This window comes from Nocardia sp. NPDC058658 (assembly GCF_042716665.1).
Classification (GTDB): Bacteria; Actinomycetota; Actinomycetes; order Mycobacteriales; family Mycobacteriaceae; genus Nocardia.
Genome location: NZ_JBHXRR010000011.1, coordinates 1 through 57,671 on the forward strand (window position 1 = coordinate 1; position 57,671 = coordinate 57,671).

41 protein-coding genes and 1 pseudogene (1 of these 42 running past the window's edge) are annotated in these 57,671 nt (G+C 65.9%); 18 read left to right on the forward strand and 24 right to left on the reverse strand.

Annotated elements, in window-relative coordinates:
• Positions 1 to 144: 144 nt before the first annotated feature.
• Together ACFWUP_RS17550 and ACFWUP_RS17555 are read left to right on the forward strand one after the other, a co-directional pair.
• On the forward strand, positions 145 to 390 hold the full coding sequence (locus ACFWUP_RS17550; RefSeq protein ID WP_379235434.1) for a ribbon-helix-helix protein, CopG family: 246 nt from the start codon (positions 145 to 147) through the stop codon (positions 388 to 390).
• Positions 387 to 824, forward strand: a complete 438-nt coding sequence (locus ACFWUP_RS17555) for a PIN domain-containing protein (RefSeq protein WP_379235436.1) — start codon at positions 387 to 389, stop codon at positions 822 to 824. Before ACFWUP_RS17550 ends, ACFWUP_RS17555 begins: the two co-directional genes overlap by 4 nt.
• 9 nt (positions 825 to 833) lie before the next feature.
• Here ACFWUP_RS17555 and ACFWUP_RS17560 read toward each other — a convergent pair whose 3' ends face one another.
• The 5 genes from ACFWUP_RS17560 to ACFWUP_RS17580 all read right to left on the reverse strand — a co-directional run bounded on the left by ACFWUP_RS17560 (position 834) and on the right by ACFWUP_RS17580 (position 7,078).
• Positions 834 to 3,038, reverse strand: a complete 2,205-nt coding sequence (locus ACFWUP_RS17560) for a hypothetical protein (protein WP_379235438.1) — start codon at positions 3,036 to 3,038, stop codon at positions 834 to 836.
• A gap of 255 nt (positions 3,039 to 3,293) precedes the next feature.
• The gene (locus ACFWUP_RS17565; protein WP_379235440.1) at positions 3,294 to 4,130 is read right to left on the reverse strand and encodes an SDR family oxidoreductase; all 837 of its coding nucleotides are present in this window, start codon (positions 4,128 to 4,130) and stop codon (positions 3,294 to 3,296) included.
• 314 nt (positions 4,131 to 4,444) lie between these two features.
• Positions 4,445 to 5,176: a CPBP family intramembrane glutamic endopeptidase gene (locus tag ACFWUP_RS17570; RefSeq protein ID WP_379235441.1), complete on the reverse strand. Its 732-nt coding sequence runs from the start codon at positions 5,174 to 5,176 to the stop codon at positions 4,445 to 4,447.
• A 127-nt stretch (positions 5,177 to 5,303) separates the two neighbouring features.
• Positions 5,304 to 6,245 (reverse strand): RluA family pseudouridine synthase, encoded by a 942-nt coding sequence (locus ACFWUP_RS17575; protein ID WP_379235443.1) that lies wholly within the window; start codon positions 6,243 to 6,245, stop codon positions 5,304 to 5,306.
• Positions 6,246 to 6,502: 257 nt separating this feature from the next.
• Positions 6,503 to 7,078 carry a putative glycolipid-binding domain-containing protein gene (locus ACFWUP_RS17580; RefSeq protein ID WP_379235445.1) on the reverse strand — a complete coding sequence of 192 codons (576 nt, stop codon included), beginning with the start codon at positions 7,076 to 7,078 and terminating at the stop codon, positions 6,503 to 6,505.
• A gap of 409 nt (positions 7,079 to 7,487) precedes the next feature.
• On the opposite strand from ACFWUP_RS17580, the gene ACFWUP_RS17585 reads away from it, so the two are divergent.
• A complete protein-coding gene (locus tag ACFWUP_RS17585) occupies positions 7,488 to 9,320 on the forward strand; it encodes an ABC transporter ATP-binding protein (protein ID WP_379235447.1) in 1,833 nt (610 codons plus the stop codon).
• Positions 9,317 to 11,053: an ABC transporter ATP-binding protein gene (locus ACFWUP_RS17590; RefSeq protein WP_379235449.1), complete on the forward strand. Its 1,737-nt coding sequence runs from the start codon at positions 9,317 to 9,319 to the stop codon at positions 11,051 to 11,053. Before ACFWUP_RS17585 ends, ACFWUP_RS17590 begins: the two co-directional genes overlap by 4 nt.
• Positions 11,054 to 11,232: 179 nt before the next feature.
• Here ACFWUP_RS17590 and ACFWUP_RS17595 read toward each other — a convergent pair whose 3' ends face one another.
• The 3 genes from ACFWUP_RS17595 to ACFWUP_RS17605 form a co-directional block, all read right to left on the reverse strand.
• On the reverse strand, positions 11,233 to 12,444 hold the full coding sequence (locus ACFWUP_RS17595) for a pyridoxal phosphate-dependent aminotransferase (protein WP_379235451.1): 1,212 nt from the start codon (positions 12,442 to 12,444) through the stop codon (positions 11,233 to 11,235).
• A gap of 71 nt (positions 12,445 to 12,515) precedes the next feature.
• Positions 12,516 to 12,935: a TIGR03667 family PPOX class F420-dependent oxidoreductase gene (locus tag ACFWUP_RS17600; protein WP_379235453.1), complete on the reverse strand. Its 420-nt coding sequence runs from the start codon at positions 12,933 to 12,935 to the stop codon at positions 12,516 to 12,518.
• A 74-nt stretch (positions 12,936 to 13,009) separates the two neighbouring features.
• A complete protein-coding gene (locus tag ACFWUP_RS17605; RefSeq protein ID WP_379235455.1) occupies positions 13,010 to 13,717 on the reverse strand; it encodes a siderophore-interacting protein in 708 nt (235 codons plus the stop codon).
• Between the two features lie 103 nt (positions 13,718 to 13,820).
• Between ACFWUP_RS17605 and ACFWUP_RS17610 the strand changes: the two genes are divergently transcribed.
• Positions 13,821 to 15,086, forward strand: coding sequence for a SidA/IucD/PvdA family monooxygenase (locus ACFWUP_RS17610; protein ID WP_379235457.1), 1,266 nt, complete (start codon positions 13,821 to 13,823; stop codon positions 15,084 to 15,086).
• An 82-nt stretch (positions 15,087 to 15,168) separates the two neighbouring features.
• On the opposite strand, the gene ACFWUP_RS17615 is transcribed toward ACFWUP_RS17610, so the two are convergent.
• A complete protein-coding gene (locus ACFWUP_RS17615; RefSeq protein ID WP_379235459.1) occupies positions 15,169 to 15,828 on the reverse strand; it encodes a GNAT family N-acetyltransferase in 660 nt (219 codons plus the stop codon).
• A 257-nt stretch (positions 15,829 to 16,085) separates the two neighbouring features.
• Between ACFWUP_RS17615 and ACFWUP_RS17620 the strand changes: the two genes are divergently transcribed.
• The 5 genes from ACFWUP_RS17620 (at position 16,086) to ACFWUP_RS17640 (ending at position 31,939) form a co-directional block, all read left to right on the forward strand.
• Complete coding sequence (locus ACFWUP_RS17620) at positions 16,086 to 16,838, forward strand: thioesterase II family protein (RefSeq protein ID WP_379235461.1); 753 nt, start codon at positions 16,086 to 16,088, stop codon at positions 16,836 to 16,838.
• A complete protein-coding gene (locus ACFWUP_RS17625; RefSeq protein WP_379235463.1) occupies positions 16,835 to 18,148 on the forward strand; it encodes a polyketide synthase in 1,314 nt (437 codons plus the stop codon). The genes ACFWUP_RS17620 and ACFWUP_RS17625 overlap by 4 nt, the downstream gene beginning before the upstream one ends.
• The gene (locus tag ACFWUP_RS17630; protein WP_379235465.1) at positions 18,141 to 21,692 is read left to right on the forward strand and encodes an acyltransferase domain-containing protein; all 3,552 of its coding nucleotides are present in this window, start codon (positions 18,141 to 18,143) and stop codon (positions 21,690 to 21,692) included. The genes ACFWUP_RS17625 and ACFWUP_RS17630 overlap by 8 nt, the downstream gene beginning before the upstream one ends.
• Before the next feature lie 13 nt (positions 21,693 to 21,705).
• Positions 21,706 to 27,291 (forward strand): amino acid adenylation domain-containing protein, encoded by a 5,586-nt coding sequence (locus tag ACFWUP_RS17635; RefSeq protein ID WP_379235467.1) that lies wholly within the window; start codon positions 21,706 to 21,708, stop codon positions 27,289 to 27,291.
• 64 nt (positions 27,292 to 27,355) lie between these two features.
• Positions 27,356 to 31,939, forward strand: a complete 4,584-nt coding sequence (locus tag ACFWUP_RS17640) for an amino acid adenylation domain-containing protein (RefSeq protein WP_379235468.1) — start codon at positions 27,356 to 27,358, stop codon at positions 31,937 to 31,939.
• A 24-nt stretch (positions 31,940 to 31,963) separates the two neighbouring features.
• On the opposite strand, the gene ACFWUP_RS17645 is transcribed toward ACFWUP_RS17640, so the two are convergent.
• Positions 31,964 to 33,382: an ATP-binding protein gene (locus ACFWUP_RS17645; RefSeq protein WP_379235713.1), complete on the reverse strand. Its 1,419-nt coding sequence runs from the start codon at positions 33,380 to 33,382 to the stop codon at positions 31,964 to 31,966.
• 150 nt (positions 33,383 to 33,532) lie between these two features.
• Between ACFWUP_RS17645 and ACFWUP_RS17650 the strand changes: the two genes are divergently transcribed.
• On the forward strand, positions 33,533 to 33,796 hold the full coding sequence (locus tag ACFWUP_RS17650) for a nucleotidyltransferase family protein (protein WP_379235715.1): 264 nt from the start codon (positions 33,533 to 33,535) through the stop codon (positions 33,794 to 33,796).
• A gap of 91 nt (positions 33,797 to 33,887) precedes the next feature.
• Positions 33,888 to 34,133: pseudogene (locus ACFWUP_RS17655) on the forward strand (DUF86 domain-containing protein); the annotation flags it as partial.
• A gap of 24 nt (positions 34,134 to 34,157) precedes the next feature.
• On the opposite strand, the gene ACFWUP_RS17660 reads toward ACFWUP_RS17655, so the two are convergent.
• The 9 genes from ACFWUP_RS17660 to ACFWUP_RS17700 all read right to left on the reverse strand — a co-directional run bounded on the left by ACFWUP_RS17660 (position 34,158) and on the right by ACFWUP_RS17700 (position 46,912).
• Complete coding sequence (locus ACFWUP_RS17660) at positions 34,158 to 34,937, reverse strand: ESX secretion-associated protein EspG (RefSeq protein WP_379235470.1); 780 nt, start codon at positions 34,935 to 34,937, stop codon at positions 34,158 to 34,160.
• Positions 34,934 to 36,325 (reverse strand): hypothetical protein, encoded by a 1,392-nt coding sequence (locus tag ACFWUP_RS17665; RefSeq protein ID WP_379235472.1) that lies wholly within the window; start codon positions 36,323 to 36,325, stop codon positions 34,934 to 34,936. The genes ACFWUP_RS17660 and ACFWUP_RS17665 overlap by 4 nt, the downstream gene beginning before the upstream one ends.
• Entirely contained in the window at positions 36,325 to 36,717 is a 393-nt protein-coding gene (locus ACFWUP_RS17670) for a hypothetical protein (RefSeq protein WP_379235474.1), read from the reverse strand. Before ACFWUP_RS17670 ends, ACFWUP_RS17665 begins: the two co-directional genes overlap by 1 nt.
• A gap of 18 nt (positions 36,718 to 36,735) precedes the next feature.
• Positions 36,736 to 37,275, reverse strand: a complete 540-nt coding sequence (locus ACFWUP_RS17675; RefSeq protein WP_379235717.1) for a DUF3558 domain-containing protein — start codon at positions 37,273 to 37,275, stop codon at positions 36,736 to 36,738.
• A gap of 173 nt (positions 37,276 to 37,448) precedes the next feature.
• Positions 37,449 to 37,943 (reverse strand): hypothetical protein, encoded by a 495-nt coding sequence (locus ACFWUP_RS17680; protein ID WP_379235476.1) that lies wholly within the window; start codon positions 37,941 to 37,943, stop codon positions 37,449 to 37,451.
• A 409-nt stretch (positions 37,944 to 38,352) separates the two neighbouring features.
• A complete protein-coding gene (locus ACFWUP_RS17685; protein ID WP_379235478.1) occupies positions 38,353 to 38,733 on the reverse strand; it encodes a hypothetical protein in 381 nt (126 codons plus the stop codon).
• Between the two features lie 14 nt (positions 38,734 to 38,747).
• Entirely contained in the window at positions 38,748 to 46,088 is a 7,341-nt protein-coding gene (locus ACFWUP_RS17690; protein ID WP_379235479.1) for a toxin glutamine deamidase domain-containing protein, read from the reverse strand.
• Positions 46,089 to 46,409, reverse strand: a complete 321-nt coding sequence (locus ACFWUP_RS17695; RefSeq protein WP_379235481.1) for a WXG100 family type VII secretion target — start codon at positions 46,407 to 46,409, stop codon at positions 46,089 to 46,091.
• Positions 46,406 to 46,912, reverse strand: a complete 507-nt coding sequence (locus ACFWUP_RS17700; protein ID WP_379235483.1) for a YbaB/EbfC family DNA-binding protein — start codon at positions 46,910 to 46,912, stop codon at positions 46,406 to 46,408. Before ACFWUP_RS17700 ends, ACFWUP_RS17695 begins: the two co-directional genes overlap by 4 nt.
• A gap of 229 nt (positions 46,913 to 47,141) precedes the next feature.
• Between ACFWUP_RS17700 and ACFWUP_RS17705 the strand changes: the two genes are divergently transcribed.
• Positions 47,142 to 48,722 carry a carbohydrate kinase family protein gene (locus ACFWUP_RS17705; RefSeq protein WP_379235485.1) on the forward strand — a complete coding sequence of 527 codons (1,581 nt, stop codon included), beginning with the start codon at positions 47,142 to 47,144 and terminating at the stop codon, positions 48,720 to 48,722.
• 32 nt (positions 48,723 to 48,754) lie between these two features.
• Positions 48,755 to 50,314 (forward strand): PfkB family carbohydrate kinase, encoded by a 1,560-nt coding sequence (locus ACFWUP_RS17710; RefSeq protein ID WP_379235487.1) that lies wholly within the window; start codon positions 48,755 to 48,757, stop codon positions 50,312 to 50,314.
• An 11-nt stretch (positions 50,315 to 50,325) separates the two neighbouring features.
• Here the strand turns inward: ACFWUP_RS17710 and ACFWUP_RS17715 are convergent, their stop codons facing one another.
• The 4 genes from ACFWUP_RS17715 to ACFWUP_RS17730 all read right to left on the reverse strand — a co-directional run bounded on the left by ACFWUP_RS17715 (position 50,326) and on the right by ACFWUP_RS17730 (position 55,432).
• Positions 50,326 to 50,913: a hypothetical protein gene (locus ACFWUP_RS17715; protein WP_379235489.1), complete on the reverse strand. Its 588-nt coding sequence runs from the start codon at positions 50,911 to 50,913 to the stop codon at positions 50,326 to 50,328.
• Positions 50,914 to 50,962: 49 nt separating this feature from the next.
• A complete protein-coding gene (locus tag ACFWUP_RS17720) occupies positions 50,963 to 52,312 on the reverse strand; it encodes a SagB family peptide dehydrogenase (protein WP_379235491.1) in 1,350 nt (449 codons plus the stop codon).
• A 38-nt stretch (positions 52,313 to 52,350) separates the two neighbouring features.
• On the reverse strand, positions 52,351 to 53,328 hold the full coding sequence (locus ACFWUP_RS17725) for an ABC transporter substrate-binding protein (protein WP_379235493.1): 978 nt from the start codon (positions 53,326 to 53,328) through the stop codon (positions 52,351 to 52,353).
• Between the two features lie 79 nt (positions 53,329 to 53,407).
• Positions 53,408 to 55,432 carry a M13 family metallopeptidase gene (locus ACFWUP_RS17730; protein ID WP_379235495.1) on the reverse strand — a complete coding sequence of 675 codons (2,025 nt, stop codon included), beginning with the start codon at positions 55,430 to 55,432 and terminating at the stop codon, positions 53,408 to 53,410.
• 304 nt (positions 55,433 to 55,736) lie between these two features.
• Between ACFWUP_RS17730 and rplN the strand changes: the two genes are divergently transcribed.
• From rplN to ACFWUP_RS17750, 4 genes are read left to right on the forward strand one after another with little or no spacing between them, the layout of a single operon-like run.
• Entirely contained in the window at positions 55,737 to 56,105 is a 369-nt protein-coding gene (rplN, locus tag ACFWUP_RS17735; RefSeq protein WP_056818394.1) for a 50S ribosomal protein L14, read from the forward strand.
• A 2-nt stretch (positions 56,106 to 56,107) separates the two neighbouring features.
• Positions 56,108 to 56,425, forward strand: coding sequence for a 50S ribosomal protein L24 (rplX, locus tag ACFWUP_RS17740; protein ID WP_056818391.1), 318 nt, complete (start codon positions 56,108 to 56,110; stop codon positions 56,423 to 56,425).
• A gap of 1 nt (position 56,426) precedes the next feature.
• Complete coding sequence (rplE, locus tag ACFWUP_RS17745) at positions 56,427 to 56,990, forward strand: 50S ribosomal protein L5 (RefSeq protein WP_056818389.1); 564 nt, start codon at positions 56,427 to 56,429, stop codon at positions 56,988 to 56,990.
• 4 nt (positions 56,991 to 56,994) lie between these two features.
• Positions 56,995 to 57,180, forward strand: a complete 186-nt coding sequence (locus ACFWUP_RS17750) for a type Z 30S ribosomal protein S14 (protein ID WP_056818387.1) — start codon at positions 56,995 to 56,997, stop codon at positions 57,178 to 57,180.
• A gap of 100 nt (positions 57,181 to 57,280) precedes the next feature.
• On the opposite strand, the gene ACFWUP_RS17755 is transcribed toward ACFWUP_RS17750, so the two are convergent.
• Positions 57,281 to 57,671 carry the 3' portion of a PIN domain nuclease gene (locus ACFWUP_RS17755; RefSeq protein ID WP_379235497.1) on the reverse strand. It continues 11 nt past the right edge of the window, so the window shows 391 of its 402 coding nt (coding positions 12-402); the start codon falls outside the window, past its right edge — the gene reads right to left on this strand; it ends in the stop codon at positions 57,281 to 57,283.

Here is a 57,671-nt window from a genome sequence, read left to right on the forward strand (position 1 = left end):
TCAGCTGGCTGCCACAGCGTTCCACGTCCTCTGAAAACGACACGGTCGTCGCAACCTCTCAATCGAGAGTGTTGCGACGACCGCTAGAACCCGCCTTGGGGAGCGGGCCTTCGTCGGTTTCCTGGACGCTACTAATGTGGTGTCATGCTTGATACCATCGGTTTCATGGCGTGGACTATGCGATTGACCGGTGAGGATGAGGCTGCGCTTGCGACACAGGCCAGCGACGAAGGACGCTCGAAAAACGAGATCATGCGCGATGCGCTGCGTGCCTATCTGCTGCGGAATCGGCGATGGGATCAGCCTTTGATCAACGACGAGGAGACGTTCGACCTGGGTGGACCGATCGGCAAGGACGAGATTCGTGATGCGATGAATCGCACCGCATGATCGTCGTCGCGGACACGTCTGGTTTGCTCGCGATGTTCAACCGTTCCGATCCTGAGCACTTCGCGGTGCGCCGCGCCGCCGATTCCGCCAGCGCGGTGGTGGTCAGCCCGTTGGCGCTGACTGAAGTGCACCATGTCGCGAGCGTTCGTGGTGGTCGCAAGATTGCTGACCGGATCCTGGGTTCACTCGCGGAACGTATCGCGCAGACCCGCATCGTTGTCGCCGAAGTCGACGCCGAGCAGTTGAACGCGGCGATCACAGTTCGTGCCACCTATGACAGCTCGGATCTTGATCTGGTCGACGCGGTCTGTGTCGTAGTGGCGGCTCAGTACGACACAGACGCGGTCCTCACCCTCGACCGTCGAGATTTCCGCGTGTTGCGGCCGCTCAACAACTACCCGGCATTTCGCTTGTTTCCCGACGATTTCGAATGACCTGATTCGTCAGCCGGTGAAGGCGTAGGGCTGGCGGATCTTGTGGGCGAATTCGACGATGTTGGTGACGGTGCTGCTGGGGACGCCGACTTCGCTGCCGATGCTGTGGGTCGGCCAGGATTGATCGGTGAGTTCGAGGATCTCTTCGATCTGGCTGAGGGTCAGGCGCAGCGGGCTGCGGTGGGCGATCTGGCGGGCCAGGGCTCGGACTTCGGTGTCTTCGTCGAAGTCGAAGTCGCCGGGGGCTGGGAGGTCTTCGTCGTCCTCGTCAGGGAGATCCAGGTCGACCGGGTCCGCCGGGAGCTCTTCGTCGGGGACGTCCAGGTCGACCGGGTCAGCTGATCCTGCGGGCTTGTCGAGAGCGGCAGCGCGGGTAGGGACGGGAGTGGTCGGGTGCGCGGTGGGTGACGACGGCTCGAGCGGTGAGGCCGCGACGGTGTCGTCGGTCCGCCCGGGAGCCGGGGTCGCGACGGTGTTGTCTGTCCGCTCGGGAGCTGGCGCTTCGACGGTGGCGGCGGTCCGCTCCGGGACCGAGGCCGGGCCGACGGAATTGGCCCTGTCGGGGGTGGGCTCGGTGTGCTGCGCGGGCTCCGGCTGCAGGACCAGTTGCTCGGCGGGCTCAGCGGTGAGCGTCAGCTGTTCCGGCTCTGCGGCGGGGGGCTGTGGATCGTTGTGTACCGCTACCGGATCGGCAGCTGGTGGGGTATCGCCGTCAGGGTCACGGGCGACGGTGCCGGCGTGCATCGTCGCCTCGGGAACCGGGTCGGTACCGGTTGCTTCGCCGGCGGGGGAGTGCGCGGCGGTGGTTACCGGTATTCGCCGCAAAGTCGAGGCGGCTCCGTTGGTCCGGGTGGCGTGGTCGGTGCCGTTGCGACGATGGTCGGCGGCCGCCTTGTGGATGAGTTCGAGCGTGCCGGGGGCGCTCGACTTATCGGTGGAGGGGCGGCGCAGTGTGTGCGGGTAGGTGCGTTCGGCCGCCGCTGCGAGCTCGCCGGCTGCTGCGACGAGCGGCGCTGCACTCGGTGCCGAGGTATCGCGAACCACCGGCTCCGAGATGATCGGCAGGTCGAGCGATTCGACAGGCTCGCCTTCGAAGGCATTCGGCTGCGCAGCCGCATTGGCCTCGTGATCGGCGGCGTTCCTCTGTGCAGGAGCTGGCGCGGTATCGTGCGCCATTTCGGTTGCGGGGGAAGACGATTCGTTGGAGCCCGCGTCTGCGGCTGCGGTTGCCGTGGTCTCGCGCGGAGTGTGGGCCGTTGCGGATTGCGGAGCGGTGGGGCCGATAACGGCGCGTTCGGTCAGCGGCGATCGGAGTTCGGGCGCCACGCCGTTCATCACCATGTGGCCGAGCGCTTTCCTGTCGTCACCGGATGCGGCGGTCTGCTGCTGCGGGAACGCCGTGATCCGTTCGGAGGCGGAATAGGCAGTGTCCCCTGGCAATTCGACCGACGCGCTCTCGATCAACATCGCGTACCGCGCCGACACCCAGGCGTGCAGCCAGATGACAACGCCCACCATCACCGGAGCGATGGCGAATTCGGCTGCGCGGCCGAAGGATCCGGCGGCAAGGTGGGGGCCTGCATTGAGGGCGATGGTGGTGCCGAGGAGGGCGAGTTCGAACACGATGACCTTGCCGCGTTCGAGTTCGCGGCCCCAGCGGGCGGCGGTGGTGGCGGTGACCATGATGACGATGATCGGGATCGAGATCATCGCCTCGATGCCGTAGCTGAGCCAGTAGAGCGGATCGCTCATGTCCCCACTTGGCACGAGATTGCGCTGCACGTTCACGCCCGCCCACACCATGCCGAGGACGACGACCCCGATCAGCGCCCGCGAGGACCACTCCGACCGCCGGTACAACTGGGCCAGGCGCGCATCGGCGCTCGAGACTCGCCTTCGCGCGGCCAATGCTTTGCGATGCCAGCGTGCATCGGCTTCGTCGGTGCGCCGGATCAGGGCGCTGGTGCGGCGGTCGCGTTGCTCGGCGGCGAGTTCATCGCCGACGGCACGGCGGCGTTGTTTGCGTCGCTGCGTGCGAATCCATTCGGCGAGTTCGCGTTCGGCGCGGATCTCGTTGTCGGAGAGCGCGTCGTAGAGGGCGGTGTCGTGCTGCAGGGGCAGCTTGTCGCGGGCCGTCGCGACCTGCCGGGCAAGCGCCGTGATCTCGGTGTTCGGCGCGATGGCGGCACTCTCGCTCAACCGATCGTCGGACATACCGCGCCTTCCGCCACTCGAACATATGGACTATCGAACATATGTGTGATTGCCAGAGAGCGTAAACGCCGACCCCGCCCCGGTCAATCACTTGGCGGCTGGCGCCGCGGTCGCGGCCCTTCGGGCCCCGATTCTTCCCTCCCGGCGGGTGCTCCTTCGTCACAGGAATGACGGGTCAGCTCCAACCCGGGACCCTCTGGTCAGTCCAGAATCGGGCGGGCCGCGAGAACTGAATCCCGGGTGGTAGCAGGTGGTTCAGGAATCGGACTCGCCGTCGAGTAGCCGCTTTTCGTAGGAACCCCGCTTCGACGAACCGGCTACCGCCGCAACCTGATTCGGTACGGTGCGCCGCAACACGATGTCGCGCAACCACTGTGGCAGCGCTCCTGCCAGGCCAACCAGTGGTCCGAGATGCGCGGGCAAGGTCACCTCGAATCGTGGTCGTGCGACCGCGTCGAGCACCGCCGCCGCGACATCGCTCGGTTGCAGCAATTGTGCTGCGCCCGTGGAGGTTCCGGCCGCGAGCTCGGTGTCGACCACACTCGGCATGATCGCCGTCAAATGCACACCACTGCCACGCAATTCCTCACGCACCGCGGTCAGATATCCCAGCACTCCGTGTTTGGTCGCGGCGTAGGTCGCTTCGCCGGCGGGGGAGAGCTTGGACGCGATCGAGGCGATGGTGACGATGTGCCCGCGCCCGCGTGTCCGCATCGCGGGCGCCGCCAGCCGCACCCCACGAATAACCCCGTGCAGATTCACCGCGAGCATCCGCGCCGTCGCACTGTCGGGTTCGGTATCGAACGCCCCGACCCACATCACGCCCGCATTGTTGACGAGCACATCGATCGGCCCGAGGATCGCCTCGGTGACAGCGAGAAAATCGTGAAACGACCGCTCATCGGTCACATCGAGTTCGCACCCGTGCACAGTTCCCGGCAGTCCGGCCGCGGCATCGCGCGCCGCGCTACCCGACAGGTCGCCGAGGCACACCCGAGCCCCCGCTTCCGCGAATTGCCGCGCGATCTCCAGTCCGATCCCAGCGGCCCCGCCGGTCACCGCGACAACCCGTCCGGTATGCGCTCGCGTCATGCGGATATGCCCCCTCGATAGACCGCTATGTCTGACTCACCGTCCAGTCACAAATCGCCCGCCAGTATTCCACGCAACCCCGGGCGCGTAGACACTGTTTCTGGACAAATGATCACCATGCCGTGGTGACGTTCTATGGGCCCGAATCCCTACCTGAAGACATGGTGATCGACTGACCAGCTCGGGTCAGCCGCGATAGGTACACAGGTACCGTTCCTGGACAGGTGATCACCAGGCCGTGATGGCGGTCTGCGCGCTCGAAATCCCTACCTGAGGGCCTGGTGATCGAGTGACCAGCTGGGCGAGGCGATGGATCAGCGCAGGGCGGTGTGCCAGACGAGGGCGGCGGCGAGGGCGCCTGCTCCGTTGAGGGACCAGTGCAGGGCGATGGGGGCGAGCAGGCTGCCGCTGCGGCGGCGTAGCCAGGTGAACACGACGCCCGCCGCGGCGGTGGCGGCGACGGCGAGGGTGATGCCGACGATTTGGCCGAGTAGGCCGCCGCCGACGATGCTCGAAAGGCCCTTGTTGCCGGACGTCAGGCCGAACGAGGACGCGATGTGCCAGAGGCCGAACATCAGCGATCCGGCCGCGAAGAGTCCGCGGACGCCGAGGACTCGATCCAAAGTGCCGTGCAGTACGCCACGGAAAGCGAGTTCTTCGGGAATCGCAGTCTGCAGCGGGATGACGATCATCGACGCGATCACAGCGCCCGAAATCGTCGCGTATCGGTCGGCGAGGAAGAACGGCCTGGTCAGCGGCAACAACGCGCCGATCGCGACGGCGGTCACCACGATCCCCACGGCCCCGAGTGCGTACACCGTGCCGCGCTTCCAGTGTCTGGGCGAGAGCCCGAGTTCGGCCCAGCCGAGCCCGCGCCGGCGCATCAACGCCAAGAGCGCGACTGCCGCGACGGGCACAACGACGATATTGGCCCAGGCCGTAGTGAAGTGCGCGATCAGATTGGTCCCGGCCAGCACGACGACAACCACCGCGATATCGATGTAGGCATGCAGCTTCGGCCGGGATTCGGCAAGGGCGACGGACACCCGACCGAGTGTACGGAATTATCACGAAAAGGAAACGGTCCGGTGAATGCGGGACAATCGGCCGACCCCAGTGTTGAGCGGCCCGGAATCACACCATCAAGATCGAGAGGCGCGACGAGGCTGTGAGCTACTCGACAGCCGATCCGGACCATTCGGCCATATCGGTCCACGCCTGCAAGGTGCGCCGCGTCTCGAACAGTCGCGGCTCCCCGCTGATCGGGTCCGTGAATTCGAGCGACGCCGCCAGCAATTGCAACGGCCGCGTGTAATCGTCCACCGATTTGTCGGTGATCTCCGGATAGAAATCGTCGCCGAGAATCGGTACGCCGAGCCCGTTCATGTGCAGGCGCAGCTGATGGGTTCGCCCGGTGTGTGGGCGCAGCCGGTAGCGGCCGAGCCCGTCGCGGTGCTCGACCAACTCCACCTCGGTCTCGGCATTGGGCTCGCCCTCCACCTCGAAGGCGGCGAGCACCTGCTTCTCCTTGATGATCCGGCTGCGCACGGTCCGCGGTAACTCGAGCGCGGGATCGTAGGGCGCGATGGCCTCGTACTCCTTGCGGACGGTCTTGCGGTGGAACATCGTCTGATAGGCCCCGCGCCGCGCCGGATTCACCACGAACAGCAGCAGGCCCGCGGTGGCCCGGTCCAGACGGTGGGCCGGGATCAAGTCGGGCAGTTCGAGGTCGTTGCGCAGCTGCACCAGCGCGGTTTGGAGGATGTGCTGACCGCGCGGGATCGTCGCGAGGAAGTGCGGCTTGTCGATCACGAGGATGTCGTCGTCGCGGTGCACGATGCCGATCTCGAACGGCACCTCGGCCTCGACGGGCAGGTCGCGGTGGAACCACACGGCCCCGCCCGGCACATACGGCGCGTCCGGTGTGAGGGGACCTTCCAGATCTACGATCTCGCCCGCCACCAGCATCGCGTCGATCCGGGACGGGTCCACCCGGGGCAGTCGCTCGACGAGGTGGTCGCGCACGGTCGCCCACTGCCCGTCTTCGGGGAGCCGGAGTCGAGCGGGATCGAGGCCGTGCCGTTTCGGCAGCGGCGGCTGCTGCCTACGTCGCATAGGAGCAGTGTTGTCGGCCGACGGGGGCCAGGTGTTCGCGGCCCCCTCATGGCCCATCGCCGGGCTCGTCAGAGGCCGTTGGTTCGGCCCGCACGTGGGTGCGTCGCCGGGCTTGTCGGAGGCGGTTGGTTCAGCTCGCACGCGGGTTGTCGGAGGCCGTTGGTTCAGCTCGCGCGTGGGTGCGTCGCCGGGCTTGTCGGCTGCTGGTTCAGGTTGCGCGCGTGGGTTCGTCGCTGAGCGCGTCTGAGGCTGCCGGTTCAGGCCGCGCGTGTGGCAAGTCCGGGATAGTCGATGATCAGACCCGATTCGTCGTAGTCCAGGGTGGCGCGGAAGTCGAAGTCGGGCGCGCGGTAGTCGTAGCGCTGACCGTCACCATCGACGATCCGGCGATAGTGCTGCGGTAATCGGGCCGCCGCGAGATCGGCGGCCCGTACATACACCGCGGGCGCGTCGGCGGCATCCCCGACAGCAAGCCCGAGGCGATGCACCGGCAGCGCATTGGTGAACGCCGACGCCTCGAGGTCGATATCGAGACATCCGTCGAGCTCGGGCGCGGGCGTCCCGTCGACCTGCCAGCGCCCCAACCCGTCGGACTGCAGTGTCACCGCCCGCCTGCCCTCCGGATAGCGACCGACAATGTGCGCCGACCGCGTATGCCAACTCCCGTCGAGCCGCAGCCGATAATCGATCGCCCAGACTTCGGCGTCCTCGACCGCCGTCGCGAACCCTTCGATGAGAACTCCGCGCGCGTCGTCGCGGAAATACGTCACTTCGAATCCGGTACGCGCGTCCCGATGTAACCAGGCGGCCGAAGATGGCAGGGGAGTGAACATGGGAAACGCATTCCCTGAATTCGACTTCTCAATCGTTACCCGGCGCGCTGATCGAGCACCATCAGTTTCGCTTCGACGAGAACCTGACGCGCGCGCCGCCGCACCCGGCAGAGGTCGACGCTGCATTCCAGATGTATCTGCATCGCTCGATGTGCCTGTTCGGGCGAGAGCTTTCCCGGATCGGAATGACAGTCGGCAATGGCTGAAATGATTGACGTGACAAACATTTTCGTTCTCCCACCGCTAAAAGAGATCAAGAGGTACGGAGGAAATTACGCGGAGGAATTACGAATTGCCGACGGGTTGACTGGTAGTTCACACAACCTTCCCCGACAGGCCACAACCGTTCAACTTAGGCTAACCTATCCTTGCGGATTTGCCGCGGACAGGTTCGAGAGGCGAGAACGATATGACGGTGCAGGTAGCGCCGCCGCCGGGGGCGGAGTCGGGGAACCGGCTGCCCAAGGCAGCAGCGAAAGCGCAGAAGCAGCGGGAAGCGCTGGCGCGCAAGGAGATTCTGGCACCGGTATCGGGGATGCTCACGGTGGCGAGCCTGCTCGTGGCCGTCGCGTCGGTCTGCTCGGTGGTTCCGTTCCTGTTGATCGTCGCGGCCTGCCGTGAACTGCTGAACACCCCGGCTGACACCGATCGCGTGTGGTGGCTGTTCGGCGCGGCCGTGATCGTGCTGGTGGCGCGGGCACTACTGCAGGCTGTCGCGCTGACGTGGTCGCACGCCGTCGACGCCGGCTACCAGCTCACCCTGCGCCGACTGCTCGCCGACAAGCTCACCCGGGTCCCGCTGGGCTGGTTCGGCGAGCGCAGCTCCGGCGAGGTGAAGAACTACCTGCGCGACGATGTCGAGGCCCTGCACTACCTGGTCGCACACGCCCGCCTCGAGTTCGTCGGCGCGCTGGTGGTTCCGCTGGTCACCCTCGGCTACCTGGTCACCGTCGACTGGCGGCTCACCCTGGTGCTGCTGATTCCGCTGATCGCCTACTTCGTGCTGTTCGGCAAGATCATGGACCGCGACGGTCGCGACCGGCTCGCGGTCTACACCCGCTGGGAGCGCCGCACCGCCGAGGCGACCATCGAGTTCGTCGACGGCATCCAGGTGGTGCGCGCGTTCGGTCAGGCGGGCAAGGCGCACAAGGAGTTCCAGGATTCGGTCGACGGCCAGGTCAACGCCGCGCATCGGATGAAGATGCCGATCATTCGGGTGCAGTCGGCCTCCGACATCGTGGTGATGCCGGTGTTCGTCATGCTGGTGGTGGTGCTCGGTGGGCTCGCCGGGGTCGGCCTCGGCTGGGTGGATCCCCTCGACATGTTGCCGTTCCTGCTGGTGGGGCTGGGTATCGGCAGTTCGCTGCTCGGTCTCGGTTACGGTTCGCAGGCTCTGCGTGCCGGTGGCGCCGCCGCACTTCGCCTGCACGAACTGATGCAAACGCCGGAACTGGAAACTGCCGCGTCCGAAGCGACGGCCAAGACCGGGATCGTCCGCTTCGAAGGCGTCGAATTCGCGTACCGCACCGGCCATGACGTGCTGCGCGGCATCGACCTCGAACTGACCCCCGGCACGATTACCGCACTGGTCGGCCCGAGCGGTTCCGGAAAGTCGACACTGGCGAAACTGCTGCCCCGCTTCTACGACGTCGGCGCGGGCCGAATCACCATCGACGACCGCGACATTCGCGCGTTCACCAGCGAAGAGCTGTACCGCAGTGTCGGGTTCGTCTTCCAGGACGTTCGCCTCATCCGCGGTTCGATCCGCGAAAACCTCCTGCTCGCCCGCCCCGGCGCGGATGACGCCGCCATCGAGCGCGCGGCCACCGCGGCCCAGATCCACGATCGGATCCTGGCCCTGCCGCGCGGCTACGACTCCGAGATCGGCGTCGACGCCACCCTGTCCGGCGGTGAGGCACAGCGCCTTTCGATCGCGAGGGCACTGCTGGCCGACACCCCGATCCTCGTCCTCGACGAGGCCACCGCCTTCGCCGATCCCGAATCCGAGGCCGCGGTCCAGGACGCACTAGCCGCCCTGGTGGCCGGTCGCACGGTCCTGGTGATCGCGCACCGGCTGCACACCATCACCGGCGTCGACCGAATCCTGGTGCTGGACAACGGCACCATCGTCGAACAGGGCACGCACCCCGAGTTGCGTGCCGCCGGCGGGCTGTACCAGCAGCTGTGGGAGATCAACGAAGCCGCGCTCGGCACGCTCGCCCTGGTGGAGGAAACACGATGATTCGCAAGGTTTTCCGCCTCGTCCCCGACGAGTTCGCCCCGCTGATCCCGCGCCTGCTCACGGTGATCGTGCTGCAGGCGGTGTTCCAGGCGATCGCCTACCTGCTGCTGGTCCCCGTGCTGGAAGCGCTGTTCGACAACAACCTGAGCGGCGCCTGGCTGTGGGCCCTCGGCATGACCGCCGCCGTGGCGGGCGTGGTCGTCTTCGGTTACCTGCAGGCCGTGCTCGGACTGCGCATCGGCCTCGGCATGCAGCGCGGTTTGCAGACCCGCCTCGGTGATCAGCTGAACGCGTTGCCGCTCGGCTGGTTCGAAGATCGCGACGCGGGCCCGCTCTCGCGCGTGATGGTCGAGCACGTGCGCGAAATGCAGGGTCTCATCGCCTACCTGCTCACCAAGGTGCTCACCGGCATCATCGTGCCGCTGGTCGTCGCGATCGGCATGCTGTTCATCGACTGGCGGATCGGGGTGGCGATGTTGCTCGCCGCGCCGGTGCTCTACCTGGTCAACAATCTCGCGAACCGCGCCTACACCGGTGCTGACGCGCGCCTGCACGCCGCCGCGGCCGAAGCCGATTCGCGGGTCGTCGAATTCGCGCAGGCGCAGCCCGTGCTGCGGGCCTTCGGTGCCGTCGGTACCGGGAACAAGAAGCTGGAATCAGCACTGGTGCGGCAACGTTCGGCCGTACTGAAGATGATGGTCGCGACGGTCCCGGGCTTGATCGTGTTCGCGCTGTTCGTGCAGGCCGTGTTCCTGGTGCTGGCCTACATCGCGGTCGTGCAGGTGACCGACGGCTCCGTCTCGGCTGCCGCCGCGATCGCGCTGATCGCGGTGAGCGCGCGTTTCATCGAACCGGTGAACCAGGCCGCCCAACTGGGCACCGCCCTGCGATCGGCCGCCTCGGCCGCGGATCGCATCACCGACCTGCTCGCCGAGAACCCGCTGCCCAGCCCCACCGAACCGGTTACGCCCGGTGCGCCCGCGGTGGTCTTCGAGGACGTGAGCTTCGGCTACCGCCCCGGCGAACCGGTCCTGTCCGACCTCACCTTCACCGTCCCGGCGGGCACCACCACCGCCATCGTCGGACCGAGCGGCTCGGGCAAGACGACCCTGCTCCGCCTGGCCGCCCGCTTCTACGATGTGGACTCCGGCGCGGTCTCGGTCGGCGAACACGATGTGCGCCAACAACCTTCGGATACGTTGCTGGATCAGCTCGCCCTGGTCTTCCAGAATGTCTACCTGTTCAACCGCTCGGTCGCCGACAACATCCGTATCGGCAAGCCTGACGCCACCGACGACGACCTGCACCGCTCAGCCGAAGCGGCCAGGGTCGACGAGATCGTCGAACGCCTGCCCGACGGTTTCGACACCACCGTCGGCGAAGGCGGCACTTCGCTGTCCGGCGGTGAGCGTCAACGGGTTTCGATCGCCCGCGCCCTGCTCAAAGACGCCCCCATCGTCCTGCTCGACGAGGCGACCAGCGCCCTCGACCCGCACAGCGAAGCCGTGGTGGTCCGTGGCATTCACGAACTGACCAGGGACAAAACGGTTCTCGTCGTGGCGCACCGGCTCTCGACGATCGCCCACGCCGACCAGATCCTGTTCCTGGACTCCGGTCGCATCACCGAACGCGGTACGCACGCAGAGCTTCTCGCCATGAACGGCCGCTACGCCGCCTTCTGGAACGAGCGCGAACGGGCTTCCGGCTGGCGCTTGGAGCCCGCCCCCGCCTGACGAGATGTCCTCGGACTCGAGCGCCGAGAACCGCGGCGCCAGCCGCCAACGGACGGCCGAACCCCGTGTTCTCGGCGCGCCTCCGCCGATGGACTGACCGAAGGGTGCGACGAAGGAGTGCCCGTAGGGAGGGAAGAGGTGGAGTCAAGCGCCGAGAACTGCGGCGCCAGCCGCCAATATTACTGCTGGTAGGTGGAGAGGAATTCGCCGATCCTGCCGATGATCTGGTCGAGATCATCGGCCTGGGGCAAAGTCACGATCCGGAAGTGGTCAGGCGTCGGCCAGTTGAACCCCGTGCCCTGCACCACGTGAATCTTGGTGGCCAGCAACAGATCCAGCACGAACTTCTCGTCGTTGTCGATCCGATACGTCGCCCGATCCAGCTTGGGAAACGCGTACAGCGCCCCCTTGGGCTTCACACACGACACCCCGGGAATCGCGTTCAAAGCAGTCCACGCCCGATCGCGCTGTTCGAGTAGTCGCCCACCGGGCAGCGTGAGTTCGTGAATACTCTGATGCCCACCCAGGGCCGCCTGAACAGCCTGCTGCGCGGGAACATTCGCGCACAGCCGCAACCCGGCCAGCATCGTCAAGCCTTCGAGGTAGCTCTCGGCATGCCGGGTCGGCCCGGACACCGCAAGCCAGCCCGACCGGAAACCGGCCAGCCGATACGCCTTCGACAATCCGTTGAACGTCAAACACAGCAGGTCGGGCGCGAGCGAGGCCGTGACGGTGTGGGTCACGCCGTCGTAGAGGATCTTGTCGTAGATCTCGTCGGAGCAGACGATGAGATTGTGCTGGCGAGCCAGCTCCAGCATCTGCTCGAGCACCTCGTTCGGATACACCGCGCCCGTCGGATTGTTCGGGTTGATGATCACGATGGCCCGGGTGCGGTCGGTGATCTTGGCGGCGATATCGGCGATGTCGGGATACCAGTCGGCGCTCTCGTCGCACCGGTAGTGCACCGCCCTGCCCCCGTTGAGGTGCACCGCGGCGGTCCACAGCGGGAAATCCGGTGCGGGAACAAGGACTTCGTCGCCGTTCTCGATCAGCGCGGTCATCGCCATCATGATCAGCTCGGACGCGCCGTTGCCGAGGAAGACGTTCTCGATATCGAGATCGTCCACCCCGCGCCCCTCGTAGTACTGCACCACCGCGCGCCGAGCGGGCAGCAACCCCTTCGATGTCACATACCCCGACGACATCGGCAGATTGGCGATCACATCGCGCAGCAGCTCCGACGGCGCGTCGAAGCCGAACGGTAGCGGGTTACCGGTGTTGAGCTTGATCACTCGGTGACCCTCGGCCTCCAGCCGAGCGGCGTGCTCGGATATCGGGCCGCGGATCTCATAGGAAACATTCGCGAGCTTGCTCGACTGTTTGAACTGCATGTCGGCTCCCACCGTGATACGGACGGAGCTCGCCACAGTACTCGCCGGGAGAGCGCTCCCGCACGCGAGTTTCAGAAGCCGCGCAGGCGGTGCGGGGCGATCCGGATCGGCACCGAGTAGGCCTCGAAGAATTCCGACTCGGTCATCTTGATGTCGACGAAGCCCTTGGTGTATTTCCGTGCGTAGTGGGCGATTTCGTCGGTGGTGGGCGGTTCGTCCACGCGCGCGGTGCCGGTGAAGACCGCGACCTCGTCGCCGGTCGCGGTGGCGTTGAAGTTCAGCGAGACCCGCGGGTTGTGCGCGAGGTGGCGCAGTTTCTTCGCCTTGGGCATGGTGAAGATGAGGAACTCGTCGTTCTCCCAGTGGAACCACACCGGGTTCGGCTGCGGGGTGGTGTCCGCGCCGACGGTGGTCAACCAGATCACGGTTTCGGTGGCCAGGCGCTTACCGACTTCTTCGCCGAAGGGGGTGGCGGCATCGAGAATGGACACGGTGTACTCCTCGCAGGTAGGGGACACTTCCGCCCTCTACCTTCGCCGAAAACAGGCCGCCGCGCCACCCTCGCTCACTTCCAGTAGGCCTGCGCCTTGATCGCGGTCTTGGGCAGGGTGTGCTGGGCCTTGAGGGTCTTCACGATCGAGCGAGTGGTGTGTCCGCAGCAGGCCACCCACGCGAAAGCGTCGGCCGGGCAGGTGATCTCCTGCGCGGCCTCGCGCAGCAGGCGACCGTCATCGACGCGCTGCAGCCAGGTGACCTGGTGGTGGGGCTTGTTGTTGACCGGGATGGTCTGGTCGGACGCGTGCTGCCATTCCAGCCACACGCGCGCGGGGGTGTCGCCGATGGCGTCGAGCAGCGAGTTGATGGCGGGCAGGGAGGCGGTGTCGCCGAAGATCACGTACTCGCTCGGCGTCTGCTCGGGGAGCTGGAAGTCCGAGCCGAGCACGGTGGCGTCCAGGAGGTCGCCCGGCTTCGCGGTGCGGGCCCAGTCGGCGGCGGGGCCGTCGTGCAGGGCGAAGTCGATGGCCACGGTGTCGGCGGCGGGGTTCTGATCGACCAGCGTGAAGCCGCGGTGGTGCAGCTTGTCGCTGTTCGCGTCGGGGATCCACAGCCGGACCCACTGTGTCGGATGCACCGGGTGGTCGGCGAGCAGGCCGCCCGCGGTGAAGCCGATGCGTACGAATTTGTCGGTGATCTGCTCGGAAGACGTGACCGTCAGCCGGTAGTCGGCACCACCCCACGCCTTGCAGATGAGTCCGTTGAATCCTTTGCCCATGGCGTTAGGTTAGCCTAACGCAACCCGCATGTCTGCAGCGGTGGCAAATTAAGGTAAGCCTGTGCAAATATAGCCTGTGCGTGGAAGAGCGGAGCAACAACCGGTGCAAACCCTCCTGGTAGTCGGGGCCGGGCCGAAAGCCCTTGCGGTAGCGGCTAAATCGCACGTTCTGCGTTCGCTCGGCCTGCCCGCGCCCCGCGTTGTCGTGGTCGAGGCGCACGCCGTCGGCGGAAACTGGCTGCCCACCGGCGGCTGGACCGACGGACAGCACCGCCTCGGCACCAGCCCCGAGAAGGACATCGGCTTCCCGTACCACTCCACCTGGGCGCGCGGACGCAACCGCGATATCGACCACGCGATGGCCGCCTTCAGCTGGACCACCTTCCTGATCGAACACGGCACCTACGCCGAGTGGATCGACCGCGGCAGGCCCAGCCCGCAGCACCACGTGTGGGCCAAGTACCTGCAGTGGGTGGCGAAGTCCATCGACCTCGAGTTGGTCCTCGGTCGCGTGGAGCGCATCAGTCACAGCGACCAGTGGCAGGTCGAGGTGGCCGACGCCGACGGCGCCCGCACCGAACTCACCGCCGACGGCCTGATGATCACCGGCCCCGGCCGCAGCAGCCGCGCCCTCGCCGACCATCCGCGCGTGCTCAGCATCGCCGACTTCTGGGACCTGGCAGGCAAGCGCGCCCTGCCCGCCGCCTCACGCGCCGCGGTGATCGGCGGCGGCGAGACCGGCGGTTCGGCGCTCGACGAACTGGTCCGCCACGAAATGCTCACCATCTCGGTGATCTCCCCCCTGGCCACCCTCTACACCCGTGGCGAAAGCTACTTCGAGAACTCGCTGTTCAGCGATCCGGTGAAGTGGGCGGCGCTGAGCGTGCAGGAACGTCGCGACGTGATCCGCCGCACCGACCGCGGGGTGTTCTCGGTGCGCGTGCAGGAAAGTCTGTTGGGCGACAACCGCGTTCACCATCTGCAGGGCCGGGTCACCAAGATCGTCCCGCAGGGCGAATCGCTGGCGCTGACCTTGAGCAACGAGCTGCGCGCCGACCAGGTGCACAACTTCGACCTGGTGGTCGACGCGACCGGCGGCCAGCCGCTGTGGTTCCTCGACCTGTTCGACCAGCGGACCGCCGACCAGCTCGAACTCGCCGTCGGCGGAGCACTCACCCAGCCGCGGATCGAATCGTCGATCGGCTACGACCTGGCCGTCGCCGGGCTCGCGGGCAAGCTCTACCTGCCCAATATGGCCGCGATGGCGCAGGGGCCGGGGTTCCCGAATCTCAGCTGCCTGGGCGAACTCTCGGATCGGGTGTTGCAGACGGTGCCCGCCAGGGCGCGGGCCGCCGCACTCGCCCGCTGAGTCCGGCGTAATCGTACAAAACGCGCCGAAATAATCAGAAAACTGATTCTGTGAAGGCGAATTGGGCGATTACGCCAGTCGGTCAGACGACCGGGAGGTCGGCGGGAGTGCGGGGGAACGCGTGCAGCGCGATCCGGCGGTCGGGGCGAACATCGATCTCGGCGAGCCGATGGAACCCGATCTTGGCCAGGCTGCGCTCGATCGCCTTGTTGCGGTAGTCCGGGTCACCCATCACGCGACGGCAGCTGGGGTCGGCGGCGAAGACGGCGGCGTTGAGCGTCGACATCCAGGCGGTGATGATGCCCTTGCCGATCACCGCGGTCTCGGCGGTGGCGATGTGGTAGCCGATGTCGCCGGGGTCGCTGTCGTAGAAGGCGCCGATCTCGTCCTTGGCGGCACGGTAGAACTCGAGGTAGGCGATATCGCGCACACCCAGTTCGGGCTGGCCGAGGACGGCGAAGTCCATGCTGAGAAAGCAAGGGCGTGAATAGTTTCCGGCCAGCTGGGCGCGGAAGTTCTCACGCCGGCGTTCGGCGTCCCAGTCCTGCTCCCAGGCCTCGAGCAGGTGCGGGCGGGCCATCCATTCGGCCATGAGTTCGGGGTCGGTGCTGTCGGGGTCGGCTACGCGTAGCGAGAAAGGTGCCGCGAAAACTGGCAGTATGGGTGCAGGGGCGGCGGCCACCTCGGCGGGCAGATCGGTCCGCTCGCGGGGCAGTGCGGTGGGGTTCCCGGCGGGATTCATCTGCTGGGGGCTCCGTTCAATCGTAACCTTGGTCACCTCGACTGGTAAGGCTAGCCTATACTAATGGGTTGGTGTTACTGTTGCCCGACCGATCGCCCGGTAATAGCCGGGCTACCCAAAAGACCGGGTCGGATTCGGATGCAACAGGATTCGCCCAGGTCCCGGCCGTTTGTGCCGGGCGGGCCCGCGCGTGAGCGCGGTGTTGGACAAGTGCGAAACGGTAGCGCAGCTGTGTGCGGCCGGTGAGGGAGAGCGTCATGGCAAGAGAACTCGGCTGGATCAGGCAATTCCAAGCTCCCAGAACCGATTCCCTACCGCCCCTGATCGTCTTCCCGCACGCGGGCGCGGGCGCGTCGGCCTACCGGGTGTTCGCCAAGCGGATGGCCGCCGATTTCGACACCACCATCGTGCAGTACCCCGGTCGGCAGGACCGCGCGCGCGAAGCCGCCGCCGAAACGCTGCCCGAGCTGGCCGCGGGCGCTTTCGAAGCCTTCCGCGCCTCCGCGCACCACACTGGCGCCCCGCTGACCGTCTTCGGTCACAGCATGGGCTCCATCGTCGCGTTCGAATTCGCCCGGCTGGCCGAAGCTGCGGGGTTGCCGGTGCGTTTGCTGGTGGTATCGGCGGCGGCGGCACCGCACCGGATCGCCGAGCTTCCCGGTCATCCCACCGAGGACGACGAATTGCTCGACCACATGGCCACTCTCAACGGCACCGGCACCGATGTGCTGGCCAGCCGTGAGGTGATGCGGATGGCTCTGCCTGTACTCAAGGCCGACTACCGTGCCTTCGACGCGTACTCGTGCGGCGCCGAGGTGCGGATCGCCGCGCCCGTGCTGGTGCTCGGCGGCGACGACGACCCGTTCGTCGGCCCGCGTGAGCTGCACAGCTGGGAGCAGAGCACCACCGCCGGGATCGAGGTCAACCTGTTCGACGGCGGCCACTTCTACCTCGACGAGAACATCGACGGCATCGCCGAGGCGCTCGTGGGCCAGGCGCTCGCTCGATGAGCGTTGATCCCATTGTGATCGTCGGGATGGGTATCGAGGCCCCCGGCGGTGTCGAGAATCTGCCCGGCTTCTGGTCGGCGCTGGTAGCCGGGCGCGAGCTGATCGGGCCGTTCCCGCGCGACCGTGACTGGCCGCTCGACGAGTTGTTCGCCCTCGGCAGGCTCGACGGCTGGGCGCCGGTCCGCGACCGAGGTGGCTTCCTCGACGGCGCCACCGAGTTCGACGCGCAGTTCTTCGGCATCACCCCGCGTGAAGCCGTGGCGATGGATCCGCAGCAGCGGGTCGCCATGCGGGTGGCCTGGCGGGCGCTCGAGCATGCCGGTCTGAATCCTGGTGCGCTGGGCGGTGATTCGGCCGGTGTCTGGATGGGCGTCTCGATGATCGAGTACGGGCCGCGAGCCGGTTCGGTGCACGAGCACAGCGGTTATCGCGCCACCGGCACCGCGCTCGGTGCGGTGGCGGGCCGGATCTCGCACGGGCTCGGCCTGACCGGGCCGTCGATCAGCGTGGATACCGCGTGCGCGTCGTCGTTGACCGCAGTCCATCAGGCCGCCTCGGCGATCCGCGCGGGGGAGTGCGACTGGGCGTTGGCCGGTGGCGTGTGCGTGATGGGTTCGCCGGGCGCGTTCTACGAGTTCTCCAAGAACAACGCCCTCGCCACCGACGGCCACTGCCGTTCCTACGCCGCCGACCCGACCGGCACCCTCTGGGGTGAAGGTGCGGGAGTCATTGTGCTGGAACGTGAATCGCGTGCGAAGGCGCTCGGCCACCGGATCTACGGTCAGCTGCTCGGATCGCGGGTCAACCACAACGGTGCGGGTGCGCCGCTGGCGGTGCCCAGTTCGGCAGCCCAGCAGCGGCTGATCGAGTCCACCGTCGCGGCCGCGGGGATCAGTGCCGACGACATCGGCCTGATCGAAGGGCACGGCACCGGCACCGCTGTCGGCGACCCGCTCGAATTGACCGCCCTGGCAGCGACTTACGGCAACCCGGACCGTGTCGACGGCGCGCTGCTCGGTTCGGTGAAGTCCAATACCGGCCACGCCCAGGCGGCCTCGGGGATGCTCGGGCTGATCAAGGTGCTGCTGTGCGGCGCGAACGGAGTGATCCCACCGAGCCTGTGGGCCGATCAGCCGACCACCGAGATCGACTGGGACGCAACCAGTCTGCGGCTCGCCGCCGAACTGACCGACTGGGCACCGCGCGCGGACGGCCTGCGCTACGCCGCGGTCTCGTCGTTCGGTGTCGCGGGAACCAACGCGCACGCCATCGTCGGCCTGCCGGTGCTGGAGGAAACCGATCATGGCTGAGTACCGCTTACCGGACGGCAGTGTTCCTGTCCTGCTGTCCTCCGACAGCGTCGACGGTCTGCGCGCCGAGGCGGCCGCGCTGCGCGATTACGTCACCGCGCACCCCACGGTGACGCCGGAACGCTTGGCGGACATGCTGTTCCGCACCCGCATGCCCCGCCGTCGCCGCGCGCTGATCCTGGCACCGCCGACGGCCGGTGTGGCCGCGACCGGGCATCCGCAGTTGTTGTCCGCTCTCGACGCCGTCGCGACCGGCGCTGACCACGACCTCGTCGTGCACGGTGACGTCGCGGCGAGCGCGCGCCGCATCGGCTTCGTTTTCCCCGGTCAGGGCAGTCAGCGTCCCGGGATGGGTGCGCTGTTCTACGCGCAGTCGCAGGACTACCGCGAGGTCGTCGACGAATGCACGGCCCTGCACCTCGAGCGTTTCGGCCACTCCCAGCCGTTGCACTATCTGCTCGGCAACGAAGGCCAGTTCGAGGACACGGTGTGGGAAGTGCAGCCCGCGTTGATGTTCCACATGACCGGACTGGCTGCGCTGTGGCGTGCCGCCGGTGTCGACCCGCACGCGACGATCGGCCACAGCCAGGGCGAACTCGCCGCCAGTGTGGTGGCGGGCGTCATGACGCTGCGCGATGCGATGCTCGCGGTGACCCACCGTGCCCGCATGGTCGAGCGCATTTCCCCCCGCGGTTACTCGATGGCCGTGCTCGGCATGGACCGCGACAGTGTCGAGGCGCTGCTGGCCCGCCATTCCGGGTGGGCCGAGCTGTCGGTGATCAACTCCCCGCACATCCTGGCCATTTCCGGCGACCGCGAGACCATCGTCGACCTGGTCGACACCGCCACCGCCCGCGGCCAGTTCGCACGCGAGATCCGGGTCGCCTACCCGGCGCACACCTCGATCGTGGCCGAACTGCGCTCCGATTTCATCGAGATGCTCGGTGACGAGATGAGCCGAACGCACTTCGTCGAATCCGAGATCACCTGCTATGGAGCGACTCTCGGCGTCCCGATCACCCCTGACCTCACCCACCGGGACTACTGGTACCTGAACCTGCGCAACCGCGTGCGCTTCGACCGCGCGGTCGTCGGCGCGGGCACCGACGGCGTAGACCTGCTGATCGAGATCGCCGAACACCCAGTGCTGCAACTGGCCCTCCAGGAAAACCTCGGCCTTGTCCCGAACCGTCCAGGCATGCCCGCCCGCGACTTCCGCGTCCTCGGCACCTCGCTGCGCACCGCGAACGACCTGTCCGAGTTCACCCGCAACCTCGCCCAGGTCGCCGTCCTCGACATCGACTACCGCTGGGACGCACTGCGAGTCGACGACACCGTCGTCCTCCCGCTGCGCGATTTCCCCCACACGATCACCAAACCCAAGCGCCTGTGGGCTCCGATGGGCGCCAACGAAACTCCCGCAGAGCTCGCCGTCGCCACCCCGAAACCCCAACGGCTGGTGGAACAGTGGACCCCGCTACAGCGACGCTCCCTGACCGCGCCGCGCAGCCTGCTCATCGTCGACCACACCGGCGAATGCGCCGATCTCGCCGCCGCTCTTGTCACCGCAGCCGACCGGCACGGCGCCGAAGCACGGGTCGTCGGTCCGCTCGGGGACGGTGACGGCCGATCGGCCGACGCGCACGATCCCACTGCCGAAAACGGCCGGATACAGGATTCCGGCGTGTTCGACCTCGGTGCGCAAGGCGCCGACGTGGCGCGCTCGGCGCCGCGTTTGCGGATCGTCGGCGAGCATCCGACTACGCCGGTATTGGCACCTGATTCTCTTGGTGCTGAACAAGTTTCGGCGCCCAGTGCCGTCGAAGCCGGCGGTGATCGTGGTTTCGGCGGGCTCGGGGACGAACCCGCCGCTGACGCGGTGATCATCCTGCTTCCCTCGAGCTCTGATGACGAGAGCGACGCGGCGATCGCGGCCCTCGCCTCGTTCTATGCCGAACGTGCCTGGGCCCCTGCGCTATCCGCGTTGCGTCCCGGTGGCGAGTGCTGGCTGCTGACCACCGGCGGCGAGGTCGTGCGCGACAGCGATCCGACCCCCGGGCTGTTCCAGGCGGGTGTCGCCGCCGGATTCCGCAGTGTCGGTATCGAACACCCCGGCATCCTGTTCCGGCACCTCGACCTCGCCGCGAGCGAATCCGCTCCCGCGCAGGCCGCGAAGATCGTCGGCGCGGTGCATTCCAGCGGTGAGGCCGAGCTCGCGCTGCGGGCGGGCAAGCTGTTCGTCAAGCGCCTGGTTGTCGATGCGACCAGCGAAACCGGCTCGCTCGGAACGGATCTCGATCATGTGGTGATCGTGGGCGGCACCGGTCAGCTGGGTCTGCGGTTCGCCGATCACCTGGCGCGCACGGGCGTGGGACGGGTCACGCTGCTGAGCCGCAGTGGTGAGACCGAGGCGCTGGCACCGGAACTGGCGCGGCTGCGTGGCCTCGGTGCGACCGAGATCGTGGCGCGGTCCTGCGATGTGAGCGAGATCGAGGGCGCGAAGGCCTTCGGTGTCGAGATCGCCGATCGACCGGTTGATCTGGTGATTCACGCGGCGGTCAACTACGTCGATGCCGAACTCGACCAGATCACCGCCGATGCTGTGAACACCGCCGCTGCCGCGAAACTGCGCGGCCTCGACAACATCATCGACACGGTCCCGCTGTCCGTCGACTGCCGGGTCCTGCTGTGCTCCTCGATCGCGGCGACGCTCGGCGGACGCGGACAGATCCTGTACGCGGTGACCAACCGCATGCTCGACGTGGCAGCCCGCAGGCTGCGCGCCCGTGGCATCACCGCCGCGAGCCTGCAGTGGGGGCTGTGGAGTGTGGCCGGTCCACTCGACGACGCCGGGTTCGCCCGGGTCGAAGAGGCAGGCGTGTTCCCGATGGTGCCCGCCGACGCGATCGAGGCCGGGCTCGCCGCGCCGGTGCGCGACGGCATGATCGTCGCCGCCGACTGGGATTTCCTGCGCGAGGTGCTCGGGGCGTTCGGCCAGGCCGGTGTGCTCACCGGCCTCGAATCCACCGCTCCGCGAAACCCCAGCGGTTCCGGAGTGCGCTCGGGACCAGGCGCCTCCGGTCCAGGATCGGGCGCCGATGCGCCGGGGTCGGACGGGGCGAACCCAGACGCGAACCGCACGCGATCGGGCGTCGGCGTGTCGGCGTCGGACGGGGCGAATCCTGGCGCGAGCGGCACGCGATCGGGCGCCGATGGGTCGGCGTCGGGCGGCGCGAACTCAGGAACGGGTGGTTCGCGATCGAACCCAGCGGGGGGCGCGCTCCAAGACCACGGTGAGGACAGCATCTCGCTCGACTTGCGCGTGCGTACCGAACTGCTCAAAGTGATCGGCGGCGACAGCGCCGAATCCATCGACGCCACTATGCCTTTGGTCGCACTCGGCCTGGATTCCTTGCAGGCCTTGGACTTCCGTAAGCGCGTGAAGGCCGAACTGGATCGCGATCTCCCGGTCGCGGCGATTCTCGGCGGCGCATCGCTCGACGATGTCGTGCTGCTCATGGCACGCAACACCAACCAGGGCTGAGGGGCCGAAGAACATGTCTGACACCGAACCCACCCTGTCCGTCGCGGAACGCCGCAAACTGCTGCTGCAGCAGAAGCTGCGCGAACGCGGCATGGCCGTCGCGACCGCCGAACCCGTTGCGGTGCCGCGGATTCCGGCGGGGGAGCGCCGTCCGCTGACCCCCGGCCAGCTGCGCATGTGGTTCCTGCAGACCCGCGACACCGAGGACACGGCCCTCAACATCTGCGTCGCCTACCGCCTCACCGGCTCCCTCGACTCCGGCCGCCTGCACGCCGCGTTCGACACGGTGGTGGCCCGCCACGACATCCTGCGCACCACCTACGGCGCGGACGCCGAAGGCACCCCGTTCCAGGTGTTCACCGCCGATGCCCGCGCCGACTGGTCGACCCACGACCTCACCGACCTCCCGGAATCCGGCCGCGACCTGCGCGTCGAGGTACTGGCCCAGCGCGATTTCGCCCGCCCCTTCGCCCTCGCCACCGAACTCCCGCTGCGCGCCACCCTGATCCGCACCGGCCCCGACGAGCACGTCGTGCTCTTCACCATCCACCACATCTGCTGGGACGACGACTCCTGGGCGGTGTTCTTCACCGAACTCAACGCCGCCTACCGCGCGGGAGTGCCTGCTGCCGAGCAGAGCGGGGCCGAGGAGGCCGACCGTGCGCGCGGCACGGCTTCGACGAACGCCGAGCGCTCCTCGGGCGAGGTTGACGATGCCGCATCGACGAACACCATGCCTTCCCCTGACGAGGTGAACGCCGCCGGGCGCGCAGCAGATGCCGCCGGCGAAACCGTCCAATTCGCCGCGCTCGCCCCCATCGCCGAGCCCGCCGAGCCCGACGTCGCGTATTGGCGTGATGCCCTACGCCCGCTGCCCGAACCCCTCGAACTCCCCGGCTCCGCCTCAGCGAACCCGGGCAGGAACGCCAAGCGCCGCGCCCATCACCTGCCCGCCGACCTCGTCACCCGCACCGAGCAGTTCGCGCGCGAGCACTCCGCGACCCCGTTCATGGTGCTGCTGGCCGGTTTCGACGCCCTCATCCACCGCTACACCGCCGCCGCTGACTTCCTCGTCTCCATCCCGGTGACCGACCGCCCCGCAGGCACCGAACAGCTCATCGGCTACTTCGGCAACACCCTGCTGCTGCGCGCCGGCATCGGCGGCCGCGACGACTTCGCCACCCTGGTCGCCGGCGTGCGCGACACCTGCGCCGGTGCGTTCGCCCGCCGCGGTGTCGGCATCGATCGTGTTGTCCGCGAAGCGAACCCGGGCCGTGTCGCCGGTCGCGACGGCCTGGATCAGCTGGTCCGCCTCGGCTTCAGCGTGCGCAAGAGCGCCGACGGTTTCGCCATCGACGGCGTCACCTCCACCCAGCTCGAACTGGGTGCGGCCAGCGCGCAGGTGCCCTTGGCCTTCGCGGTGGTTCTGGACGCCGACGGCACCGCGGTGGTCGAAGCCGAATACCAGACCGACGTGCTCGCCGACGCCCTCATCGACCAGTTGCTCGCCCACTTCGGCTGCCTCCTCGACAGCGCCCTGCGTGCCCCGAACCGCAGGCTCGCCGATCTCGACATGCTCGGCGCCGCCGACCGTGCCGCGCTGCTGGACCGTTCGCACGGTGTGCTCGTCGACCAGCCCGCGACAACCCTTGTCGCCCTGCTGGAATCTGCCGCCGACACCACTCCCGACGCGCTCGCCCTCGTCTCCGACGACATCGAGCTCACCTACGCCGCGCTGCACGCCCGCGCGAATCGGTTGGCGCACTGGCTGATCGAGCAGGGCATCGGCACCGAGGACATCGTCGGCCTTCGCCTCGGCACCTCGGTCGAGTTCATCGTCGCCGTGCTCGCGGTGCTCAAGGCCGGTGGTGCGTACCTGCCCATCGATCCCTCCTACCCGGACGATCGCATCGAGTACCTGATCGAGGACGCGAAGCCCCGATTACTGCTCGGCGCAGTCGAATTGGCCGCCGCCGAAGAGATCGCGGCCGACCTGTCCGCCACCGCGCCCACCGACGCAGACCGTCTGCGCCCGCTGCGTCCGTCGAACCTCGCCTACGTCATCTACACCTCGGGCTCCACCGGCAAGCCGAAGGGTGTTCCGGTGCCGCACAACGCGATCGCCGAACACATCGTCTGCTTCGTCGCCGACTGGGACATGGTCCCCGCTGATCGCCTGATGCAGTCCGCGTCGGTGAGCTTCGACGCCTCGCTCGGTGACATCGCGATCACGCTCACCGTCGGCGCGCAGCTGATCGTGCCGAAGCCGCAGGCGTTCCGCGACATTCGCTATGTCGCCGACCTCATCACCCGGCGCGAGGTGACGGTGCTGCAGATGGTGCCCTCGATGCTCAGCACCTTCCTGCTGCTGCCCGAGATCAGTGAATGGCAGTCGCTGCGCCAGATCCCCGTCGGCGGCGAGGCACTGCCCGGCGAGGTCGCCGACCGCCTCGCCAACACCCTCGACGCCGAACTGCGTAACCACTACGGCCCGACCGAAGCCGTGGTCTGCTCGACCTACATGCCGGTCGAGGGTCCGCAGGGCACCGGCATCGTGCCGATCGGCATCCCCAACCGCAACGTCTACACCTACGTCCTGGACGAAGCGCTGCAACTGGTGCCCGACGGCGTGATCGGCGAGCTCTACCTTGGCGGCGACCAACTGGCCCGCGGCTACCTGGAGCGCGCCGGGCTCAGCGCCGAGCGCTTCGTCGCGGATCCGTACGCGGCCACGGCGAGCGCGGTGCTCGGGTCCGCCGACTCGACTCTCGAACAGACGGCGGTTGCAGCCAATACCGCTGCTACAGGATCTAACGACGCTATAGCTAGCGCCGCTTGTGGATCTAGCGTCGATGCGAACGCTTCTGTCACCGTCGGAGCCGCAGCTGGCGCACGCATGTACCGCTCCGGCGATCTGGTGCGCCGCAACAGTTTCGGCGAGCTCGAGTTCATCGGCCGCGCCGACGAGCAGGTCAAGGTGCGTGGTTTCCGCATCGAACTCGGCGAAGTCGAAGCCGCGATCGCCGCGCATCCCGCCGTCGCCGCCTGCGTCGTCGTGGTGACCGAGGACCCTGCCCTCGGCGCGATGCTGGCCGCCTACGTGGTGCCCGCCGAGGTGACCATCGACCTCGAACAGATCCAGGCTTTCGCCTCGTCCGGCCTGCCGGAATTCATGGTGCCCAGCGCTTTCGCGGTGATCCCGGAAATCCCGCTCACCGTCAACGGCAAGCTCGACAAGCGCGCCCTGCCCACCGCGACCCCCGCCGTCGCGCGCACCCACCGCGCCCCGGCCACCGCCACCGAACGCAAGGTCTGCGCCCTGTTCGGCGCCCTGTTCGACCAAGACGAGGTGAGCGCCGAGGACTCCTTCTTCGAACTCGGCGGACACTCGCTGCTGGCCGCCCGCCTGGTAGCCCAGATCCGCGCGGAATTCGGTATCGAACTCGACGTCCGCGTCGTCTTCGACAGTCCGACCCCCGCCGCCCTGGCCGCGAACCTCGTCGCCCGATTCCTCGCTGAATTCGATATCGACCTCGACGCGGTCGACAACGACTTCGACGAAGCGCCCGCCACAGATGACAGCGCGGCATCGGTCGCGTCTGCCACAGGCGATTCGGCTGCGGGCTCGGCCGGCTCCGCCGTTGGCGCGGCTGATCGGGGCGTCACGGCCACCGTTCCCACCGGATCAGGTGCAGCCGGAACGGCAGACGTCCCCGAATCGAGCGGTGCGGACACCGATTCCGGCCTGCCCGGCGCCCCCGAATCGAGCGGCGCCGACACCGATTCCGGCCGGCCCGGCGTCCCCGATCGGATCTCCGCCGTGGGATCGGTGCGGTCCAACCGCCCCGAGATCGCCGCTCGCCCGCGCCCGGAGCGCATCCCGCTGTCGTACTCCCAGCTGGCGATGTGGTTCCAGTACCGGATGGAGGGCGCCGGTTCGGTCGGCAACCTGCCGCTGGCCGTGCGTTTCGACGGCCCGCTCGACATCGCGGCGCTGCGTGCGGCGCTGGACGACGTCGTGGCCCGCCACGAGTCTTTGCGCAGCACCTTCCCCGAGCACGCGGGCTCGCCCTATCAGGTCGTCCACCCCGCCGCGCCGGTCCCGCTGCCGATCCGCGAGGTCGCCGCCGATCAGCTCTCCACCGTGCTGGCCGAGATCGCCGACTACCACTTCACCCTCGACGGCGAGCCGCTGATCCGGGCCGAACTGCTGGTCCTCGACGCGAACACCCACGTGCTCTCGCTGCTCGTGCACCACATCGTCGCCGATCACGCCTCCTTCGGCGTGCTGCTCGACGACCTCACCACCGCCTACCGCGCCCGCAGCGAAGCCGGCCAGGCACCGGGGTGGGCGCCGCTGCCCATCCAGTTCGCCGATTACGCCCTGTGGCAGGAGGAACTGTTCGACCGTTCCGCGCCGAGCGAGTTCGCGAAGACCCAGATCGACTACTGGCGTACCACTCTCGCCGGTGTGCCCGACGAGATCTCCGTCGCCCACGATCGCGCCCGTCCGCGCGAACTCGGCAAACGCGGTGAAGTGGTCACCTTCACCCTGCCCGCGTCGGTTCGCTCCGGTCTCGAGCAACTGGCGATGCGCAGTGGCGCAACAGAATTCATGGTCTGCGAAGCCGCCGTCGCGACGCTACTGCACACCCTCGGTGGTGGCGACGACATCACCCTCGGCACCCCGGTGGCCGCCCGCACCGACCAGGCCACCACGAACCTGATCGGCCTGTTCGCCAATATGGTGGTGCTGCGCAACGACCTGTCGAACGCACCGACCCTGCGCGACACCGTGATTCGCGCACGCAACGTCGTGCTCGACGCCAACGCCCATCAGGACCTGCCGATCGAGCGCCTGGTCGAAACCCTCAATCCGCACCGCTCGCGCTCACGGAACCCCTTGTTCCAGAGCATGATCCACTTCCGCGGCGCCGACTGGGCGCCTACCACCCTGCCCTTCTCGACCTCGGGGGAGAGCACTGTCACGGTGTTGCCCGCCGACTTCGACGTCTCGTTCCTCGACCTGAACCTGAGCCTGAACGTGACCGCCGACGGTGCCATGGACGTGCGCGTAGTCGTCAACGCCGACCTCTACGAACCTGCCACCGCCGCCCTGATCGCCGACGCGCTCGCCGCCACGCTGCGCGCCTTCGCCGAAACGCCCGACCTGCCCGTCGCCGACCTGCGTGTGCTGCCTGTCGCCGACCTGGAACGACTGCTGTCCGTACCGGCCCCGGCCGCCGCCAACGTCGTCGCCTCGGGCCCGGCCGACTCCGATACCGAGCGCACCCTCATCACGCTGATCGAGGAACTCCTCGACACAGAGGATGTCACCGGCGAGGACAACTTCTTCGCCATCGGCGGCGACAGCGTCATCTCCATCCAGTGGTCGGCCCGCGCCGCCGAACTCGGCCTGGCGTTGACCCCGCAGCTGGTCTTCGAGTGCGCCACCATCACCGAACTCGCGGCCGCCGTCGATGCGGCCGCGCCGGAAACCGAAGAGCCCGAACAGGTGTCGCACGCGCCGATGAGTGCCTCCGGCCTGGAGGCCGATGCGTTGTCGGCGCTGACCGCGGCTTGGTCAGCCCAGGGATGAGTGTGCGGCCAGCGCATGCCACACCCCACCATCGCAACACCGAGCAGCTAGGAGAGGACGCAGCATGAGTGCGCCGAAGATCGAAGACGTACTCGCGCTGAGCCCGCTGCAGGAGGGCCTTTTCTCCCTGTCGCGGCTGACCGGCACCGAGATCGACCTCTACACGATGCAATTCGTGGTCGACATCGACGGCCCGCTCGACACCGACCTGCTGCACCGCAGCGCCCAGGCCATGATGGATCGTCACCCGAACCTGCGTGCCGCCTTCTGGGACACCGACGTGCCCAAGCCGGTGCAGATCATTCCGTCGCACGCCGAACTGCCGTGGACCGAACGAGACGCGCGGTCAACGGAATTCGACTCGATCGCCGAATCCGAACGGCGCGTGCCGTTCGTGCTGAGCCGTGGTCCCGCGCTGCGCGTGCTGCTGCTCAACGTCACCGACGCGCCAGAGCCGCGCAGGCGGATGATCCTCACCGCGCACCACATCCTGATGGACGGCTGGGCGGTCGCGGTCTTCTTCACCGAACTGCTCGCCGTGTATCAGGCCGGCGGCACCCTCGACGGCCTGCCCGCCCCGCGCCCCTACCGCGACTACATCGGCTGGCTCGGCGTCCAGGACCACGACGCCGCCGCCCGCCGCTGGGCCGAGTACCTGCGGCAGGTCAGCGCCCCGCTGGTACTGGCCGACGGCACCGGTGGCGCGGGTGTTCCGCAGACAACGCGACTTCGGCTGTCCACCAACGAGACCGAGCAGTTGCAACAGTGGGCGCGCGCCAACGGCATGACGCTCAACACCGCCGTGCAATTCGCGTGGACGCTGCTGCTCGCCCGCATCACCGACCGCCGCGACGTCGTCTACGGCACCACCATCTCCGGTCGCCCGGAAAAGCTGGCCGGCGTCGAAGGCATGGTCGGCCTGTTCATCAACACGGTCCCGGTCGTGCACCGCCTCGATCCCGCCGAGCCGGTCGTCGCGCAATGCGCACGCCTGCAACGTGATTCGTCCACCATGCGCGATATCGGCTACCTCAGCCTGTCGACCCTGCAGCGCGCGGCCGGCCACGGCGCCCTGTTCGACACCCTGTTCGTGTTCGAGAACGCCCCTATCGACGACGCCGTCAAGACTGTCACCGCCCCCGACGGCGCCCAGTTCCGTCCCATCGAGATGGAAAGCCTCGCCCACTACCCGCTCACGGTCGTCTCCCACCTGAGCGAAGGCGAACTCCTCGTCCTGGTCGAAGCGATCCCGGCTCTGCTCGGCCACCTCGACCCCGCCGACCTCGGCGCCCGCATGATCACCATCTTGCGTACCCTGCCGACCCTCGACACCTCCGCGACCCCCGAGGCGATCGACCTGCTCACGCCCGCCGAGCACGTCGAACTCCGCAGCGCCGCAACGGATGTCACCCCGGCGCCGACGGCTACTCCCTGGGAGCTGGTCGAGCAGCAGACCGCAGCCACCCCTGACGCTGTCGCGCTCACCACTACCGCCGGTGAGGTTTTCACCTACCGCGCGCTGCACGACGAGGCCTGCCGAATGGCAGCCGAGTTCGTCACCCACGGAGTCGGACCGGAAACCGTTGTCGCTCTGATGCTCCCGCGCAGCCCACGCTCGATCATCGCCATCCTGGCGACCTTCGCCGCAGGTGCCGCCTATGTTCCGGTGGACATCTCACTTCCCGCCAGCCGCATCGAATCAATTCTGCGCCAGTCGAACCCGACGCTCGCGGTGCTGCTCGGTTCGGACCGTGCCCTGCTGGACGAAGCCACGGTGTCTGTCGACGGCGGTCCCAGCGATGCTCGTGTCGGCATGACTGATCGACAGCCGATCCAGGTGCTGGCGCTCGACGAGCCCGCCGTCGTGGATCGGATCGCGGCCCGCCCCGCACACGCCCCCATATTGCATCGCGAACTCGACCACGCCGCCTACATCATCTTCACCTCGGGTTCCACCGGCGAACCCAAGGGCGTCGTCGGCACCAATGCCGCCCTGAGCGGCTATTTCGCCGATCACCTCGAGCGCTTCTACCGCCCCGCCATGGCGAAACTCGGACGCCCCCTGCGCATCGCCCACGCCTGGTCGCTCGGTTTCGACGCCTCATGGCAGCCCATGGTCGGCTTCTTCGCCGGACAGGCCCTGCACCTGTTCGACGCCGACGAGATGCGCGACGCGCACCGAATCGTCTCGGGGATGGCCGAATTCGACATCGACATGATCGACACCACCCCCTCGATGCTCGCCCAACTGGCGGCAGCGGGCCTGCTCGATCGTGAACTGTCGGTCCTCGCGCTCGGCGGCGAGGCCATCGACACCGCCCTGTGGGCGCGACTGCGCGCCCTGCCCGACACGGCTGTGTACAACTGCTACGGCCCCACCGAGACCACCGTCGAAGCCGTGGTCGCCCCCGTCGACACCTCGGAAATCCCCACGATCGGCACCGCCAACGGCGGCATGGTCGGCTACGTCCTCGACTCCCGGCTGCGCCCGGTCCCGCAGGGCATCGTCGGCGAGCTCTACCTTTCCGGTGTGCAGTTGGCCCGCGGCTACCTCGGCAAACCCGCCATCACCGCGGACCGTTTCGTCGCCGACCCCACCCGCCCCGGCCAACGCATGTACCGCACCGGCGACCTCGTGCGCCGACTCCCCGGCGGCCGCTTCGGCTACCTCGGCCGTGCCGACGCCCAGGTCAAGGTGCGTGGCTATCGCATCGAGGTCGGCGAGATCGAGACCGCGCTGCGCCGCTCCGCCGACATCGACACCGCCGCGGTCACGGTGGTGCGTCGCGCCGGTGGTGCGTCGCTGGTCGGCTTCGTCGTCGGCAAGGCTGGACGCGCGGTGATCGTGAGCCGGGTCCGCGCCGATCTCGCACAACGCTTGCCCGCGTACATGATTCCCGCGCGCATCATCGTCATGGATCAGCTGCCCGTGAACGTCAACGGCAAGCTCGATGCTCATGCGTTGAACGAGCTTGCCGAACAGTCACTTTCGGCCACCGACAGCAACGCCGCAGCCGAGACCCCCACCGAGATCGCGCTGAGTGAACTCTTCGCCGAACTCTTCGACGGCCGCGCCCCCGGCATCGACGCCGACTTCTACGAACTGGGCGTCGACAGCATCGTCGCGATCTCCCTCGTCAACAAGGGCCGCCGCCGCGGCCTGGCCCTCAATCCGCGAATGGTGCTGGCCTGCCCCACCGTTCGCGAACTGGCCGCTGCCGTCGACGACGCCCCGGCCGCCGCCGCACATTCCGGAGAAGATGCCTACGGCGTGGTCCCGCCACTGCCGGTCGTCTCCTGGATGTACGAATACGGCAACTACCGCCGCTTCACCCAGAGCGCGCTCCTGCGCCTGCCCGCCGGAATCGACCGCGCGGCAATCGAAGCCACGCTCCAATCACTGCTCGACGCGCACGACACCCTGCGCGCGGTCCTCACCGACACCACCGACGGTCCGCGTATGGTCACCCGGGCACCCGGCGTGGTGAACGCCGCCGACGTGGTGATCGAGGCACCCCGTGGACTCACCGGCACCGAACTCGATACTGCCATCACCGAATTCGCGCGAATCGCCAACGACGCGATCGATCCGCGTGCAGGCGACATGGTGCGCGCGGTGTGGTTCCCGGCCACCGAGTCCGGCGACATCCTGCTGCTCGCCGTGCACCACCTCGCCGTCGATGTCGTCTCCTGGCACATCATGCTCGACGCCCTCGCCGCCGCCTGGCAGCAGATCCAGTCCGGCGTGACCCCGAAGATGTTGCCCGAGTTCACTTCCTACCGTCAGTGGTCCGAAGCCATGTGGCAGCGCGTCTCCGAACCGGAAGTCCTCGCCCAGCGCGACTACTGGGCCGCCCAGGTCCGCGAACCCGACGCCGCCCTCGGTACCCGCCACCCCGCCCCGGCCACCGACACCTGGTCCAGCCTGCGCGTCAGCACAGTTGCCACTCCGGTAGCCGTCACCGACCGCCTGCTCAACCGCATCGGCAAGGACGAGGGCGTCCGCGAATTCCTCCTCTCGGCTTTGGCCATGACCATGGCCTCGCTGCACGCCGACAACGGAAACGACCCCGCCGCAGGCGCATTGATCGCCATGGAAGGCCACGGCCGCGCCGACACCACCCTCGGCACCGACACCGCCAACACCCTCGGCTGGTTCACCAGCGTCTTCCCCGTCCGCCTCGGCGTGGGCGACAACGCCGTGGACATCACCCGCGCACAAGCGAACCCGACCGCCGCCCGCACCCTGCTCGACTCGGTCTCGACCCACCTACGCGAAATCCCCAACCAGGGCCTCGACTACGGCCTCCTCCGCTACATCACCCGCGCAGCGGAACTCCGCACCGCCGCCGAACCCCAGGTCGAATTCAACTACCTCGGCCGAATCGACCTGAGCGGCAACGAATCCGACTCATGGTCCCTCCTCATAGGCGAACACGACCACGCCCTCCCACTCGACCCAGAACCCGACCTCCCCCTGCGCTACGCGATCGACGTCATCGCAGGCATCGGCACCACCCCCGAAGGCCCAGCCCTCACCACCAACTTCCGCTGGAGCACAGCCCTTTTCACCGAATCCCAGGCAACCCGCGTCGCCGAACTCTGGGAACAAGCGATCACCACCCTCGCCGACGCGTTGGCCGACTGACACCGAGCACCCACACCTGGTCGGCTATCGAGGTTTCCACGCCGCGATCAGGTCGGCGGGCGTGAAGAAGGCGGCAAGATGGTCGGTGGAGACACCTGAGCGGCTGACGGCGATCAAAGGGATGTGGGCGTCGGTCAACCGGAAGCGGTGATTCTGTAGCTCGGTGAGGTCATGGATGTCGAAGGGTGAGTTCTCGAGCCACTTGATAGAACCGAGAAAGGTCAGTTCCTTCGCGACGGGTTCCCGGTCGGCGCCAACGATGTCGATCTCTACGTCGTTGGTGCGAGTCCAGTACCCGCCGATGGCGGGAACAGCGGGGATACCTTCGGCCGGGAGCAGCCGGGCAAGCGAGTCGCGGATCAGGGGTTCCACGGCACGCCCACGCCAACTTGTCCAACCGCGGCGGATCCGATCCACCGTCAGGTCGCTGCGGAGGCGATCCAGTTCAGGGAGGTAGGGGCCGAGAAAGGTGAGCCAAAACCTCAGGTAGGAGTCAGTGATCCGGTAGCGGCGTTCCTTCGACGGGGTGAGGCCGATCGGCAGTTCCCCAGCCACGATTCCCTTGTCCACCAACAGGTTCAGGGCACGCGTGAGGCTCGTACTTGCTAGCCCGCCGGCAGCACGGGCGATATTGGTGAATGTTCGTTCGCCGCTGCCGATCGCGGAGAGGACTTGTCGCGCCAGGGTTTGATCGGGGAACTCGGCGGCCAGGGACAGCTGCGCGGAGACGATCAGCGGACTGACCGGGTCGGCCAGTTCTCGCTTCAGGAACGCCCACACGTCCTCGCCCGCGCGCCATCGCGCGCAGATGATCGGCAATCCGCCGGTGATGAGGGTGGCATCGAATGCCTCCGCGGCATCGGAACCGGTCATGGCCGCGACATCGGCCGGGTTGAGTGGTCCCAAGCGCATTTCGGTACCACGCTGATGAAACGGGCGCCCATACGACGTGAGCGCTGCCATCATGGCGAGATCGGAACCGATCAGGATCAACAGCACCGGTTTACGGCACAGTTCGCGATCCCACGCGCGCTGCAAGACACTCTCGAACGCCCCGGACTCGTCCATCAGATACGGCAACTCGTCGAGAACGACGATGCTCGGCTCATCGTCGGACAGAATGCCTGCGAGCTGACGCAGGGCAGCGGTCCAGTTGGCGGGAAGTGCCTCGTCGAAGACTTCGGCATCGGGCAGCGAGGAATGCGCGACCGTGTCGGAGAACGCTGACAGCGGGTCGGCTCCGAGCCCGATCTCGCTGGTGTAGAAGACATTTGGAACACCGCTGCGCTGGGTGAACTCCTCGACCAGCGCAGACTTTCCGATGCGCCGACGGCCGCGAAGGATCAGGCAACGTCCCGGCTTCGCGGTCCCGATCGCGGAGCGGACGCCGGACAAAGCGACGTCCAGGGTGTGCAGCTCGTTCCATCGCCCGACGAAGTCCATCACACCTCTTAGTATCATTGATGATAGTAACTTAGATGATACTCCCAAACTTGGGCGTTACATTGAGCCTGGCGAACCCTGTTCCCTACCCGGCTGAGCTGGCATGATGGAGAAGTTAGACGAGACGAGCTCATCCAGTTCCTTCCCGCGATTACCCAGCTCTGTGCCGAATACGGCGTCACGGAGCTGGCGCTGTTCGGTTCTGTCGCTCGCGGCGACGACCGTCAGGACAGCGACGTCGATCTCCTGTACGTGCGCGGACCGCATGCAGTGCGCGGCTTGGCCTTCTTTGGACTGGAAGAGGAGCTGGAGAAGCTGTTGGGCATTCACGTCGACCTAGTCCCCAAGAGTGGTCTTAATCGGCTGATCCGTGACGAAGTCCTCGCCGACGCCGAGGTCCTGTATGCCGCGTGAGTAACGCGCCAACTCGCTCTACCTAACAGAGATCGTCATCGCGGCCCGCACCGTAATTCGGTAGCTCGACCAGCGCGGTGACAGCTGGAGCGCCGATGAAATTCTGCAGAACGCGGTGCTTCGCCAACTGCTGGTCATCGGCGAAGCCGCATCGCGTCTTACCGACGAGACGCGGGACAAGCTTCCGAACCTGCCTTGGCAGCAAATGCGGGGCTTTCGCAACCACGCGGTTCATGCCTACTTCAGCCTCGACTGGGAGATCGTGCGCGAGGTAGCCCTGAGGATTGATGGCGGCAAGACACGCACAGGCCATGCGGCGAAACACGCACAGCCGTAGCGGCGAAACACGTACGTGAATGGCCTACCGACGTTCGGTGAACATCGCGATGTGCCTGGACAGGCGGTGTTGGAGTTCGGCGGGTGGGCCGGGGATGACGGTGAAGGTGTCGGCGTCGTGGTGCTGGATCAGGTAGCGGCCGTCGTTCGAATAGTCCAGCCAGAGAAAGGCTTTGCCGTCGGAGGTGGGGCGCGAATCTACCTCGTAGCCGGGGTAGACGGTGATCTCGCCGGTGCTGGTTCGGGGGCGGCGGAAGAAGCGTTGTGTCTGTTCGATGGGGGACAGGCGGGTGGGGTGTCGGGCGTAGGTGGCGGCGTCGAGATCGCTGCGGCGGCCTTCGAATCGAGAGGTCGAACCACCTTGTGCACGAGGAAGTTTCGCGACGATGGCGGCGGCCAACTCTGCCAGCGGAACAATGCTCAGTGCGATGTCGCCACCCAGTTCGCGGGTGGGGCCGGATGCCTGGACGGCCAGAGCAGCATGGTCCTCGATGATTCCGGCGAACACGCGGACCGCCTCGGACTGGCCGGGACCGTGCAATCCCTCGATCTCCACGCGAACCTCGGGTTCGAGCAGTGCGCGGAATACCTTGTGCAGACCGTCGTCATAAACCTGCTGGAGCCTGGCGAAGGCAGCCCGGCGCCGCTCTTCGTGGATCTCGTAGGTTTCGGCGAACTCCGGCTGGAAGGTGAGCGGGTAGGGGAGGCGGTCGCGGCCGTGGGCTTCGAGTCCGATCGCGAACGCGTGCGGGTCGAGTTCCCAGCGGCCAGTGACGCGCTGTTCGGTCGCGGTGGTCCAGCTCACGCGCCGATCACCCCGCCCGGCGGAAGGGTCGGCGGGAGCAGGCCGATGAGTTCGTCTTCCCGGTCCTGGATGAGGTAGTCGGGAATGGCGTGTTCGCTGTCATCGTCGCCCTTACCGCCGCCACGGCCGCCGCCGCCCATCATGCCGGGCATGCCACTCATGCCCCTGCCGCCTGCGCCGCTGGCAGCTCCCGCGCGATTGCCTGACCCGGCGCCCGCACCCGCACCGCCGGGAGTGCCCGGCACGGCGGCACCTGGTGCGCCTGCGCTCGGGACTCCGGATCCGGGTGTACCCGAACCCGGCGAGCCCGAACCCGGTGAACCGGAACCGGGCGATCCGCCGCCCGGTGTGATCGGCGTGCCGGTTCCGGCCGGAGTGGTTCCGGCTGGCGCGGTCGCGGACGGGTCTGTAGAGCTGGGGGCGGTGTCGTCGCTGCCGGTGTCGTCGTCGTTCTGATTGTCGCCGGGGTCGGTCGACTGCGGCTCGGTCGCCACCGGAGTCTCTGGTGTGCCAGCGGGATTCGTCGATGGTGTGCCGCCGTTATTGCCGCCGGAGTTGCCGTTGGCACCCCCATTGTTGCCGTTGTCTCCGCCATCAGGGACGCTGCCCGGATCGCCGATATTGTTGTGGGGGAGGGGTAAGACCGGAGTTTGTTTGTCGACGGTGATCGAACCGGGCTGATAGGTGCCGATCATGAACAGCCGGGCGTCTTCCTCGGCTTCGCTGGCACGATGCTTCGCCGCTTTGACCACGCCGTTGCCTGGTATGTGGCTGATGAACTCGTCGAAGGAGGACACTTCCTCCGGCTTCGGGATGGCGATCTTCGCCTGTCCGAGAACGCCTTCCATGTAATCGATGCCGTTGGCGACCATCTGGAACGTGGCGGGCAGCTTCGCGGCTTCGGCCGTGTAGTTCTTCACCCCGTCGATCGCCGCGTTTCCTGACGCGCCCGACCACTTCTCGGACAGCACTCGCTCGAAACTCGTTCGGTAGTTGTTGACCGCGGTCTCGGTTCCCGTGGTCAACCGCCGCCAACCATCGGCGCTGGCATTGATCTGCCCCGCATCGACTCCCGGCTGACCGTTCTCCGGGTTCAACGCGTCCCAGATCTGCTTGTGTGTCCAGGCGCTGAACGGCTCCGGGACGACCTTCGTGCCCTCCATCGTCACGTTCGTGCCTGCGAGCAACCGCGACCATTCGTCACCGATGATGCTGCGGTCGCCCTCCCACTTCTGCTTGCCTTGGTTGTCGAGATCGCGGCGGTTGGTGTCGGCATCGTCGGACCGGTTGTGGTTATCCCAGACCTTGAAACCGCCCAACGTGCCCACGCTGACGAAGAATTCGCCGACGGCCTCACCCGCGTCACCTACACCGCTCCAGAAGCCCATCAGATGCTCGCCCCCGTCGCGCCGAGGGCGCCCGCGGTCTGCTGGTCGACGGCTTGCAGTTTGCCGATGGCGGCGAGGAAGGTGTCGCGCTGGTCGCGGGCGATGGCGATGTGCTGGTCCAGGCGTTTCACCGCGGAGTCGTTGGCATCGCCGCCGCCTCCTGCCACTGCCTTGGCTTCGTATTTGGCACGGATTTTCTCGGCGGACGGGAGGCTACCCCAGCCAGTCAGTCGGTCGAGACGCAACGCGTAGCCCCTCTGCCGCTCGAGATCTGTGATGTATTGGCTCACGACAGCTGCAAGAGACTGCCCGAGGTCTTCCTCGATCTTGAACTCGCCATTGATGGCCTGTGTCTTCATATTTCGCCAGTAGGTGGCGTGGTCCTGTGTCATCTCGATTCCTCCCCGCTGCTATTTCGGCAGATGCGGCTCGAGTGCCGCCGCATATTTCGCCGCCATCTCGCAGGTGTCCCCGACGTGCGCCCCTTCGGTACTCAGCCATGCGACGTTGATCTCGAACATGCCTTGCTCCGCTTCGAACGAAACGTAACAGCTCTCTCTGTCCGATCTTTCCTTGGAAATCAACCCCGCCCGAGAGTTCACCGTGGTTTCGCCGATGACCGTCGCCGACTCTTTCTGGCGAGCCTGGTCCAGCGTGAAACTGGTGGAGAAGACGCTTACGCTGCGGCTACCGGAACCGTATCGATCATCGAGGGGCATCCAGTCGCACACCCGCCACGCAGACGGCCCCGTCGGCGGGTCGGTGAGTACTCCCTTGGTGGCGGGGTCGAGGCCGACGCTCGTAAGAACCGCGTCCGACAACGCCCCCCGACACGGATTGAACAGCTCAAGAGCGTCCGAAGTCGTAGGCCCGGCCGACCCCCCCTCCTCAGTCCTCCCGCACCCCGCAAGCACAGCCGCCCCGACCACACCGCAGACCACAGCCCGCATCACCACAACGCTTCGCACAGCACTCCTACCTGGTCGGACACGGCAGCAACCCGCCACTAACAACTTAGACGCACCCCAACCCCAATCGGTTCCATCGCCCTCGGTCGGCCGCAGTCGTGACCCGCTGACCTGGCATAACCTGCCACCAACCGATCGCGGCGCGCGTCATAGGCTCACTCGCCGAAGTGGTACTCGATTTGGCTATCGGCTACCGCCACCCCTTGCCGACGCAGGCTATCGATGACCTGCCGAGTGTACTTCCGCGCCGGCCGGTAGTGAGTGCTGTGATCGCTGATCAAAAGAACCTTCCCCTGACTGGCCGCGATTTCACCGGCGCCAGCAACCGGTTCGCCGGCCAAGAAACTTGAATGGTGGAATTCACCCAGGATATGGAACGGCGCCGAGTAGAGATGGCCATAATGATCCATCGCGAAGATTGCGCGGCCACCACTCGGCATCCATAGGGTGCGGGCCGAAGCGGTATCGAATAGATGTCCGCTGCTATCATGCAGTAGCCCGTCGTGGACGGTGAGCCGGAATTTCTGCCGCTCATCTTCTGTCAGGTATTCAACCTGCTTCCCACCCCAGCGATCATTTCCCGGCAGATTCTCGCCCCGAGATGCCGGTTGAATGGGAGTCGTTTCGTAGCTCCCTCCACGCCTGGTCATATTCTTCCCTCCCCGTTCACGGCGCTTGCGGCGAAGTTCGTTGTCGGTACATCGTGCAACCAGTTGCACACTGCACCACGAGTACACCCACTTCGGCGAGGTCGGTGATCAGAAGTGGCAGCCCACACTTGAAACATATGGCAGTCACTTCTTCTTTTCGGCTGTGTTGCTGCAATGCGAGCAGTACGGTCGTCATTTCAGGATTCTTCTTGCGAATAGAATCAGGAATTTCATGGACATCTCCGTTGTCCAACATCGCCTAGTGTCGAGTCCAATAGAGCATGACCGCAACCATCTCCTGTCGTCTGTGGTTCATCTGAGCTGCGCTGCGCGTTTAGATGGCACCTAGAATGGCACCTATTGACTGTGATTGGGCCAGTGCGGATCACGGCCGCCGAACAAGTCGCGGTTACTTACCTTTCCTGCGGGCGGCAAGGGCCTGCACGGCGCGTTCCCGTGCTTGAATGTCGGGGGTGGCGGCCTGATGGTCGCATGATTCTATATATGACAGAAATTCTTCCTCGGGTGCTATCCCGTACTCTTCCAAGTAGTACCTCGATGCTGCCGTCCATATCCATTCACCATCGGTTTTGAAAACGCGCGGAACGACCTTCCCTTTTGATGGGTCGATCTGGTCTTTGGATTTTCCATTGGCTGCTCGGATAGGTGACCCCCCTCTGAGGAATTCCAAGATTCTCTCTTTTTCCGCGGGGTCTGCAACTATCCGTCTCGACGCCGTTATCGGCGCGCCATTATCATCTATTCCGTCAAATGGTCGAGAAAACTTCACGATGCAGAATCTCCTCACTGCTGGTTGTCGGGCTCGAACAAGATCCAGTCTCCATCCGGCGGATCTTTTGCATCAACTTCGCCGGTCAACGGGTCTTCGACCTCGGTCGCGACCACGACAGTTCCATCCTCGTCGGTCCAAGCAACCTCGTTCGGTGCCCACACTTGAACGCCCAATTCATTGGCAAGATGCTGAGCGAAAGGATCTTGACCCTGGCCAGTCTCGCAGCAAAGTAACCGGATCGAGCGATTTTGCCAGCGTGGGTCGGCTCTGATGAGCGCGGCGAGGTCTTCCGGCGAAAGTTCATCATCACCGATGAAGACTGCTTCGGGATCTCCGTGCATATCAATGGTGTAGAAGTTGGGCAACGCTCCAACCCACTGGGCGTACTCTCTCATTTCGGAGTCGGATTCCTCGAAGTAGGACCGACCGGCGGGAGTACTTTCCCCAATGTCGAAATATCCTTGCAGGCGTGCAGACAACGGAATCGCCGACAGTACGGGAAGCGGTTGGGTCGGTGAGTCGTCGGGTCCTTGGGAAGTGTCCGGCGGAGGAGCGTGATCGGGTGCCGTGTTGGGGTGAGTTCTTCCCAAACGTCGAGGATCATCAGCAGGCGGGCCATCCTCGTCGGTGTCGATCCGACGGACGTCTGGATCCGGGCTCAGGACTGAATTAGTCCTCCCTTCGGCCAGGCCCCTTCCGTCCTCAACTTGTGCAGAATTCGGCCTGCTGTCGCCCGTGCTATCCCGTCCATCGGGCTGTTGGTTGTCTTGAACTCGCGAGTCTGCTTGTCGATCACCAACGTGCGGTCGCGGTCCGTCTCCGTCGTCCCGAACCGGTATTCGACTTGCGTCGAGGTCTCCTGCACCCGGTCGAAGAACACCAGTAGTGCCATTGTCGGTCTCCCACGTCTGGTCGTATCGCTCGCCGGTGCGAGCAGGGATGTCGTCTTGCCAATTGTGTTGCTGGTTGGCTACGGCGTGCGCATCGGGGTAGGTCGAGTCGGGGTGAGCGCGCATATAGTTCGACTCGGTCAACTCGTGTTCGAGCATCACGATGTCTTGGGACAATGGTCGACCTGCAATAAGGCGAATCCACGCCTCGGCCTGATCTGCTGACGGATCGAACCGACCGAGCACGAAGCCACCGGTGTCGTAATCGCGAAGGAGGTGCTGTTCGCGCATCAGGTGATTCTTGATCTGGGCGATCTCACTGTCAGTAAATCCAGTGGACCCGTCAGACCTCTGGACATCGGCCAACGCTGCCGCGATTCGTGGGACGTCGTCGTCGGAAGCCCGGAAATGGTCGTATGCCTCGGCGGCCCACGCGTCGTCGAAACTTGGGTCGTGTGGACGCATCGCTGCGCCTGACTGGCTCCATTCCTGGTCGGAGTCAATTGAGGTCGCTCCGTCATCTACGTCCAGAGCGATCCTTGGCTGATCAGATCCGGTCTGGCCGACTAATCCTCGATCGTCCCGTCCCTCGGCCAACTCTGCTGCCGTCGGCTGAGCCACTGTGCCTTCGAGATCACCAGTGAATCCATCGGGCCGCGTTGGTCCCGCTTCAGGGTTTGTTTGTTGAAGGTCAGCTGGTAGGTCTCGGTTGGTTCCGTCGGATTCTCCAGCGACGTCACTGTCACTTGGTACGTGATCGTCTCGGGAGTCTCGGCCAGGCGCTGGAAGTTCGCCTGTCGGCGTTTCGGGTAGATCTGTCGGCCGTTCACCGGCTGGCCGGTCTCGACCGCCTGGTCGTAGTTCTCCCCGATCGTCCACGGGTGCAGGCTCGGATGCACTGTCACTATCCCGGTCTGCTTGTTGAGGACGTAGCTCGTCTGGCCGAGTCCCTGGCCCGCTGCTTTCTGTTCCGGGCTCAGTTCCGGTCGACAGACCCACCCGTGGTTGAACTCGATCACCGAGAACGTCTGGGTCGGGAACGCTGCCGCCAGGTATGCCTGCGCTTGTTCCTTGGTGACCAGCGGTGGAACCGGCATTTGCTACTCCTTGCGTATCGACGGGCATCGACCAGAGTTCGACCGTTCCGCTGGTCAGATAATGCGGCGGGGTTTCCGAGTATGCCGATAATTGAGGGTCCCACCACACTGGCCCCGTGGCACCGTGTGGATAGACGACGACAGTCGCGTGCGAGCCGTCGACCTGGGGCGACCCATCGGACTCGTACAGCAGTTCGCCGGTATCGCTGTCTCGCGCGTGCCAGGTGTTGACGACCAGTGCTGACGCGCCGGGGCCCATGCTGCGGATCTGGTCGTGCAGCGCCTGGAACTGAGCTGAGACAGCCTGGTTGGCGTCGCCGAGTTGCCAGGTACCGCCCAACCATGCTGTCGCGCGATCGATTCCGTCTTCCTCGCCCCTTCTGGTGTCGAGTTCGCCGTCGTCGTCGAGGTCGGGCCAGCGCGGTGAACCGACTTCGGGTCTGCCGTTGAACGATGACAATGCGGCCAGTGACCCGTCGAGGCAGTTGTTGCTTCGACCCTGTTCATCGGGTCCGCCGTCGTTTATGAGGTGACCGTAGTCGTTGGTTCGCGGATCGGCGCCGACCAAGAACCGGTTGCCGTCGCGCAGAGCGTCTTCCACGTCGTGCTGGTATTCGGCCTGTTCGAGACTGTCGAGTGCCTTCGGGCCTTCGACCCGGGTGTCGGGCAGGCCGTCCAGCGCTGCCGGTGTATTGGCGCGAGCGATGCTGTTGCTCAGTTCGCGTAGGTCGTTCGGATCCAGGTCGGTGCCGTTGGGAGGCAATCCGAGCTGTTCTCTCAGTAGCTCAGTGAGGGTGTCGAAGTCGGCGTCGATCGGTGTGCTGTGGGGGCTCGCCGCATCGAGATCGATAGTCATGTCGGCCGCGGCCGGGTCGCTGACTGGGACCAGGTCGACCATCATCCAGTCGCCGGACAGGAGTCGATCGCCACGGTTGAAATGCAGGTCGACGGCCAATTGTGCTCGCTCGAGCAGCGCTTGGACGACCGCGGGGTCGGGGTTGCCGGTACCGGTTACGCGGATTCCGATTCGGAGCATCGACACCGGTGCGTCGAACGCGTTGGTGAACCTGCTCCAGGTGAAGCTTCGGCCACCTTGCGGGTTGCCGACATGGCGCACTCCGCCGTCAGGGTGCTGGGAACGAAGGTTCTCGCGGGCTGAACGTGACTGGTTGGCGTTGTCTACCTGCTGCGGAGTCGGGGTTGATTGCGTTGGAGTAGACGGCTGGTGGGAGGTGGGCGTTGTGTTGTTGACGGGTGTTGGGGACGTACCAGGGGTCGACGGGGGTAGTGATGTTTGGGTCTGGCTGGTAGGCGTCTTCGGGCCATCTGTCGGGTTCGACTTGGCTTCTGGAGTAGTCGGCGAGGCTTGGGGCGCGGTCGTCGGAGCAGTGAAGTCGCTCGGTCGATCGTCTACTGCTCGATCGTCCCCTCCTCGGGCCACATCCCCGTGTTCTGACTCTGCTCGTACGCCCACGACGTCGCTACTGCCGAGACGCGGTCCGTCGGACGGTGGCGGATCGGATTCTTGGTGATCTCGACTTCCTGGGTGATCCCCGGATCGTCCGGGCTCTCCAAGAAGGTCAGGTGCACCCGGTACACGACCGTGTTCTGATCCTCGAACCGTCGAGTCAGGTGAATTCGGCGCTGTTTCGGAAACACCTGGTAGCCCTGGGGGGGTAGGCCCGCTTCCGTCGTCGCGTCGAATTCCTCCGCGATCACCGGCATCGCCATGCTCGAGTGCGCCGTGATCACCCCCGTATGTTTGTTGATCACGTAGTTCCCCAGGCCCATTCCCCGCTGGGCGTCCTCCTGCGGTGACAGCATCGGCTGGCATACCCAACCGTGTTTGCCCTCCAGAATGCTGTACTCCTGGCTCGGACCGAACACTCGGGCCAGCAAATGTCTGGCCTGTTCCCGGGTGGGTACTGGTTCCGCCATGGGTCGTTCCTCCGTTTGCGTCGATGGGTATGCACTCCAAGGCCGCCGAGTTGTTGGTCAGGTTCGGCGGCGGAGCGTCGAATGTTTCCCCGGACTGCGGATCCCACCACACCGGGCCTGTCGCTCCCGGCGGGAAGACGATCACAGTGGCGTGACCGCCGCGGAATACGGGTGAACCGTCCTGGTTGTAGAGCTTGTTGCCGTTGGCGTCACGCGCATGCCACCTGGTTCCGACCATGGCCGCAGAACCCGGGCCAAGGCTGGCGATGTAGTTGTGCAAGGCCTGGTACTGGTCCGGAATCGACATTCCAGAATACGACGCCCAGTCCGCGCCCAGGCAGGTTGCGGCACGTCCTCGCCCGTTCCACTCTCCTGAGACGTTGTCCAACTCGCCATTCGGCGTCCGGTCAGGCCATCGGGGCGCGGACACTCGCGGAAGGCCGAAGAACGACGACAAGGCGGACAGTGAGCAGTCAAGGCAGTTGTTGCCGCGGCCTGGGACACTGCGTCCGCCATCGTTGGTCAGGCGTCCGTACGGGTGGGTGCGGGGGTCCGCGCCCTGGATGAAGCCGTTCCCCGCGCGAAGCGAGTCTTCGACGTCAATTTGGTGCTGGGGGTCCTCGACGTCGGTCAGTTCGCGATGATCGATCACTCGGGAATCTGCGGGATCACCGATTCTCGACGGTGTATTCGCGCGGGCGATGTCATTGCTGATCTCGCGAAGATCGTTCGGGCTCAGGAGTTGTCCGGGCGGAGCGGGGAACAAGCCCATGTGGTCGCGGAGCGCGTTGGCGATGCCGGTCGGCCGACTGGGATCCAGAGTTGTGTCGGCGGCCGCGGGATCATTGGTGAATTCCACGTCGACCAGGAAACGATCGTCACTGAGCAGAGGGCTGCCGTTGTTGAACGTCGCGTCGATGGTCGCCTGGATGTTCTCCATCGCTTGGCGCAGGTCGTTAGGTGACATCAAATGGGCGTTGGGGATATATGCGCGGATCGTGGCGACGGCGACCCACCGGTTTCCGCCCAGGTGGAATCGGCGAATTCGGTAGGCGGGCGGACGCTGGATGAACGGGCTCCGATTCGCGTCGACCGCAGTGGTTCGACCGTCCTGGGACGGCAAGTTACGCAACGATTCACGGAGTTCGCGGGCCCGATTTCCGGGCGGTGGACTCGTGTTGCTCGGCGGGCTGGGACTGCTGATCGGTGTCGAGTTCGGCCCGAACGGTTGGTGGGTGTTGGGTGAGCTCGGCTGGTTGGGGTTGGTACCGAGCGTCTGCTGCTGAGCCGGGGAAGACGGCTGCCGTGTGACCGGTGCAGGGTTGGGGTTGGGTGTGGTGCCAGGGGTGTTCGACGGAGTTGTCGTTGGTGGAGCGCCGGTGGTTACCGGGGGTGTTGCGGTCGACCTAGGCGATAACGGTGTCGAGATCGGGGTTTGGGTGATCGGGGGTGCCGGCGGAGTGCTGGGCGGGGCAGGAGTCGTTGTGGGCGTCGGGTTTGCGGTTTGAGGTGGAGGAGCCGTTGCTGTGGTGGCGGTGGCCGTCGATGTGTCTGTGGACGTTGGGCGGGTGGTGTCGGCAGCGGTGCTGCTGGGGTTGGCCGTCGGGATCGAGGGTGAGGCTGGGGTCGGTGTGGTTGGTTGTTGGGGTGCCGCCTCTGTGGTTGTTGTTGCGGGCGTTGGCGATGTTGTCGGGGGGCTCGCGGGCGGCATCGCGGTGGCGCCGTCGTAATTCGGGGTTATCTGCTGCGGATTCGGCTGTCCGGCAGTGGGATTCGCGGGGATGTTATCGGTCGGAGGGTTCTGGTCCTGGGTGTCTTGGGACGGGAGGTCCAGTGATGAGTTGGGTGTGCTGGGTGTTTCGGTTGTCAGGGCGGTTGCGACAGGGGCGCTGCTGGGCGATTGCGTGCCGGACTCGGCGGGCGTTGATGGCGTTGCCGCGGCTTGTCCCTGGTTTTCGGTGGGGCTGTTGCTATTCGGAGGTTGCTGAGTGGTGTCGTTCGTCGGCGGGGTATCGGTGGGGCTACTCGCGTTCGGACTGGATGGGGTGGCGTCGCTTGAAAGGATCTCTGGGGAAGCTGCGCCCTCCGGGGCGGATGACGGGGCGGTTCCTCCAGGGTTCGGGGTATTCGAATTCGGCGATGCTGAGTCGCCGGGAGTGGGAGATCCGTTCGCGCCGTTGCTATTCAGAGTTTCGGCGGAAGGGGTTCCTCCTGTGGGGGTGCCGGGCGCGCCGCTCTGTGGAGAGGATGCTCCGTTGGCCGCTGAGCCCTGTTCGCCCGTGTGTGCCGATGGGGATTCGGTGTCGGTTCCAGCGGGTGCGGTGGGAGCACCATTGGTCGGGCTGCTGGTATCGGTTCCGGCCGGGGCCGTAGGGGCGTCATCGGTAGGGCTGCCGTTGTCGGTTGGCGATGGGTCACCGCCCTCTGCCGGTGCGCCGGTCCCCGCAGGAGCTGTCGCACCCGGTGTTTCAGTACCGAGCTCGGGAACTGTTGGTGCCGTGGCATTCCCACCACCACTGGAATCGATCGCGCTCTGCACCCCACCCGCCCCAGCACTGGTAAAGGTATCGACCCCGATATCGAGCTGGAATTCGCGATCCATGAACGCCGCACCCACACCAGCGGCAGCGACCTGGGCCGACACATCAGCACCCAATTCGGTGACAGTGCCACCGACGACCTTGGTCGCGGCCTTACCGACCACCGACGACGCGGCATCACCGAGCGCACCGGTCCCCCCACCGAGAACACCACCGACCGCGCCACCGACAGCACCACCCAAAGTCGCCAATCCCAGATCGGCCAACCCGAACTTGTCGGTACTGCGGTCACCGTTGGAGACCTGGATCAGCCGGGCAGCCAGATCGACACCGCCTTCTTCGGCTGCCTCGAACACCGCACCCCACAACGCCATCCGGCCCGCGGCTTTCGCCGCGGCACGAGTGAGCATGCGGGCGATGAGCTGTCTGATCGCGAGCCTAACCGCGATCTGGCCCGCTATTCGCGCGGCCGCCGACGCGATCAGCCCGATACCGGTCCACGCGGTCGCGAGGATCTCGACCGCGGTCACGATCATCGTGCCGATGATCACCATCTTGGTGTGCTCGATATCGTTGGCACCGTCTTCGAGCAACTCGGCTTGGGATTCACACCACTTACGGACCGCGGCGAAAGTAGCCTGATCCCCGGACAGTAGTTTGTCGCGGATCGTCGCGATCGAGGTGTGGGTTTCGCCTTCGGAGATCGCCGAGAGCACCACGTTCAACACTTTGACGGCGTCGTCGTCGACGGTGTTGAGGGTGTTGGCCATCGCGGTCCACCCGTCAGCGACCCGGCGCATCGCGGTTTCGTCACCGTCGGGCCAATCACCGGCTCCGAGGATGTATTTCGCGACCCATTGCAGCTCGTCGGGGATCTCGATACCCATCTACAACGAACCCGCTGCGTGACCGAGAGCGCCGGCCTGGGTGGTGTCCTGGTTCTGGAAGGTATCGGCGACGGTGACCATGTTCTGCCCCAACTGGGTCATCACCGACGCCAACCCGCTCACCGCTTTTTGGCCGGGATCGACGCCGGGGGTGTAATTCTTGGCGAACGCGGCCCCGACCTCGTCACCACCCCAACACTCCCCCTCGGCGGCGATGACCGCAGCCAACGTTTGCGCGGCAGTCGTGATCGTGGACGCGACCGCGACGAACCCTGGTTGGGTGTTACGCAGTGCTTCGGGATCGATGTTGACCGAACTCATCGCAGGTAGCTCCGGTTACGGAAGTAGTCGCCTTCTTCGTCGTCGGAGTCATCAACAAGACTGGGTGCGGCCTCGACGACTGGTTCGGGCAGCGGGGGTGGTGGCGGAGTCAGCTGGGCGATGAGGTCTTTCATACTCGGGGCACCGGGGACCAGGTCCGACAGATCCGGCATCGACCCGGTCAGCGAACCCAATGCTTGCTGCTGGATCTGCGAAGTCTGGCGCGAGAGTTCGGCGATGGCTTCGGTGACCGAGCTACCCAACGATTGCGGGGTCGTCCGCTTGAACGCATCAGCGGCGATATGGACCTCCGATACCCCCGCGATCGTTCCGGACGCCCGCACGATCTCGTCGGCGGACCACACGCTCACCAACGCGGTGGCCTGGGACTGGGCATCGACCAAGGCTGATTTCTCGGCGTTGAAGGTGTCGAGCATCGAATCGATCTGCGCACGCAACGCGTTGTTCTCAGCCCGGGTGGGCGCCGACCAGTCGTCGTTCATGAGACCCTCGCTCTGTCAGGAAGCACGTCACTAGTTTGGACGCGCGGGAGCCGTCGCCGGTTGCAACATGTGACGCACGTCTCGTGCGACGACGGTGATCGTCATGGAGCCGAAGCGTGGATGCCCCGCCCGGGCGCGAGATGAACCGAACATGGGCCGCAACATGGTGGTTCGGCTATCGTTGTCAATTGACTTGCGCTACAAGGTATGTCGCATATTAGTATGCCAATTGATCAACGGGGTGGACAATTTGACAGTCGGTAGCCACGGAGGCTCGATCGATGGGGGACAACCACCGGACATCATCGGCTTCGGAGCGTTGAACGTCGACGTAATCGCCACAGCGTCCGGCTTGTCCGAGCTTGCCGCTGAGCAGATCACCGAGTCCACAGCGCGGTTCGAATGGAATCGCGAAGGACCCACCGACCGGGAGTCGATCCTCGACGAGATTCGCAACATCGGCACGTCGTCACTGAACTTCTCTCTGGGTGGCTCGGCCTGGTTGACGATCTACGCGTTGGCGAAGATGAAACTCGGGCTACGCCTTGGCTACATCGGCGCTTTGGGTCGTATCGAAGCACCGGGGGTATCGTTCCGGTCGCAGATGAGCGAGCTCGGCATCGACGACAGGTGGGTTGGTAGTTTCGCCGAGGACAGCTGTGGGCTGTGTCTGTCGTTCATCGACGACAATGAGCGAGTGATGCACACCAACCCGGGTGCGAACCTACGGATGGCTGAGCACCTGCGGGGCAACCTGCAAGGCATCGCGGAGTACATCGCGTCCGCGCGCTATGTTCACGTGACGTCATTCCTGGACGGCGAAACGCCGGCGATGGTAGCTGCAGTTCTGGAGCGGGCGAGGACGCTGAACCCTAACCTGCGCATAAGTATTGATCCAGGCTTTGATTGGGCCGACCATCCCAGCGAGGACGTGCGGCACGTCCTCGCGCTCGCGGACCTGCTGTTCGTGAACTACCGCGAGTTCAAGGCGCTGGGAAACTTCAGTGTCGGCAACACTGACGACGCGGTAGCGCGAAGGGTGCTCGGCGGTTGCCGGGTCGGAGCTACGGTGTTCGTGACCAAACGCTACGACTTCACCGAGGTGTTCGAGATCAGGTCGAATGTCTTGCAATCGCACCGGTTTCAACTGCGACGCCCAGTGCACGAGACCGACGTCGAAGATGCGACGGGAGCCGGCGATGCCTTCTCCGCAGCTGTCCTCTCCGCGATGGCATCGGACCGCCTGAGAGTCGAGTTGGGTGGCTATCTCGGCCTCACCCTGGCGCGACACAAGCTGCAGTCTTCGCTGGAAGGCCTGCCGAGTCTTCGGGATGGATTCTTGCAGCAGAAAGAGGTCCCCGTGCGAGACATCGGCCCCCGACGGGTGCTGATCTTGCATGACGACGACACGCAGTGGCGGCAGGTGAACACCTTCCTGACAAACCGCTGCGGACTGGAAACCGAACATCTCGGGCCGGCTGAGGTCGCGGCTCGCGGACCGGAGGCAGTTGTACGAGACATAGTGTCGCACTGCAGTTTCGCGGTGTGCATCCTGAGCGGCGGCGAACCGGGCCAAGGATCGTCGCGACCGGACCAAGCCATCGTGCATCAGGTAGGTATCCTCCATGGGAGGTACGGATTCGGTCGAGTTGCCATCCTCGTCGAGGACGGATGCGACTTGTTCACCAACCTGTCGGGCCTGATCAGACTGGACTTTCCAAAGGGAAGGGTCGATGCGAAATTCGTTGAGCTGCGCCGAATGTTGCTGAGAGAACTTCCGAATGGCAAAGGCCCCCGCGGGCGTATCTGACCGTCGCCCAAGGCTGTAAGACTGGAGTACGTATGCCCTTCGCATTGGACGTCGTCGGAATCGGCGCGCTGAACCTCGACTACATCACGACAAAAGCTGCATCGGCTGACCCGTCGGGCCCGCTGCTGACCGAGCGCATCGCCACGTTGCTGAACAGTAGCGGCAAAGTTCTGGAGTTGGGTACCGAACTCAATGTGGATGCCGACGCCATATACGCGGCAATCGAGATAGCCAATGCGGCGAATCCTAAAACGGCGCTGGGAGGATCGGCCTTCAACGCAATCCACGCCATGGCGGCGACCCGAGCGGGGCTGCGACTCGGGTACGTCGGTATCGCCGGGCGCTCCCCGGTCATCGGAGTGTCGATCATGGAGCACCTCGATGTCCTCGGCGTCGACCGCACGTTCGTTGCCCAGGATGAAACGATGGCCTGCGGGATCTGCTTCTCACTGATCGAAGGTGGTGACCGGACTCTGCTCACCCACGTTGGTGCCAACGCGAATATGAGCAGCTTCCTGGAGAAGAAATTCGACGACATCGTGGCCTATCTGTCGACAGCGCGCGTGGTCCACGTGACGTCATTCCTCGACGACGAGACTGCAGCACACCTGCTTGCGGTCCTTTCGGCTGTCAAAAATGCCGGCACCGGGACACTGATCTGTTTCGACCCAGGGCATGTGTGGTCGGTCGGACACACCCCCGAGGTTCTGGGGATCATTCGCGCCAGCGACTATCTCCTGGTCAACAACCGCGAGTTCCAGGAGATAGGGCACTACCGCGACGGTGAGGCCAATGAAGAGGTTGCCGGCCGCATTCTGGGTGAGTTCGAGAACCCGAATGCCGTGGTCGTCGTCAAACGGCCGACAGGGATCTGGTGTTTTCATCGCGAGCGCGAGAAGGTCATCGGCGACTTCTACGGGCAGACGCCGCTGGCCGACGATCAGATCCAGGACTCAACGGGAGCTGGAGACGTATTCGCCGCGGGGCTGTTGACTGTCCTCTCGGCCGACCGTCTGCAAGTCGAGTTGGGTTCGCTCCTCGGTATGGCCTTGGCTCGACACAAACTCGGGTATGTGGGCAGCACCGGTCATAGCCAGTTCGCCGCCGTGACAAGAGGATTCATACGTTCGCTCGACAGTCAGCGCCGCAGCGGCACGATTCCCGACGGCATATTCATCAGCCACGGAAGAAGCGCTACCTGGCGCGTCGTCGAGGATTTCGTCGAAAAGTACTTCCGACTGCCGGTTTTCGCGTTCGAGAGCGACCCGTGGGGTGGTCTCCAAGTGACCGAGGCCCTCACGGAATATCTGGAGCGTTGTAGCTTCGCCATCTGCGTTCTGACCGCTGAGGACGACATCGGTGACGGTACACGTCAGGGGCGCCAGAATGTCGTCCACGAGATAGGTCTGTTTCAAGGTCGCTATGGCTTCGATCGAGTCATCGTCCTGGCCGAAGAGTCCTGCGCCTACATTCCCCCGACACCACCGCGATACCTGCTGACCTTCCCGCACGACAACGTCGACCACACTTTCTACCGTCTCGGCGAGCTGTTGCGCAGCGAACTACTCGATGATCAAGCTCGCGAGAACTAGCCGGTGCGACCTCAACTGGCCAGCAGCGCAATGAATCCCGCGACATAGGTGCTAGCGAAGAGCATGGGGATCAGCTGCTCGACATGGGTCATCGGCAGATAACGCGACGGCGCTTCGCCTCGGCCGAGCGCTGCCCACTCGGCCCGCCAGTACGGACCAGCCGGTAGTCGCTGTTCGATCGCCCCGATCACGACATACTTTCCGGCGTTGAGCTGTCGATACGACCGAACTAGCCAGTACCAGGCCAGGCATTGCAGCAGCAACGCGAAGAGGGGAAACAGCAACAGCCAGTCGGGCGCTCCCGACCGCTCCTTGGCTACGCCACCGACCACGGTGACCACTGCCGTATTGAGAGTGAGGAAGAAGGTGTTGGTCAGCCCCCGGCGCGCGCTGATCCGATCTGCCATCTCCACGTACAGCTTGTACTGCTCGAGCAGCGCCGTGTTATACGCCACTTCCCGCCCCCACGTGTCCGCGTCTACACCTGGCGTCCAGATCTCACCCTCGACGTCGGCGACAGACGGTGCCGTCGCCGCACCGAAGTATTCGTGACGCACCCGCGATGCGCGATGCCATTGCCTTACAAGAACATTCACCACGGTTCAACGGTAGACGCAGAGGCGGATGACTGCCGAGTCATTCCGTCGATCAGCGGGCCGGTGAGCCCACGATGATGCTGCCGACGTTGCATTCTTCGAGTTCGTCGAGGCCGGTGGCAGCAGCGAAGGCTGAGGTGTCGCTGAAGCCTTGGGCTACTACTCCGAGGTTCATGGCGGTGGCGGTGAGGTAGACGGTCTGCATGAGGACGCCGACGTGTTTGAGGATGTTGGCGTAGGCGACCTGTTCGTAGCTCCACATGACGCGGCCCGCGCGGGCTGAAACCAGTAGCAGGACTTGCGGTTGCGCGCCGCCTGCCAGGGTTGCCGAGGTGGATTTGAGGAGCTTCTGCACGGCGGGGGAGTCGGTGGGGGCGACGAGGCGGAGGGTGTGGTCGGCCGAATCGTAGTGGTACATGCCGTTTTCCAGGCCTGCGACGTTGCGCACCACGGGGTAGATCTCGAGTTCGTAGGCTTCGCCGCCGGAGGGGTAGGGGCGGGAGCCGTCTTCGCGGGTGCGGGCAGTACGGAACAGCAACTCGCCCAATTGAACTGACGTGATGGGGGCGACGTCGTCGAAGGCGCGGGTGGAGATGCGGTCTTCGATCGTGGCGGCCAGGCTGGGATCGGAGACACGCAGTGCGACCAGGTCCGGCTTCGCCAGGAAGATCGGTTCGCCTGCGAATGGTGCACGGCGGGCGGGTAGTTCGGGGAACTGGCCGTCGGCCCAGCGGGTGGGGCCGAAGTCGTCCCAGGTGATGGTGCGGGCGCCGAGGGTGCTGCGGCGGTGGAACCACAGGTCGGGGGTGTTCCAGGAGCGGGTGGTGAACTCGCGCTCCTCCTCGTCGCCGTCGACCAGGAAACCGCACCACTGCAGATCGGCCATGAACTGGGTTTTCACGGCGGCGGGCACCGGGGAATCGGCGGCGAGCGGGCCGTCGAGGAGGGCGAGCAGGCGCGGGTCGTGGATGCGAAGGTCGCACCAGGACCGGGGGTGCTCGAGGACGAAACCCTGGCTGTCACGGTGCAGGACAGCGAATTTCGACAGCGTCGCCGACCAGGTGGGCAGGGCCGCCTCTGGGCGCGGGGCGGGGTCGGCGAACGGGCGGATGCTGTAGAGGTCGCGGCCGCCGTCGCGGACCGTCACCGAGAGCCAGCCGCCGTCGGTGAGCTTGCGCATCAGGGCGGTGATGTCGTCGCCCGCGGCGGCGGTCGCCATCTCCGCGGCCGTCGCCGGGCCCTGGTTGAGGGTTTTCAGCGCTTGCAGCGCACCCGCGCCCAGCCCGGTCAGCTTCTCGTTGCGCGGCGGATTCAACAGCACCGCACCCGCGGGGGTCGTCAGGCAGGTGACGCCAGCACGGAGGGCGAATCGGGTCTGGGCGGGGTAAGCGGAGGCGAGCACGGTGAATCCTCGGGGTAGAGCTTGAGTTGGGGCAGAACCTATTTCGCGGCTGCGGCGAACGCGGGCTCGAGCTTGTCCAGCATGTACGGCACCGATAATGCACTGGGCTGGTTGATCGCGCTGATCTCCTGCGTGGTCAGGAACACGACCGAACCCTTGCGCACCGACGGCAGATCGGCGTAACCCGGCAGCTGCCGGTACTTCTCGTCGAGGCCGGGGGAGTAGCCGGCCAGCAGCAGATCGGCGGTGAGCTCGTCGACCTTCTCCGGCGACAACGCCAGGCGACCCTGGTTGGCGGGCATCGCGGTGAGGTTGGCGGGGATACCCATGCCAAGCGCGGTGAACACCTTCGCCGAACCGTCGTTGGGGTCGGTCAGCACCATCAGCTGCGCGGGGCTCGCGAGCCAGGTGCTGGCGAAGGTCTTGCCCTTCAGGCCGGGGTTGGCGGTGGCGATGGCGGCGATCTTGTCGTCGACCTTCTTGATCACCGCGCCCGCGTCGGACTCCTTGTGCAGCACCTTGCCCAGCGCGGTGACCTGGTCCTGCCACGGGGTGACGGCGTCCTTGGTGAGCGCGGGAAGGGTGGGGGCGACCTTGGACAGGTCGTCGTAGGTCTTCTGGTCGGCGATGAACGGGTCGGCCAGGATGAGATCCGGCTCCAGGGCGGCGACCTGCTCGGCGATGCTGCCGGTGGTGTTGAGGGCCGTGGACTGCTTCAGCGACTCCGGGGTCCACGGCGGGGTGCTCTTGGAGACGGCGGAGACGTTGTCGATGTAGCCGACGGGGACCACGCCGAGGGCGAGGGAGCTGTCGAGCCACTGGTTGCCGAGGGCGACGATCTTCTTCGGGGTGGCGGGGACGGTGGTTTCGCCGCGGGCGTGGGTGATGGTCACTGCCTCGCCCCCGGCGGTCTCGTCATCGGTGGAACCGCAGGCCACGACGCTGAAGGCGAGGGCACCGGCGAGCGCGGCAACCGCCGCGCGCCGCCAGCCGCGCGAAGTCCGAACAGTCGTCATGGTGCACCCTCCGTCGAGCAAGTTCCAGCGTAAGTCAGCCTAGGCTAACCTACGTGGATTTCCAGGAAGGAACCGTGCCCTAGAGGGTGACGCGCTGGTCCTGCGGCATGAACAACTTGTCGGTGTCCTTCACCTCGAAGGTCGTGTAGAACTCGCCGATATTGCGCACCACCTGGTTGCAGCGGAACTCGTTGGGGGAGTGAGTGTCCTGCAGGCCCTGCAGGGTCGCCTCCTCGGTCTGCTTGTCGCGCCACTGCCGCGCCCACGACATGAACATGGTCCGGAAGTCGGCCTGCTCGCCGGAACGCTCGGCCACCTTCTGATACGCGGCCAGTGCGATCTGCAGGCCGCGCAGGTCGGCCAGGTTCTCGCCGACGGTCAGCGGGCCGTTCACGTGCTGACCTTCCGGCGCACCCTCGGGCACGAGCACGTCGTACTGCGCGATGATCTGCTGGGTCTTGGCGTCGAACGCCGCGAGGTCCTCGGGCGTCCACCAGTCGCGGCGGTTGCCGTCACCGTCGTACTTGGAGCCCTGGTCGTCGAAGCCGTGCCCGATCTCGTGGCCGATCGTGGAACCCACCGCGCCGTAGTTGACCGCGTCCTGGGCGTCCTTGTCGAAGAACGGCGGCTGCAGGTAGGCGGCCGGGAAGACCATCTGGTTCATGGTGGGGCTGTAGTAGGCGTTCACCGTCTGTGGCGACATGCTCCACTCCATCCGGTCCACCTCGGTGCCGAGGCGGGCGAACGCGCGCTTGGACTCGAAAGCGTTGATGGCCAAAAGGGATTCGATCAGGTGCCCGCGCGTGACCCGCACCGAGGAGTAGTCGACCCACTTGTCGGGGTAGCCGATCTGGGTGGAGAGCTTGTCCAGCTTGGCGATCGAGGCCTCGCGAGTGGGTTGGGTCATCCAGGTCGAATTCGTGAAGTTGTCGCGGTAGGCGGCGGTGACGTCGGCAACCATCTCCAGCGCCCGTTCCTTGGCGGAGGGCGGAAAGTGCTTGTCCACGTACAGCTTTCCCAGCGGTTCGCCGAGGTTGCTGTCGACAACGCCCACCGCGGAGCGCCACATCTCCGGCTTTTCCTCGAGCCCGCTCAGCACCCGTCCGACGAATTCGAAGCGCGCGTCGGCGATGGTCTTGGGGAGGAAGCGCGCGTAGGTGTCGGCGACCTGCAGCTTGAGGTAGTCGCGCCACTGGGCGATATCGACCTCGGCCCACAGCTGCGCGGCGGCGGTGATGAACGAGGGTTGACCGACGACCATCTTGTCGAACAGCGACTTGGGTCGGTCGGTCATCCCCGACAGCCACGGATCCCAGTCGAACTGCGGGCCGAGCTCGGTCATCTCCTGCCAGCTCATCAGGTTGTAGGTGGCGTCGGTGTTGCGCAGGCGCACGCTGTCCCAGTGTCCGGCGGCGATGCGCTTCTCCAGGTCGAGGGTGCGCTGGGCGACCCCGGCCGGGTCGGGCATGCCGAGGCCGGCGGCGAGCTGTTCGAGATAGACCTGATAGCCCGCGAGCTGGGCGGCGAACTCGGGCTTGCGGTAGTACTGCTCGCCAAGGGTGAGGCCCGCCTGGCTGACACTGGGGATATAGGCCTTGGAATTCTTGCGATCGATCCCGATGCCCATCCCGATCAGCCCGGCGATCGGCGCCTCGGCCATCACCTTCGCCAGTTCGGGCTTGCCCTGTGCCTTGTCGATCGCGCCGAACAGCCCGGTCAGCGGGGTGGTCCCGAGGCGTTCGATCTCGTCGAGGTCCATGCGCGCGTCGTAGAGATCCTTGATCTGCTGCGCCTCGGAACCCGGCTTCGGATCCTTGATGCTCTCGATGATCGCGCGCAGCTGATCGAGCGTGCGGTCGTTGGCATCGGTGATCGCCCCGACCGAGGCCTTGTCCGGCGGGAGCTGGTAATCGCGCAGCCAGGTACCGTTGACGTGGCGATACAGGTCGTCCTGCGGACGGATGGCGGGGTCGCCGCCGCTCATGTCGACGCCGGTGAGCTGTACCTGCGGAGCGTCGGAGGAGCACGATGCCAGCGCGGCCGCCACAGGCACCAGGCCCATGGCGATCAGGAATGCGCGCCGATCCAGACCGGACGATGTCACTTGAGTGTTCCTTCCCCGATGCGACTGGCGCACCCCGATGCTTGTTGCGATCCAGCTCGCACAGGCTACCGGCGTCACGCCGTCTACGGCGGGGTAGTGATGCGACGCGACCCCGATTCGGTTCTTCCTGGGGGTTCACCTACACTAGAACGGTTGCCTGCGGGAGCTATGCCCTCGCAATCCGGCAGTGAACCCCCAGTGGAAGGTATTTCCGCTGGCAGGCGCGCGTCCGGAGGGTGACTGACCATGTGCGTCGGGTCGGCAATCCGGCGTACGTATACATCCAGGTCCAGGAGGTGCTGAAGTGATTCAGCAGGAGTCGCGACTGCGCGTCGCCGACAACACCGGGGCGAAGGAAATCCTTTGCATCCGCGTGCTCGGTGGCTCGTCGCGTCGCTATGCCGGTATCGGTGACATCATTGTCGCCACCGTGAAGGACGCCATCCCCGGCGCCAACGTGAAGAAGGGCGACGTCGTCAAGGCTGTCGTCGTTCGCACGACCAAGGAGCGTCGTCGTCCGGACGGTTCCTACATCAAGTTCGACGAGAACGCTGCCGTGCTGATCAAGCCGGACAACGATCCTCGTGGCACCCGCATCTTCGGCCCGGTCGGCCGCGAGCTGCGTGACAAGCGCTTCATGAAGATCGTTTCGCTGGCCCCGGAGGTGCTCTGACTATGAAGGTGCACAAGGGTGACACCGTGCTCGTCATTTCGGGCAAGGACAAGGGCGCCAAGGGCAAGGTCATTCAGGCCTTCCCGGCGACCGGCAAGGTTCTCGTCGAAGGCGTGAACCGCATCAAGAAGCACGTCGCGGATTCCGCGAACCAGCGTGGCGCGTCCTCGGGTGGCATCGTCACCCAGGAAGCCCCCATCCAGGTTTCCAACGTGATGGTCGTCGACTCCGACGGTAACCCGACTCGCGTCGGCTACCGCACCGACGAAGAGTCCGGCAAGCGCGTCCGGATCTCCCGTAAAAACGGGAAGGACATCTGACATGACCACCTCTGAGCAGACTCAGCCCCGGCTGAAGGCGCGCTACCGCGCCGAGATCAAGGACGCGCTGAACGGCGAGTTCGAGTACGCCAACGTGATGCAGATCCCCGGCGTCGTCAAGGTCGTCGTGAACATGGGTGTCGGCGACGCCGCCCGTGACGCGAAGCTGATCAACGGTGCCGTCAAGGACCTCGAGCTGATCACCGGCCAGAAGCCCGAGATCCGCAAGGCCACCAAGTCCATCGCGCAGTTCAAGCTGCGTGAGGGCATGCCGATCGGCGCGAAGGTCACCCTTCGTGGCGACCGGATGTGGGAGTTCCTTGACCGTCTCGTGTCCATCGCGCTGCCCCGTATCCGCGACTTCCGCGGCCTGTCGCCGAAGCAGTTCGACGGCAACGGCAACTACACGTTCGGCCTCTCGGAGCAGTCGATGTTCCACGAGATCGACGTGGATTCCATCGACCGCCCGCGCGGTATGGACATCACGGTTGTCACCACGGCGACCAACAACGAAGAAGGCCGCGCGCTGCTGAAGCACCTCGGCTTCCCGTTCAAGGAGAACTGAGCACATGGCTAAGAAAGCACTGCGCATCAAGGCCGAGGCGAAGCCGAAGTTCGCGGTTCGCGCCTACACCCGCTGCCAGCGTTGCGGTCGCCCGCACGCGGTCTACCGCAAGTTCGGCCTGTGCCGTATCTGCGTCCGCGAAATGGCGCACCGCGGTGAGCTCCCGGGCGTGCACAAGAGCTCCTGGTGAGCTCGCGCTCTTCGTGAGCGCACCCGCCGCCTAGGCGAATATCGGAGCAAGGCACGGACTCTCGTCGGAGAGTCCGTGCCTTGCTGCGTTCGTGGGCATCTCAGTCAATGCGTTGAACGGGCTGACCGGTGAGACGGGCGATGGTCTCGTAGTCTGAATCCGCGTGCAGCACAGTCAATTTGTGATGCGCGGCGGTCACCGCGACCAGTAGATCGACTGGGCCCGCGCTCTGGTGCCAGCCCTTCTCGGCGAGGCGATCCTGCAGCAGCGCGGAATGCTCCCAGCAGGATTCGGGCATCGAGAAGTAGGGAAAGATCTCGTGGAGCAAGCTGGCGGCCTCATAGTAAGCGGGGCGCCCACCGGCAGCGCGCAGGTATTCCTGGCGAACGGGTTCGCAGATTCCCAACAGGCCGGAGCTGGCCAGCTGATCCCATTGCGCACCGGTCTGACCGCGAAAGAATCGCACCAGAGCGCTGGTGTCGGCAAGGAAC

What these genes read in the sequence shown, in the direction of transcription:
- ACFWUP_RS17550 (WP_379235434.1), top strand. Translation starts at nt 145, where the DNA reads ATGCTTGATACCATCGGTTTCATGGCGTGGACTATGCGATTGACCGGT.
- ACFWUP_RS17555 (WP_379235436.1), top strand. Translation starts at nt 387, where the DNA reads ATGATCGTCGTCGCGGACACGTCTGGTTTGCTCGCGATGTTCAACCGT.
- ACFWUP_RS17560 (WP_379235438.1), bottom strand. Translation starts at nt 3,038, where the DNA reads ATGTCCGACGATCGGTTGAGCGAGAGTGCCGCCATCGCGCCGAACACC.
- ACFWUP_RS17565 (WP_379235440.1), bottom strand. Translation starts at nt 4,130, where the DNA reads ATGACGCGAGCGCATACCGGACGGGTTGTCGCGGTGACCGGCGGGGCC.
- ACFWUP_RS17575 (WP_379235443.1), bottom strand. Translation starts at nt 6,245, where the DNA reads ATGCGACGTAGGCAGCAGCCGCCGCTGCCGAAACGGCACGGCCTCGAT.
- ACFWUP_RS17580 (WP_379235445.1), bottom strand. Translation starts at nt 7,078, where the DNA reads ATGTTCACTCCCCTGCCATCTTCGGCCGCCTGGTTACATCGGGACGCG.
- ACFWUP_RS17585 (WP_379235447.1), top strand. Translation starts at nt 7,488, where the DNA reads ATGACGGTGCAGGTAGCGCCGCCGCCGGGGGCGGAGTCGGGGAACCGG.
- ACFWUP_RS17590 (WP_379235449.1), top strand. Translation starts at nt 9,317, where the DNA reads ATGATTCGCAAGGTTTTCCGCCTCGTCCCCGACGAGTTCGCCCCGCTG.
- ACFWUP_RS17595 (WP_379235451.1), bottom strand. Translation starts at nt 12,444, where the DNA reads ATGCAGTTCAAACAGTCGAGCAAGCTCGCGAATGTTTCCTATGAGATC.
- ACFWUP_RS17605 (WP_379235455.1), bottom strand. Translation starts at nt 13,717, where the DNA reads ATGGGCAAAGGATTCAACGGACTCATCTGCAAGGCGTGGGGTGGTGCC.
- ACFWUP_RS17615 (WP_379235459.1), bottom strand. Translation starts at nt 15,828, where the DNA reads ATGAATCCCGCCGGGAACCCCACCGCACTGCCCCGCGAGCGGACCGAT.
- ACFWUP_RS17620 (WP_379235461.1), top strand. Translation starts at nt 16,086, where the DNA reads ATGGCAAGAGAACTCGGCTGGATCAGGCAATTCCAAGCTCCCAGAACC.
- ACFWUP_RS17625 (WP_379235463.1), top strand. Translation starts at nt 16,835, where the DNA reads ATGAGCGTTGATCCCATTGTGATCGTCGGGATGGGTATCGAGGCCCCC.
- ACFWUP_RS17630 (WP_379235465.1), top strand. Translation starts at nt 18,141, where the DNA reads ATGGCTGAGTACCGCTTACCGGACGGCAGTGTTCCTGTCCTGCTGTCC.
- ACFWUP_RS17635 (WP_379235467.1), top strand. Translation starts at nt 21,706, where the DNA reads ATGTCTGACACCGAACCCACCCTGTCCGTCGCGGAACGCCGCAAACTG.
- ACFWUP_RS17640 (WP_379235468.1), top strand. Translation starts at nt 27,356, where the DNA reads ATGAGTGCGCCGAAGATCGAAGACGTACTCGCGCTGAGCCCGCTGCAG.
- ACFWUP_RS17645 (WP_379235713.1), bottom strand. Translation starts at nt 33,382, where the DNA reads ATGGACTTCGTCGGGCGATGGAACGAGCTGCACACCCTGGACGTCGCT.
- ACFWUP_RS17665 (WP_379235472.1), bottom strand. Translation starts at nt 36,325, where the DNA reads ATGGGCTTCTGGAGCGGTGTAGGTGACGCGGGTGAGGCCGTCGGCGAA.
- ACFWUP_RS17670 (WP_379235474.1), bottom strand. Translation starts at nt 36,717, where the DNA reads ATGACACAGGACCACGCCACCTACTGGCGAAATATGAAGACACAGGCC.
- ACFWUP_RS17675 (WP_379235717.1), bottom strand. Translation starts at nt 37,275, where the DNA reads ATGCGGGCTGTGGTCTGCGGTGTGGTCGGGGCGGCTGTGCTTGCGGGG.
- ACFWUP_RS17680 (WP_379235476.1), bottom strand. Translation starts at nt 37,943, where the DNA reads ATGACCAGGCGTGGAGGGAGCTACGAAACGACTCCCATTCAACCGGCA.
- ACFWUP_RS17690 (WP_379235479.1), bottom strand. Translation starts at nt 46,088, where the DNA reads ATGGGTATCGAGATCCCCGACGAGCTGCAATGGGTCGCGAAATACATC.
- ACFWUP_RS17695 (WP_379235481.1), bottom strand. Translation starts at nt 46,409, where the DNA reads ATGAGTTCGGTCAACATCGATCCCGAAGCACTGCGTAACACCCAACCA.
- ACFWUP_RS17700 (WP_379235483.1), bottom strand. Translation starts at nt 46,912, where the DNA reads ATGAACGACGACTGGTCGGCGCCCACCCGGGCTGAGAACAACGCGTTG.
- ACFWUP_RS17710 (WP_379235487.1), top strand. Translation starts at nt 48,755, where the DNA reads ATGCCCTTCGCATTGGACGTCGTCGGAATCGGCGCGCTGAACCTCGAC.
- ACFWUP_RS17725 (WP_379235493.1), bottom strand. Translation starts at nt 53,328, where the DNA reads ATGACGACTGTTCGGACTTCGCGCGGCTGGCGGCGCGCGGCGGTTGCC.
- rplX (WP_056818391.1), top strand. Translation starts at nt 56,108, where the DNA reads ATGAAGGTGCACAAGGGTGACACCGTGCTCGTCATTTCGGGCAAGGAC.
- rplE (WP_056818389.1), top strand. Translation starts at nt 56,427, where the DNA reads ATGACCACCTCTGAGCAGACTCAGCCCCGGCTGAAGGCGCGCTACCGC.
- ACFWUP_RS17750 (WP_056818387.1), top strand. Translation starts at nt 56,995, where the DNA reads ATGGCTAAGAAAGCACTGCGCATCAAGGCCGAGGCGAAGCCGAAGTTC.